The sequence below is a fragment of the Mucilaginibacter angelicae genome (assembly GCF_042434235.1).
In the GTDB taxonomy this organism is placed as follows: Bacteria; Bacteroidota; Bacteroidia; order Sphingobacteriales; family Sphingobacteriaceae; genus Mucilaginibacter; species Mucilaginibacter angelicae.
In genome coordinates, this window is record NZ_JBHLTS010000019.1 from 173,015 (window position 1) to 216,197 (window position 43,183).

The 43,183-nt window shown below is 43.1% G+C and carries 36 protein-coding genes (1 of these 36 only partly in view); 14 read left to right on the forward strand and 22 right to left on the reverse strand.

The annotated features are described in order from the left end of the window. Positions 1–454, forward strand: partial view of an alginate lyase family protein gene (locus tag ACFFGT_RS08170; RefSeq protein WP_377022026.1) — the 3' portion only. It extends 644 nt beyond the left edge of the window; the window shows 454 of its 1,098 coding nt (coding positions 645–1,098); its start codon lies off the left edge, out of view; its stop codon occupies positions 452–454. A 46-nt stretch (positions 455–500) separates the two neighbouring features. Here the strand turns inward: ACFFGT_RS08170 and ACFFGT_RS08175 are convergent, their stop codons facing one another. Continuing rightward, on the reverse strand, positions 501–1,532 hold the full coding sequence (locus tag ACFFGT_RS08175; protein ID WP_377022027.1) for a class I fructose-bisphosphate aldolase: 1,032 nt from the start codon (positions 1,530–1,532) through the stop codon (positions 501–503). Between the two features lie 264 nt (positions 1,533–1,796). On the opposite strand from ACFFGT_RS08175, the gene ACFFGT_RS08180 reads away from it, so the two are divergent. After that, entirely contained in the window at positions 1,797–4,319 is a 2,523-nt protein-coding gene (locus ACFFGT_RS08180) for a M1 family aminopeptidase (protein ID WP_377022028.1), read from the forward strand. 6 nt (positions 4,320–4,325) lie between these two features. On the opposite strand, the gene msrB is transcribed toward ACFFGT_RS08180, so the two are convergent. Beyond that, the gene (gene msrB / locus ACFFGT_RS08185; RefSeq protein WP_377022029.1) at positions 4,326–4,844 is read right to left on the reverse strand and encodes a peptide-methionine (R)-S-oxide reductase MsrB; all 519 of its coding nucleotides are present in this window, start codon (positions 4,842–4,844) and stop codon (positions 4,326–4,328) included. Next, positions 4,844–5,452, reverse strand: a complete 609-nt coding sequence (gene msrA / locus ACFFGT_RS08190; RefSeq protein ID WP_377022030.1) for a peptide-methionine (S)-S-oxide reductase MsrA — start codon at positions 5,450–5,452, stop codon at positions 4,844–4,846. The genes msrB and msrA overlap by 1 nt, the downstream gene beginning before the upstream one ends. 153 nt (positions 5,453–5,605) lie before the next feature. On the opposite strand from msrA, the gene ACFFGT_RS08195 reads away from it, so the two are divergent. The 4 genes from ACFFGT_RS08195 to ACFFGT_RS08210 all read left to right on the forward strand — a co-directional run bounded on the left by ACFFGT_RS08195 (position 5,606) and on the right by ACFFGT_RS08210 (position 8,332). Further along, on the forward strand, positions 5,606–6,160 hold the full coding sequence (locus tag ACFFGT_RS08195; protein WP_377022031.1) for a DUF1543 domain-containing protein: 555 nt from the start codon (positions 5,606–5,608) through the stop codon (positions 6,158–6,160). A 10-nt stretch (positions 6,161–6,170) separates the two neighbouring features. After that, positions 6,171–7,034 carry an AraC family transcriptional regulator gene (locus tag ACFFGT_RS08200; RefSeq protein ID WP_377022032.1) on the forward strand — a complete coding sequence of 288 codons (864 nt, stop codon included), beginning with the start codon at positions 6,171–6,173 and terminating at the stop codon, positions 7,032–7,034. A gap of 70 nt (positions 7,035–7,104) precedes the next feature. After that, positions 7,105–7,755: an HD domain-containing protein gene (locus ACFFGT_RS08205; RefSeq protein WP_377022033.1), complete on the forward strand. Its 651-nt coding sequence runs from the start codon at positions 7,105–7,107 to the stop codon at positions 7,753–7,755. Positions 7,756–7,825: 70 nt separating this feature from the next. Continuing rightward, positions 7,826–8,332 (forward strand): hypothetical protein, encoded by a 507-nt coding sequence (locus ACFFGT_RS08210; protein WP_377022034.1) that lies wholly within the window; start codon positions 7,826–7,828, stop codon positions 8,330–8,332. Between the two features lie 136 nt (positions 8,333–8,468). Here ACFFGT_RS08210 and ligD read toward each other — a convergent pair whose 3' ends face one another. The 5 genes from ligD to ACFFGT_RS08235 form a co-directional block, all read right to left on the reverse strand. Continuing rightward, positions 8,469–11,195: a DNA ligase D gene (gene ligD, locus ACFFGT_RS08215; RefSeq protein ID WP_377022035.1), complete on the reverse strand. Its 2,727-nt coding sequence runs from the start codon at positions 11,193–11,195 to the stop codon at positions 8,469–8,471. Positions 11,196–11,206: 11 nt separating this feature from the next. Then, positions 11,207–11,383, reverse strand: a complete 177-nt coding sequence (locus tag ACFFGT_RS08220) for a DUF3606 domain-containing protein (RefSeq protein WP_377022036.1) — start codon at positions 11,381–11,383, stop codon at positions 11,207–11,209. A gap of 556 nt (positions 11,384–11,939) precedes the next feature. Beyond that, positions 11,940–12,230: a hypothetical protein gene (locus tag ACFFGT_RS08225; protein ID WP_377022037.1), complete on the reverse strand. Its 291-nt coding sequence runs from the start codon at positions 12,228–12,230 to the stop codon at positions 11,940–11,942. A 329-nt stretch (positions 12,231–12,559) separates the two neighbouring features. Further along, positions 12,560–13,855: a sugar MFS transporter gene (locus tag ACFFGT_RS08230; protein ID WP_377022038.1), complete on the reverse strand. Its 1,296-nt coding sequence runs from the start codon at positions 13,853–13,855 to the stop codon at positions 12,560–12,562. 31 nt (positions 13,856–13,886) lie between these two features. After that, a complete protein-coding gene (locus ACFFGT_RS08235) occupies positions 13,887–14,531 on the reverse strand; it encodes a carbohydrate-binding family 9-like protein (protein WP_377022039.1) in 645 nt (214 codons plus the stop codon). Between the two features lie 253 nt (positions 14,532–14,784). On the opposite strand from ACFFGT_RS08235, the gene ACFFGT_RS08240 reads away from it, so the two are divergent. Then, a complete protein-coding gene (locus ACFFGT_RS08240) occupies positions 14,785–16,128 on the forward strand; it encodes an FAD-binding protein (RefSeq protein ID WP_377022040.1) in 1,344 nt (447 codons plus the stop codon). 63 nt (positions 16,129–16,191) lie between these two features. On the opposite strand, the gene ACFFGT_RS08245 is transcribed toward ACFFGT_RS08240, so the two are convergent. The 11 genes from ACFFGT_RS08245 to ACFFGT_RS08295 form a co-directional block, all read right to left on the reverse strand. Then, positions 16,192–16,602 carry an RNA recognition motif domain-containing protein gene (locus ACFFGT_RS08245; RefSeq protein WP_377022041.1) on the reverse strand — a complete coding sequence of 137 codons (411 nt, stop codon included), beginning with the start codon at positions 16,600–16,602 and terminating at the stop codon, positions 16,192–16,194. A gap of 200 nt (positions 16,603–16,802) precedes the next feature. Further along, positions 16,803–19,268, reverse strand: a complete 2,466-nt coding sequence (locus ACFFGT_RS08250) for a glycoside hydrolase family 31 protein (protein ID WP_377022042.1) — start codon at positions 19,266–19,268, stop codon at positions 16,803–16,805. Between the two features lie 16 nt (positions 19,269–19,284). Beyond that, positions 19,285–20,676: an alpha-amylase family glycosyl hydrolase gene (locus tag ACFFGT_RS08255; RefSeq protein WP_377022043.1), complete on the reverse strand. Its 1,392-nt coding sequence runs from the start codon at positions 20,674–20,676 to the stop codon at positions 19,285–19,287. Between the two features lie 52 nt (positions 20,677–20,728). Further along, the gene (locus ACFFGT_RS08260; RefSeq protein ID WP_377022044.1) at positions 20,729–21,808 is read right to left on the reverse strand and encodes a SusE domain-containing protein; all 1,080 of its coding nucleotides are present in this window, start codon (positions 21,806–21,808) and stop codon (positions 20,729–20,731) included. Between the two features lie 13 nt (positions 21,809–21,821). Continuing rightward, positions 21,822–23,309: a RagB/SusD family nutrient uptake outer membrane protein gene (locus ACFFGT_RS08265; RefSeq protein WP_377022045.1), complete on the reverse strand. Its 1,488-nt coding sequence runs from the start codon at positions 23,307–23,309 to the stop codon at positions 21,822–21,824. Positions 23,310–23,330: 21 nt separating this feature from the next. Continuing rightward, on the reverse strand, positions 23,331–26,285 hold the full coding sequence (locus tag ACFFGT_RS08270) for a SusC/RagA family TonB-linked outer membrane protein (protein ID WP_377022046.1): 2,955 nt from the start codon (positions 26,283–26,285) through the stop codon (positions 23,331–23,333). A 591-nt stretch (positions 26,286–26,876) separates the two neighbouring features. Next, positions 26,877–28,571 carry a SusR family glycan utilization regulator gene (susR, locus tag ACFFGT_RS08275; RefSeq protein ID WP_377022047.1) on the reverse strand — a complete coding sequence of 565 codons (1,695 nt, stop codon included), beginning with the start codon at positions 28,569–28,571 and terminating at the stop codon, positions 26,877–26,879. A 126-nt stretch (positions 28,572–28,697) separates the two neighbouring features. Beyond that, positions 28,698–29,522 (reverse strand): DUF4097 family beta strand repeat-containing protein, encoded by an 825-nt coding sequence (locus tag ACFFGT_RS08280; RefSeq protein ID WP_377022048.1) that lies wholly within the window; start codon positions 29,520–29,522, stop codon positions 28,698–28,700. 13 nt (positions 29,523–29,535) lie between these two features. Further along, positions 29,536–30,399 (reverse strand): DUF4097 family beta strand repeat-containing protein, encoded by an 864-nt coding sequence (locus ACFFGT_RS08285; RefSeq protein ID WP_377022049.1) that lies wholly within the window; start codon positions 30,397–30,399, stop codon positions 29,536–29,538. Between the two features lie 14 nt (positions 30,400–30,413). Next, positions 30,414–31,229 (reverse strand): zf-HC2 domain-containing protein, encoded by an 816-nt coding sequence (locus ACFFGT_RS08290; protein WP_377022050.1) that lies wholly within the window; start codon positions 31,227–31,229, stop codon positions 30,414–30,416. Positions 31,230–31,241: 12 nt separating this feature from the next. After that, positions 31,242–31,790, reverse strand: coding sequence for an RNA polymerase sigma factor (locus ACFFGT_RS08295; protein WP_377022051.1), 549 nt, complete (start codon positions 31,788–31,790; stop codon positions 31,242–31,244). A 181-nt stretch (positions 31,791–31,971) separates the two neighbouring features. Here ACFFGT_RS08295 and ACFFGT_RS08300 point away from each other — a divergent pair, with 181 nt between their 5' ends. After that, positions 31,972–32,334: a SnoaL-like domain-containing protein gene (locus ACFFGT_RS08300; RefSeq protein WP_377022052.1), complete on the forward strand. Its 363-nt coding sequence runs from the start codon at positions 31,972–31,974 to the stop codon at positions 32,332–32,334. 82 nt (positions 32,335–32,416) lie between these two features. Here ACFFGT_RS08300 and uxuA read toward each other — a convergent pair whose 3' ends face one another. After that, positions 32,417–33,610, reverse strand: coding sequence for a mannonate dehydratase (uxuA, locus tag ACFFGT_RS08305; RefSeq protein WP_377022053.1), 1,194 nt, complete (start codon positions 33,608–33,610; stop codon positions 32,417–32,419). Between the two features lie 395 nt (positions 33,611–34,005). Between uxuA and ACFFGT_RS08310 the strand changes: the two genes are divergently transcribed. The 4 genes from ACFFGT_RS08310 (at position 34,006) to ACFFGT_RS08325 (ending at position 38,771) form a co-directional block, all read left to right on the forward strand. After that, on the forward strand, positions 34,006–35,397 hold the full coding sequence (locus ACFFGT_RS08310; protein ID WP_377022054.1) for a sensor histidine kinase: 1,392 nt from the start codon (positions 34,006–34,008) through the stop codon (positions 35,395–35,397). A gap of 63 nt (positions 35,398–35,460) precedes the next feature. After that, the gene (locus ACFFGT_RS08315; protein ID WP_377022055.1) at positions 35,461–35,838 is read left to right on the forward strand and encodes a response regulator; all 378 of its coding nucleotides are present in this window, start codon (positions 35,461–35,463) and stop codon (positions 35,836–35,838) included. Next, complete coding sequence (locus tag ACFFGT_RS08320) at positions 35,838–36,881, forward strand: adenylate/guanylate cyclase domain-containing protein (RefSeq protein WP_377022056.1); 1,044 nt, start codon at positions 35,838–35,840, stop codon at positions 36,879–36,881. Before ACFFGT_RS08315 ends, ACFFGT_RS08320 begins: the two co-directional genes overlap by 1 nt. 768 nt (positions 36,882–37,649) lie before the next feature. Next, a complete protein-coding gene (locus ACFFGT_RS08325) occupies positions 37,650–38,771 on the forward strand; it encodes an acyltransferase family protein (RefSeq protein WP_377022057.1) in 1,122 nt (373 codons plus the stop codon). A 519-nt stretch (positions 38,772–39,290) separates the two neighbouring features. Here ACFFGT_RS08325 and ACFFGT_RS08330 read toward each other — a convergent pair. Both ACFFGT_RS08330 and ACFFGT_RS08335 read right to left on the reverse strand, forming a co-directional pair. Further along, entirely contained in the window at positions 39,291–40,169 is an 879-nt protein-coding gene (locus ACFFGT_RS08330) for a YitT family protein (protein ID WP_377022058.1), read from the reverse strand. A 12-nt stretch (positions 40,170–40,181) separates the two neighbouring features. Beyond that, positions 40,182–40,757, reverse strand: a complete 576-nt coding sequence (locus tag ACFFGT_RS08335) for an HD domain-containing protein (protein WP_377022059.1) — start codon at positions 40,755–40,757, stop codon at positions 40,182–40,184. A 165-nt stretch (positions 40,758–40,922) separates the two neighbouring features. On the opposite strand from ACFFGT_RS08335, the gene ACFFGT_RS08340 reads away from it, so the two are divergent. Together ACFFGT_RS08340 and ACFFGT_RS08345 are read left to right on the forward strand one after the other, a co-directional pair. Further along, positions 40,923–42,155: a dicarboxylate/amino acid:cation symporter gene (locus tag ACFFGT_RS08340; RefSeq protein ID WP_377022060.1), complete on the forward strand. Its 1,233-nt coding sequence runs from the start codon at positions 40,923–40,925 to the stop codon at positions 42,153–42,155. Positions 42,156–42,222: 67 nt separating this feature from the next. After that, positions 42,223–42,837, forward strand: coding sequence for a trimeric intracellular cation channel family protein (locus ACFFGT_RS08345; RefSeq protein ID WP_377022061.1), 615 nt, complete (start codon positions 42,223–42,225; stop codon positions 42,835–42,837). Positions 42,838–43,183 lie beyond the last annotated feature (346 nt).

Sequence of the window (43,183 nt, forward strand, 5' to 3'; positions counted from 1 at the left end):
AATGGCAATCGGCGTATTTTTAAATAATGATACAACTTACCGTGCGGGCTACAACCTTTTGGTGAAGGAGTTACCAAACATCATTCAGCCTGATGGCACCCTGCCCGAGCTTTGTGTACGTAAAGATTGTGTGCATTATCAATATTCGTTAGCGGCATATACGTATGCAGCCGCCATTGCCAAAATACAGGGAGATAACAGTTTATGGGAGATCAGCTCCAAAAACATCAGTCTTGGCTATGATTTTATGCGAAAGGCTTACGAGCAAAAAACCGGCTGCGATTACTGTAATCTAACCAGCCGCATTTTCCCGGGAGTTGAAGTTGCTTACGGTCACTACAATACCGATAACCTAAAATATTTAAGAGGCTTGCAGGCACCACTTGGCGTCCCTATTGATAATACTTTTTTAGGTTTTACCACCTATACCCATTACAAGGTTAAGGGATTATAAAGTTAAACAAACAATAAAGCCGCCCGAATGAGGCGGCTTTATTGTTTTATGCTACAGGGTGTTTCTCCAGCTCCGGTGTGTATTTACCATCGCGGGCTATGGTATTGATGTGGGCACGCTCATATAATAGCTTTTGTGCTTCTTCTATATTTTCATCGTTGCCAGCCCATTTTTCCAGTGCGGGTTGCTGTACAGCCCTTGAATATGAAAATGTTAAGGCCCATGGCATTTTGTCTTTAAAGCGTACATGCATGGCATTTAACCGTTCGGAAGCCAGTTCAGGAGATTGCCCGCCCGAAAGGAAAGCGATACCAGGCACAGCAGCAGGTACACAGCGCAAAAAGCAATTGATGGTTGCATCGGCCACCACATCGGCGCTATCCTGCTGTGCGGCTTTAATACCTGGCACTATCATATTAGGTTTCAGGATCATGCCTTCAAAATTCACCCTTTGCTGGTACAGCTGGTTAAATACAGTGTGTAAAACCTCGTTGGTTACATCGGCACAGGCTTCAAGCGAATGATCACCATCCATTAATACCTCGGGCTCCACAATGGGTACAATGCCTGCTTCCTGGCACATGATTGCATAACGGGCCAGCAGAAATGCATTGGCTTTGATACTGCCGCTTGTCGGGGTATTTTCACCTATGGTTATCACGGCGCGCCATTTGGCAAAGCGGGCGCCTGCCTGATAGTATCCTGCTAAACGCTCCGGCAAGCCATCAAGGCCTTCGGTTATTTTTTCGCCGGGGAAACCATCCATGTCCCGCGCGCTTTCATCTACCTTAATACCGGGAATAATTCCTTTCCCCTTCAGGATATCAACAAACAGCCTACCATCTGCAGTGCTTTGTTTTATGGTTTCATCAAACAAAATAGCCCCGCTTATAGCTTCTTCCAGCCTCGGCGTGTTCACGATCAGGTCGCGGTATTTGCGCCGGTACTCTTCTGTTTGCGGGATATTGAGTGCTTTAAAACGTTTGTTACAGGTAGCGGTACTTTCGTCCATTGCCAAAAGGCCTTTATTGCCGGCCATCAGCTGTTTTGCGATATCTTTCAGGCTTTGCAGTTGCATAACTAAATTGCTTGGTTGTTTGTGGATAACACAAGTTAATTCATACTTGTTTTAGGTGGGGCAGTTAAAGTTATAGGTTTACGTTATCATGACTTACACCCCGATAATTTGTATCTTATCAGGCTTATGTGCCATATCGTGGTTTAATAAACTAAATGACGATATATGGCAAGCCAAAAACCAAAACAAACACAACTCGTTCATTATAAATCAATTACAAAACAGGCTTATCTTTTGCTTATTGTGTAATTAAAATATACAACAATGGTAATTAAATATATTACCGGTAGCTTGCACTGGCAAATCAGCAAGATCATTATTCCAGGCGTAGTTTCACTATGCTTATTAAGTGCTGCTTATGCCCAGGACGGAACAGCCAGTAATCCCTTGTTGAAAATTTACCGTGCAACGCCAACAAAAGTCAACGATCTGGTACACACCAAACTTGATCTTCATTTCGATTATAAAAAAAGTTACCTGTATGGCAGGGAATGGGTAACCATAAAACCTCACTTTTACCCTACCGACACCTTACGGCTTGATGCCAAAGGCATGGACATTAACAATATCAGCATAGTAAAAGCCGGTAAAAACATCCCGCTAAAATACAGATATGATGATAGCGCAACCGTTGCTATACAATTGGATAAGGTATACCATAACAACGAAACCTATACTGTTTACATTGATTACACGGCCAAACCCAATCAATTAAAAACAGGCGGTAACGGTGCATTAAGGCACAAAGCATTATTTTTTGTTAACCCAGACGGCAAAGAAAAAGACAAGCCTACCCAGATCTGGACACAGGGCGAAACAGAAAGCTCATCGGTATGGTTCCCTACTATTGATAAGCCTAATCAAAAAACAACCGAAGAGATCATCATGACCGTGCCCGGTAAATATGTTACCTTATCAAACGGACGTTTGGCATCACAAAAAAACAATACTGATGGTACCCGTACCGATACCTGGAAAATGGATCTGCCCCACGCTCCTTACCTGTTTATGATAGCCATCGGCGATTTCAGGATCTATCATGATCAATGGCGCAATAAGGTCTTGAGCTATTACCTTGAACCAGCTTTCGCCCCTTACGCCAAACAAATTTTTGGAGATACACCTGAGATGATGGAATTTTATTCCCAAACCCTGGGTGTTGATTTCCCCTGGAACAAATATGCCCAGATCGTGGTTCGCGATCATAATATGGGCGGGTCTATGGAAAATACATCAGCTACCCTCCATGGCGATTTCATACAGCAAACCCCGCGTGAGCTTTTAGACGACTACTATGGTAACGGGCCTTCAACCATCGCACACGAGCTATTCCATCAATGGTTCAGCGCTTACGTAACGGCCGAAAGCTGGAGCAACCTTACCGTAAATGAATCATTTGCCGATTTCAGCGAAACGATTTGGGCTGAGCATAAATATGGCAGGGACGAAGGAGATGCACATAATTATGCGGCGATGTTAAGATATTTAGGTTCGCCAGATGCCCGTGCCAAAACCCTTGTCCGTTTTTATTACGAAGACAGGGAGGATGCCTTTGATGCCATGGTAACCTATAACAAGGGCGGCCGCATTTTAAACATGCTCAAAAACCACCTTGGCGATGCGGCATTTTATAAAGGATTAAATATCTACCTGAAAACCTATGCATTTAAAACTGCTGAGGCGCAGCAATTGAGGTTGGCTATGGAAGACGCAAGCGGATTTGATCTCAACTGGTTTTTTAACCAATGGTATTATGGCGCAGGTCACCCGGTATTAAACATCAGTTACAAATGGGATGATGCCGCAAAAAAAGAAACTGTTTATCTGCAGCAAAGCCAAACTGGCCAAACTTTTAAATTACCAATGGCTGTTGATATTTATGCCGATGGCAAAAAGCAGCGATATAAAGTGTGGATGAATAACAGGTTTGATACGTTGACCTTCCATACCATATCCAAACCCAGCCTTGTAAATGTAGATGCCAATAAAATAATACTGGCCGAAAAAAACGACAGCAAAACTCCTGAAGAATTATATTTCCAGTTTTTTAATGCGCCATTATATCTTGACAGGTTTGAGGCCATTGATACAGCGGCAGCTCATCAAACAGAAAAAGCAGCTCAAAAAGTAATGATAGCCGCCTTGAATGATCATTATTATGGCTTACGTATCAAAACTATTGATGCAATGGATCTGACTAATGATAACATCCGTAACCAGGCTATACCCATACTCACCTTGCTTGCCGGTACCGACAAAAACACATTAGTGCGTGCTGCGGCTATTACTGTATTGGGCCAACTTAAGGACCGGGTAAATCTGCTTTTATACCAGCTTGCTTTGAAAAATCAATCTTATGCAATACAAGGGGCTGCTTTAAACGCTATTGGTTTGTTAGATGAGCAACAAGCGTTGACCTTAGCCAAAGGCTTAGAAAATGATAACAAAGGGGCATTAACCAAAGCAATAATTGCCGTGTATGCCAGGTATGGGAACGACATGCAATGGCCATATGTTTATGCAACGTACAACAACAAAACAGCCAACGACCAGTACAGGATGCGGTTTGACATCGCTGCCATGACTGGTCGTTTGCAAAACCCGGCTTATGCCCGGCAAGGTGTTGATGCCCTTACTTACATGGGTACCTGGCTTAAACCTTTAGGGCTATCACCATCAGTCATCAAGCTCCTCTCAGCAGTAAAAGATCAACGTATAAAACTCAACGATGATGCGGGCGCAAAAGCTGCAGACGAAGCAATTAAGCAAATAAATGAATTGAAGTAGTTAAGCTTACAGCCCAAACCCTTCAGGCACAAAATCAAGCGAAACGGAATTCATACAAAACCTTTTATGCGTTGGCGGCGGCCCGTCATCAAATATATGCCCCAGGTGCGAATCACAGCGGGCGCAGATCACCTCGGTACGTTCCATGCCGTATGAGTTATCCTCTTTATAAATAACGCTGTTTTTGCGTACCGGCTCATAAAAGCTTGGCCAGCCGCAATCACTTGCAAACTTGGCATCCGAGCGAAAAAGTTTGTTACCGCATACCGCACAATAGTAAGTACCCTTTGTATCCTTGTTCCAGTATTTACCGGTAAAAGCGCGTTCGGTTTCCTGTTCCCTTGCAGTGGCATATAAAGCCGCAGGCAGGATCTTTTTCCACTCGGCATTTGATACATTTAAATGCTTGGTATCGGTGTTGGAGTAATAAGGATTGTTTTCGTGCCCTTTTATTGTTTTTGTTTGCTGGGCAAACGCAGCTGTAGTTAAAAAGAACAGGGCTGCTATAATATATACCGCTTTCATTATTGCTTCAGTTTATCTTTAAACACTTTTTTAAATTTCTCCAGTTCGGGCTGGATCACGTATTTACAGTAAGGCTGACTGCCATTCTGGTTAAAATAATTCTGGTGATAGTCTTCGGCCTTGTAAAAAGCCTTGTATGGAACCACTTGTGTTACTATCGGATCTTTATAGGCTTTTTCAGCATTCAACTTGCTGATGTAATACTGGGCCTTTTGCTTTTGCTGAGCATTGTGATAAAATATAGCCGACCGGTATTGTGTCCCCACATCATTACCCTGCCTGTTTAACTGGGTTGGATCATGCGCTACAAAAAAAGCGGCAATCAGTTCATCATATGTGATCTTAGTTGGGTCATAAATAATGTTACAAGCCTCGGCGTGGCCGGTTGTGCCAGTACAAACCAATTCGTAAGATGGGTTGGCTACGTGTCCGCCTGAAAAGCCGGAGATCACTTTTTCAACCCCTTTCAATTGCTGAAATTTAGCTTCGGTACACCAGAAACACCCGGTGGCAAAAGTGGCGGTATCCAAACCTTTTTTAGGGGCAGATGCAAAAACAGAGAAGCAAGCCGTTAATAACACGGCTATTGAACAAATTATTTTTTTCATGTATATCAAATAGGTTTTAATACGATGCGTATTTACAGCAACTAACGTAAAAAGCATAGCTAACGTTGAACAAAAGTATCAATTTAACACTTTGTGATAGTTGTTTGACAAAAGCCTTTGTTTTCACTTTGCCCCTATGCTACCTTTATCCCCATGGAAAACCTGAAACTTTTTATGTTGATGTTAGGCTGTAAACCGCCGGGAAGGCACATTGAGCAACACGATGTTTTCTTTGGTATAGCACCATCACTGCGTGACCTGATTCCGGAGATCCAGGCTTTTTGGCCTGAGCCTGAAAAAATTCATGTCGATGCATGGCGGGAAGTAAATACCGTTGATGGTTACGCCGTTAAAATCATTCCCCGAAACAACAACGGCTCCCAAAACAGTAAATTGTTTTTCATCAACCTTGGGGGCTATCAGCCTAATAAATTTGAAGAACAGCACTACACTGTACTCACCGTTCAGAGTGATTTTGCATCGGCTGGCAAAAATGCCAAAGAGACACTTTTCTTTAAAAACAATCGTTTTGACGGAGCTAACTCACACATTGACGACAAATATGGCGTTGATGTTGATGATATTTACAATGTAGAAGATATCTTAAATCCTGCTCAAAAAGAAAAACACCAGATCGAACTTATCCCCGATGCCGACCTTCCGGAAGATAAGATCACACTTGGCTATTTTAAGTTAAGCACTTTATAATAGTGACCTCATGAAAAAGTCAGAGCATTTAAATATCATTGCCGACCGGGACATCGCGGATTCTTTCTCTGTAGAAAGCTGGGATAAACAGCATTTTGATGACGGGCGGGTACATAGGGCCACTTACAATCGCATTTTTTTAATTACAGCAGGTTCGGGAGAGATAGTGATTGATGCTGCCCCCTATCCCATTGCGGGTAATCAATTGTTGCTGATAGCAAAAGGGCAGCTTTTTACCTTTGCCGCCGATACAGTTTTAACCGGCTATACCATTTGCTTTGGCGATTGCTTTTGGGAAAAAGCGCCGGAAAGTGCCAGCAATTGCAAAGCAGTACTGTTCAATAATGCATCAGATAACCAGCAGGTACCGTTAATGGCCGATGATGTGCAGGAATTAAAACCGCTTTTTAAAACCCTGCACACAGAGTTTGCAAAACCCGGCTACATTAACAAGCCCGATGCGATGGCTGCTTATTTAAAGATCATCATGATCAAAATAGCAAACATCAACGCATCGCTGAGCAAAGGTTATGATAGTTATGATAACCAGCTCTATCGTCAGTTCCTGGAGCTGGTTAGCCGGCAGTATCAAAACACCCATGAAGTTGCCGAATTTGCAAAGCAAATGGGCATTTCAACACGAAAGCTTACCGAGTTATGTAACCGTTGCGGCGGCAAAGGCGCCAAGGAGATCATTAACGGGCAGCTCATTTCCGAAGCCAAACGCTCGCTTCAATTTTCGGCTAAGCCTGTGAAAGAGATTGCCTATCATCTTAATTTTTCAACGCCCGAGCAATTCAGTCATTTCTTTAAAAAGAACACGTTGGTGTCGCCCCATCAATACCGATCGCACTTTGTACATATTGGCATGTGATTAGCCGGTTTTAACATTTTTAACCGGCAGCACCGGCATAATTTTGAGGCATATTAATTCCATTAAAATTATGTCAGTAAATAAAGTAAAATCAATAGCTGGGATCATCATCCCTGATAGCACTATCGCCAATCATGCCACCGAACTTTTGCGTGAACATGGCACCGAATTCATTTACAACCACTCGCTCAGGGTGTTTATTTTCTCTTCCCTCAACGGCGAACGCAAACAATTCAAATACGACCCGGAATTGCTATATGTAAGCTCCATATTTCATGACCTTGGTTTAACCCCTCATTACAGCAGCCCAGATAAACGTTTTGAGGTGGATGGTGCCAACGCAGCACGCGAGTTTTTAACAAGCTATGGCTTACCTAAAGATCAGCTTCAACTGGTTTGGGACACGATTGCCCTGCACACCACCATTGGCGTTGCCGAATATAAAGAGCCTGAAGTTGCCCTGATGTATTCGGGCGTTGGCCTTGATGTGATGGGTGAAGGTTATGAAAATTTAAGTGATGCCAACAGGGAAGAGATCATTACAGCGTTCCCGCGCAACGATTTTAAAAAGAAGATCATCCCTACATTTTTTGGAGGCTTTGAACATAAAACCGAGACTACTTTCGGTAATATCAAAGCCGATGTTTGTGCTTATATGATCCCCAATTTTCACCGCAAGAATTTTTGCGATTGTATCCTGCATTCGCCATGGAAAGAATAATTGAAATTTAAAACATTTTGCGGCTTTGATAATTGTATCAATATCAATTAACCAATTAAAAATTTCCGTTATGAAACATGCATTCATTTTTGGGACAACTATATTTTTGAGCGAACGTAATACGCTTACCTATAGCGATGGGCTCAGTAATATTGAGTTTTTGAGGGTCCTGTCATTTTATGATGACCAAAAAGGCAAAGTGCTTACCATTGATGCCAGTATCAATACGCAAAGCGGCGAACCCATCAGGATAAGTGCTAATACCAATGAAAACAGTGCTAACGTTCGTCTTGATGTAACCAGCGGCCGCATTAAGGTATTTGACCCTGCCCATGCTGAGCCGGTGCTGGATGTTTACCAGTTTGATCCGCATGAATACCCTGGCTTGTCAAGTCATGTGCTGAATGAAATCCACGCACAGCACCCTGATCATGTGCTAACTATTAAAGGAAACTTCTTTGTAGGTGGAGCCCATTTCCTGATAGAAAATGAAAAGATGTTTATTGATAGTAATGGCTATGCCAATGGTGTGGAGAATGCGCATAACGGGGTGATCTTGTCGGCTGCTGTAGCTTGATATGATACAGGGTTTGTCATTTTGAGCAGTTATACTCCGCGTCATTGCAAGGTACGAAGCAATCCCAAACTATACAGAGCGGCTCTGCTAATCGGGGATTGCTTCGTACCTCGCAATGACGCTTTTTTATTGATTTTCAATCAAAAACACTCTTCGCCTTTTTAATAGTTTTTTCCAGATCGATACCTTTTTCTAATACACCTTTAAAAAGATCCCCGGTTTCCTTCAGGCGATTAATGGAATTGAAGATGGTAAAATCCTTCATGGTAAGCCCGGGTTTAACCTCGTCCCAATGCAGGGGCATAGAAACCGTGGCGCCGGGCTTGGGCCTCAATGAATACGGACCGGCAATCGTAGCCCCCGGGCGGTTCTGCAGAAAATCGAGATACATTTTACCTTTCCGGTTGGCTACCATGCGTTCCAGGCTGGTATAACCTGGGATTTGTTTATGCACAATATCCACAACGAGCCGCGCAAATAGCTGCGATTGGTCGTAATCGTATTTAGCATCCAGCGGGATATAAATATGCATCCCTGTTGAACCCGATGTTTTACAGAACGATGGCACATCAACAGCATCCAGCACCTTTTTAACCTCCAGGGCGGCCTCAATAACCTGATCGAACGTGTTTTTGTCAGGGTCGAGGTCTATTACACAGTAATCCGGGTTATCCGGCGATTTTACCCGGCTAAACCAGGGGTTCATTTCGATACAGCCCAATGAGGCCATCCATAACAGATAGGATTCATCAGAGCCTACCAGATATTCTTTATGCTCCCCTTCGCCGTTGGTATAAGGGAAAGTCTTGGTGATCCAGTCGGGGGCTTTGCCCTTCACATCCTTTTGATAAAAACTTGGCTCATGAATCCCATTGGGGAACCTGTTAAGCGACATTGGCCTATCCTTCAAATAAGGCAAAATGTAATCGGCAACCTGGTAATAGTAATTGAACATATCACGCTTGGTTACGCCATCTTCTGGCCAGTAAACTTTACTCAGGTGGGTAAACTTAAGTTCATGTCCGCAAATTTTACGCACCTGGGTTTCATCCTGCGGGTTAAGCAGTGTTTTACGATCGGTATTTTTCACAGGTTTAATGGCTTTAACATGTGTATCATTATTGGCTCCTTCGGCTTCCACTACCGTTTCGGTGGTGTGTTTAGGCGTTTCCAGTACTACATCTTTTGCTTTTTTATCGGTACGCATCCCTTTAAAAGAGGCCTGCCTGAACACACCCTCAGTGGTTACTTCGGCAAATGCAACCTCGCAAACCAGTTCGGGTTTAAGCCAGGTAGGTTTTGCACCCAGTCGCTGCGGCCTGAACCTCGATGGCTTATCCACATCAGGCTCCACCTCAAACGGACTTTTACTTATAATAATTGGCTTAAACTGCTCCATCATTTCTTTTTGCAGTTTATCAGAAAAACCGGTGCCTACTTTGCCAACATATTGCAGCTTGCCTTTGTCATTATACAAAGCAAGGATCAATGCACTGAACGACTTAGATGTACCTCTATTTTTGGTAAACCCGGCAATGATCACTTCCTGCCGGCGGTGCACCTTTATTTTTAGCCACTCTTCGGAGCGGAGATCGGAAGTATAAACACTGCTTGCTTTTTTGGCGATGATACCCTCAAGCCCAATCTTTTCGGCGGCGTTAAAAAACTCAATGCCACCCGTATCAAAAACCTTGCTTTGGCGAATGCGGTCATCGTTTGCAGGGAGAACGGATGTCAATATCGCCTGGCGTTGTCTGAGGGGTAAGTCCATCAGGTTTTTGCCCTCGTACCAAAGAATATCGAACACGTAATAAACCAAATTATCATCAGCCTCGCTCCGCCAGTTTTGCAGGGCGCCGAAATTGGAAATTCCTTTATCATTCAGCACCAGGATCTCGCCGTCGATTACAGCGTTAATCTGCCAGTCTTTCAATAATTTATTGATGGGATAATATTTATCGAAGGGCAGGTTATTACGGGAGATAAGTTCCGCTCCTTTTTTGTCAATCACTGCGATGGCGCGGTAACCATCCCATTTAACCTCGTAAAGCCAGTCGGGATCATCAAAAGGCTCATCCACAAGCGTGGCTTTCATTGGCTTGATGTTAACCGGCGCTTTTGATTTGGGAGCTTTTTTAAGCAGCGCCTCAACGTCAAGAGCCTCAATATCGTTGGTATCAACCTTATTTTCCAGTTCTTCAACAGGTTTGTTCAGGGCTTTTTTTTTACCTGATTTCTTAGGTTTTTCTAAATCTTCCTCGTGACCATGCTGCCAAACCTTTTCGCTGGTTTTCTCCATGCTTTCGATGGATTTGCCGGAAAGGATGGATTTATCTTTTTTGGTAATGTCTTTAGCCGATGCAAATTCGTCGTTATGCTTGATGAGCAGCCAGCCGTTTTCGCCCATGCCATGGGTTTTAACAAGGGCAAATTCGCCCTCCAGCTTTTCGCCATGAAGCTTAATTTTTACCGAGCCAGCTTCGAGTTGTTTAAGCAGGTATTTTTCCTGTGCTTTTTTGCCTTTGATCTCCTCGATAGGTTCATAGGTACCTTCATCCCAAACAATGACGGTACCGCCGCCATATTCTCCTTTTGGGATGATACCTTCAAAGTTTCGGTAATCAAAGGGATGATCCTCAACCATCATAGCAAGGCGCTTGACTTTAGGATCGGTCGAGGGGCCTTTTGGTATGGCCCAGCTTTTAAGCACGCCATCCATTTCAAGCCTGAAATCGTAGTGTAAACGCGAAGCATCATGCTTCTGAATAACGAACATCAGGTGATCTTTATCCTTGCTCCTGCCCGCTTTAGGCTCTTTGGTTTTGCTGAAATCGCGTTTCTCTGCATACTTTTCCAGGCTCATGGCGGTAGTACTTATTTGTTGTTCAAATATTTGGCTACCGCCGCTGCGGAATTTCCAACAGCACGTACGGCTGTTTTTAACCTTTCGGGGCGAACACCAAATTTGTTTGCCCAATACTCAACCTCATAATTTTCGCTGGTATTAATGATGCTGTTGTCGGGCCATCCGGTTTTGTTTTTGTTGTCCATAATTAGTTTTATGAATGATATAGCAATAACAGATCAGCTAATTAAAGGTTTGAGTATTAATTAATAAATTATTGTAATAAAATCATTGATTGAAATAGCTTATTCCCAGCCATCATTTTGCTCGGCGTAGTTTGGCATCATCATGTAAATAAGCACGGCAAGGCAGGCAAGCAATACAAAGCGGGTTATCCAGAATATACACATTTCCATAGTTTATTTCTTTAGATGTTTTCAGTTTGATTTGTTGTAAAGCTTACTGCACATTGCATGCCATTGATTTAAAAACCTAAATATCAAATACTTACAACAAAACTACAGTTTGAAAATTTACTATATTTCGAGTATTGGCGATTATTGGTATCTGATAATCGCTGTTCATACAACATTTTTAGGTATCTAATATTAACCACAAAGCAGTGTCCGGGCAGCTTTAAATAACAAAGCCTGAGAATGGGAAATCCCCATTTTCAGGCTTTTAGATACCTGCAATTAAAGAATGTTACTTCATTAGAAGGTTTTGCTTATCAAATGAAAAAATTTAGGTACTTACTGTATATCAGTTTGCCAGTTGCGGGGGAAATAAAGCTTCAATAACAAGCAGTCCCTTATCGCCATCCATAGTTTCAATGGTGTGGATATACTTATAAGTTTGGGTTAACTGGTCAAAACCCTGGTCAATAACATTGATATCAAGATCGGTGATCGGGAAATCTTCGCAGTTTTGAATACAACGCAGCCTTTGATTATTTATTTGCGAAAAATCATTGGTATAACCTTTGCCATGCAGATCGATAACCCATTTGGTTAAAGTACGATTAAGCTTTTTGCAGGTTTTTACGTTTTTCATGATGCTGATTTTTAATTGATTACCCCTGTTTATTAGCATAGTCCAATAAAAGTTATGAACTAATTTTCCGGTAAATGCTGTTCATTTTATCCGTTTTAAGCCAATAATCGAACCAAAATCACAACAACCTAACAATCAACAAATTAAACAAAATCTATTTTAATTTCATAGCCATATATCGTAAAATTTATAACGCATTAACGATATATAGGCACAATATAACCAGCTATCCATCAAATACACAACACCATAGTAAACCAAAACCGGGTATCACCAACATGAAATGCTGCCAATACCCGGTCATGATTTAAAAGATAAGGCTATTGAGATTAGCTTTTTACATTAGATCTGCCTGCCTTATGCCCGATAGTTGAATAATAAAGGATAAACAGGTAAATAGGAATCAGCATAATATAGGCAGATTGCGCCGAATATTTACCCGAAAAATAACCGTACAATAAAGGTAGAAGCGCTCCGCCTGCAATCCCCATAACCAATAATGATGAGGCAATTTTGGTAAACCTGCCTAAACCTGCCAATGCCAAAGGCCAGATTGCAGGCCACATTAACGAGTTAGCAAGGCCCAGCAGGGCAATACAAAATACCGAAGCGTATCCATGCGTAAGCAGCGCGCAAACAGTTAACACAGCACCAAGAATAGCTGATGCAACAAGTGCTTTTTGCTGTGTAATAAATCTTGGAATACAGAAAATGCCAGTTAAATAACCAACTATCATTGATACCAGTGTACACGATGTGAAAAATTTTGCAGTTGATAAAGCGATGTGCTGAGAAGTGCCATAAAGAGAAATGGTATCGCCCGCTATAACTTCGGCACCCACATATACAAACAGGGTAACCACGCCAAGTATCAGGTGCGGGAACTGTGTAATGCTGGTTTTATCGGTATTGGCAGCAGCTACAGTTTCATCTTCGTGCTCGGTATTAATTTCGGGCAGGGACGAAAAGTAAATAAGGATAGCCAGCAAAACCAATACTACAACCATGATGGAATAAGGTAATATTACCCTTGCAGCAAGTTCATTCAACTCCAAAACTTTTTGATCGGGGGCTAAGGTTTTAAGTTTTTCTGTTAACTGGTCGATATTGGCAAGGGCTACGGCACCAAGTATCACGGGAGCGAGGGCACCAGCCACTTTATTACAGATCCCCATAATACTGATACGCCTTGCAGCGGTTTCGGCAGGGCCCAAAATGGTTATGTAAGGATTAGAGGCCGTTTGCAATACTGTAAGACCAGTTCCCTGTATAAATAATCCCACTAAAAAAACGCCGTAGGTACGAGTGAGTGCAGCCGGTATAAACATCAGGGCACCAATAGCCATTATAAATAAACCTATAGCCATACCATTTTTAAAACCAAACTTTTTTATGGTTTTACCGGCCGGAATCCCCATTACAACGTAAGCTATATAAAAAGCAAAAGTTACGAAGTATGATTCCTGGGTGGTTAGTTCACAGGCTATTTTGAGGTATGGAATGAGTGTACCGTTCATCCAGGTTACAAAACCAAAAATGAAAAATAAAGCACCGATAATAACAATCGGGTTTACCGCTGATTTTTTTACCGGCGATTCGATTACTGAACTTGTTGTTTGGGTCATGCTATGTTGTTTTAATTAGAGGTATTTTACTTTAAATAAACTTTATCGTACCAAAAAAACCAGACAGGTGAAAATCAGGCACGGGACTAACAATGTTATTCCAGCTTATAAAATGTGGTTCGGGCAGGTCATCTCCGCATTTAAAAAAGTTTGCCCGGCCGGTAGTTTCTTTTAATGTTTTAATATCATGATAAATGAAAAGATCAAAAGGGATTAGTAACGTCAGCTCCCAGGTGTTAAAACCGCCTGGGTCATTAGTCCAATTGATAATACTTAAGGCTTGTATGCTGTTTACTTTGTCATCTGGTACCGGTGTTCTTCCATTACGATCTTTACCAAAGCCAACCAGCGCTGTACCGATGGCATTAAATTCCAGGTTATAGTATTTATCATCACTGCCAAAACCTACAAAAAACTCAACACAGCTATCCTTATAAACCGGGTCGTTCGCCGCTGTGTATTTTGCGCTGGTATGCTGCTCCCTTACAAAATATTTTAGTGCGATATGGTTATCAGCATGAGCTATTGAAAAATCAACCGATGGAAAATACCCGATATCACTCCATAAAAGATTATCGATAGCATGCTTTTCTTCCTTATCAAGCAAAACTGACAGCTCATTAAGGCTATTTTTATTATAAGTACCCGGAATAAAAGGGGCGTAAACTTCCTTCACTATTATTTTATAATGTATTTCTGCTTCAATTTACCAAAAACTCATTCCTAACCAAAAGTTAATGCCGAATTAACAGGTAAACGTTAATTTTTTTACCAAAATAAATAAAAAGTTCATAAATTATTTAAAAATCTATTTTTACTTATTAAAAAATTATAAAAACTTTTCAAATCAGGTAAACCAAACAAGCTCTGGGTAATTTTCTCTTTCGTTTCTGTTTTATAATTAGCTACCTTGTATTAACCAATTTGTTATGAAAAGAAAAACTTTCATTCAATTAAGTACAACCTTAATGGCATCTCCCCTATTATCATCGCTCCCATCGTGGGCGCAGCAAACACGCTTACAAAACTGGTCGGGCAATTTAACTTACAGCACGGGTAATGTATTTTACCCCAAATCTGTTGAAGAGGTACAGCAGCTCATAAAAAAGCACGATAAAATAAAGGCATTGGGCACAAGGCATTGCTTCAATACCATTGCCGATAGTAAAGATAACCTGCTCTCCACCCGCGACCTGAACAAGGTGGTAACAATTGATAAGCAAAACCATACCGTTACGGTTGAGGGCGGCATAAAATATGGCGAGCTTGCCCCATACCTGCATAAAGAAGGTTTTGCCCTGCATAACCTTGCTTCTTTGCCGCATATATCGGTTGCAGGATCAATTACTACCGCTACACATGGCTCTGGTGTAAAAAACGGAAACCTCTCAAGCGCGGTAGTAGGACTGGAAATTGTTAAGGCAGATGGGAGTATTGTTCATCTTTCAAAAGCAAAAGATGCCGCGAAGCTGAACGCCGCAGTTGTTGGGCTTGGTGCTTTGGGTGTTATCACTAAAGTTACACTGCAAATACAGCCAACTTACATGATGAAACAACATGTATTTACCGGCCTGCCTATGAGCGAGCTAAAGCAGCACTTTGAAAAAATTGTCTCGGCCGGGTATAGTGTGAGCCTGTTTACCGACTGGCAAAGCGATCATATTAACGAAGTTTGGATAAAAAGCCGGATAGGTACAGATAAAGATGAAAACCTGAAAGAGTTTTACGGGGCTAAGGCGGCTTCCAAAAACCTGCACCCTATTATAGCACTCTCTGCCGAAAACTGTACCGAACAAATGGGCGTTCCCGGCCCCTGGTATGAGCGCTTGCCACATTTTAAAATGGGCTTTACACCAAGCAGCGGTAAAGAACTCCAATCAGAGTTTTTTGTGCCATTTAATCACGCTGTAGAAGCTATTGAGGCAGTGGCTAAATCAGGCAAGCAGATAGGCCCGCACCTTTTTATTACCGAGATCCGAACCATTGCTGCCGATGACCTGTGGATGAGCCCTGCCCATAATCAAAAATCAGTAGCTATCCATTTTACCTGGAAACAGGAAACTGAGGCGGTATTGAAACTACTCCCTCAAATTGAACGAGAGCTTGCTCCTTTTAAAGCAAGACCGCATTGGGGCAAGATCTTTACCATCCCGGCTAAAACATTAGCTGCACGATACGAAAAAATGGATGCTTTTAAAGCCTTAATAGCTGAATATGACCCGCATGGAAAATTCAGGAACCAGTTTTTAACAAACGAACTCTATAATTCCTGAAGGTAAAAATCAATTTACCGGCTTTCAGCTTTGTGCATTTGGCCTTTAGCTTTATTACAAAGCTTATGGCTGCTGCCTACGGGGGCGTTTAGCCCTTGCCGGGGCGGCTGCCTCTTGTTGCTCATAGCGATTATTTTCGCGCGGGAAACGCGGCTTATTATATCCTTGAGGCTTTACCTTGTTAAAGGCAGGCTTGGGTTTTGAAAATTGCTGCTGTTGCTGCGGCTGATGCTTTTGTTCGGCTATCCGCACGCTTATTTCACGCTCATCGATGGTGGCACCGTTCATAGCGTCAATTGCCCGCTGGGCCCCGGCCTCATCGGTCATTTCTAAAAAACCATAACCTTTACTAATGCCGCTGTCTTTATCAGTAATTATACGCACGGTGCTAACCGTACCATAAGCGCTGAACAGTTCAACAAGTTCAATTTCTTCCATATCTCGTGGAAAACCCACGATAAAAAGCTTAACCATACTATATTATGTAATTGCAACAGGTAATCTGTCAGCAAATATAGTGCAGAAAAATGGTTTAGCCTATTGCTCAACTGTCAGTTGAGGGCTTATTTGCAAAAAAAGCGTTCCGGATCTCATCCCGAAACGCCAATTTTACACTAATTGTATAATCAACCATGCCAGATCAATCTCATTCCGGCAGTATTTTTCTTAAATTATCATTTTAACTCATAATCAATCACTTGCTTTTGAGCAGATAGCCCAAAAGCCAATTCATAAACAGGTACAGCATCCCTTCTTCCGCCATCTGCACCCTGCGGATCGATGTTATTTACAGGATCGATCATGGTATAGTATGCCGATTGACCATTTACAACTTTATTGTTTAGTTTTATTTTACCAATGTTCTTAAAACCATGCATTACCAGTTTAACCTGACGAAATTTGCTGACAAAATTGCCCGCAGTTTCCCCAATAGTTAACTGACCTACTTGCGGGTTAAAGCTTATTGCCCGCTTGTTAAAATCATTATTTTCGTAATTATATGATTTGCCGTCATCTTCATACAGTACAAAAGTGTTTACTACCTTGCCATTGTAAACATGTAAAGTCAACGTATCTGTAGGTGCATCTGCAGTTGTTTGTACTAACGATTGCATCGGGATAATACTGCTTTCTTTTACAAACACAGGCAGGTGGCTCATATTAAGCGGCTGAATGATCTCCGCCTTGCCTTGTAGCTGCTCATCGCTGTATAAATTGTACCAGCCACCCTGGGGTAAATAAATTTTGCCATACTCTTTAGTGCTTTCAAACGGTGCTACCATGAAGGCGCCACCAAACAGATACTGGTTTTGGAAAGCCGGATCATATACCTTTGCATCAAAAGTATTGCCGATAGCCAGCGAACGCATTACAGGCATGCCAGTTTGTGTAGACTCATAGAAATTAGAGTACATGTACGGCATCAGCTTATACCTGAAATTGATAAAGTTACGGCTGATTTCCAGCGCATCTTCGCCATATGTCCATGGTTCGGAAGATTTAGTGTTAAGCGCAGTATGGTTCCTGTAATAAGGGATAAATGCGCCGATCTGCATCCAGCGGGTAAACAGCGCTGTGCTTGCCCCCCCTGTAAAGCCACCGATATCCATGGCCGTAAATGAAACACCGCTTAAGCCGAGGCTGTTCATAAGGCGTACACCAAGCAGCATGTGGTTATCTTCGGCGCGGTTATCCCCCGTCCAGATGGCAGAATAGCGTTGCAAACCGGCATAGCCCGAGCGGGTTAAAATAAACGGGCGTTCTTTAAAATGCTCCCTCGCCCCTTCAAAACTTGAGCGGACCATCTCTAAAGCATAAACATTATGTGCCTGCAGATGCGTGGTTTTGGCACCATCAAAATCAAACAATACGTTCGATGGCATTTTCTGTCCCCAGGTCGAGATCTCGTTCATATCATTCCAGATGCCGCTTACGCCATTATCGGCAAAAAACTTAACCTGTTTGCGCCACCAGGCACGACCTTTTTCGCTGGTAAAATCGGTGAAATTACACCAGCCCGGCCATACCTGCCCGGTGTAAAAAGTTTTATCGGGGTATTGAATAAATACGCTATCCTTTGCACCGCTTTCATAGGCAGGAGCGCCTTTTTCAACCTTAATACCCGGGTCAACAATAACGGTAAGCTTAAAACCCAGCTTGTTGAGCTTTGCGGTTAATTGCGGCGGATCAGGGAAACGTTTTTTATCCCAGGTAAACAGCTGGTAGCGGTCCATGTAATGAATATCCAGCGTAATGCCATCACTCGGGATCTTTTTTTCGCGCAGGGTTTGAGCAATGCGCAGCACCTCGGTATCGGGGTAATAACTATACCTGTTTTGCTGGTAACCCAAACTCCAAAGGGGCGGCATTTTCATGCGACCAGTGAGGCCTGTATATGATTGGATAATCCCTGCTATGTTTTTGTTGTAGATGAAATAATAGTTCATCTCGCCGCCATGAGCCCCAAACGATGAAAAACGGTTATTACTGGCCCCAAAGTTAAAATCGCTTTGATAGGTATTATCCATGAAAATACCGTAGTTAAGGCTATGGTGGATACCTATGTAAAACGGAATGGTTGAATAAATAGGATCCTGATCAATCTGGTAACCGTAGGTGTCGGAATTCCAGTTGGTATAAGCATTGCCTTTACGATCAAGATTACCCGTTTTTTCGCCAAGGCCAATAAACCGCTCATCGGGCATCATGGTTTTATAGGCGGTAACCTCCTCACCTACCCAGCCGGTGGTGAGGCCGGGCTCGTCCTGGTTAATCAGTTGCCCATCAATGGTATAATATGCTATCGCGAAGGGCTTTTTATGAATAACCGCCTTCAACGAATCGGTAAGTACGGTTATGCTTTCCTCATTTTGGCTGATACTTGTTTTAGTTTTTTGAGGCTGCGCGATAACCGCATATGAAAAATCGCGGCCTAAAGGCTTTTTATCCAGCCGCACCCTGATAACCGAGGGACTGTAAACGATAACTTTCCCAAAGATGCTGCCAGCTTTAAAAGCCACATCCTGTTCACTGATGGTAATGCCCTCCACATTGCCCGGCATCAGCACCGGCGATTGCGCCATGAGCCGCGATATGCTCATAGCACAACCAAGTATTAAGGTGATCTTTTTAAATTTCATGTATCTGTTTAGAAGTTTATTGTGTTAATACCATATGCTGGTATGGTTGCAGGGCTATAGTACCGCTCAATGAAACAGACGCGCCGGTGAAGGCATTTTTCCACGATGTAGTATTTAAGCCAATTGGTAATGTGTAAGTTACGGCATTTCCCTTTAAGTTGGCAATAACCAAAACTTTTTCTTTGGCGGTTGATTTAGTGAATACGGCAGCGTCATCACTACTGTAAGTAGCTAAGTCGCCATTCCTTACCGCATCACTGCTTTTACGGAAAGCGATGATCTTCTTGTACTCTGCAGTCATGTCGGGGTTGGTGCTCCAATCTATCGGCGTATGATAAAAGAAATCGATACCGCGGGTACAACCAACTTCCTGCCCGTTGTAGATCATCGGTACGCCCTTCATGTAAGCACTCACCAAGAATGCTGCCATAGAGCCGGCTTTGCCACCGTAAAGCGCTATAGGGTTACCATCGCTGTTATACACATCATGATTGGTGATATACCTAACCACCTGGGAGCCTGCAAAAGCACCCGAATACTCGCTGGTGTTTAATGCAGAAAGCTGTGTAACTGAACCATTATTGCCAAAGATTTTATTTTCTAAACCTGAATACCAGGCCATACCGTACTCCAGTTGAAAACCGGCTTTGAAATGATCAGCACGGGTACCTTCGGCAAACATCAGCAGTTTGTGTGTAGTGATAGTTTTAAGGGCATCATTAGCCTGTTTCCAAAAATCAAATGGAACAAAATCTGCAGCATCACAACGGAAACCGTCGATATTGGCATTGTAAACCCAGTATTGCATAGCATCGATCATAGCTTTGCGCATGTCCTGGTTGTCATAGTTAAGGGCTGCAACATCTGTCCAGTTCGTGCCGGTCGGCGGGATGATGTTGCCGTTTGCATCCTGCTTGTACCAGCTTTTATTGCTGATCCAGGCATTATCCCATGAGGTATGGTCGGCAACCCAATCCAGCATTACTGCCATATTTTTGCTATGGGCAGCATCTACCAGGGCTTTCAGGTCATCCGTATTCCCAAACTCGGGGTTAACAGCTTTATAGTCCTTCACAGCATAAGGCGAGCCCAAGCCTCCGGCAGATTTCAGTACACCAACCGGGGTAACAGGCATCAGGTAAACTACGTTTACACCCAGTGCTTTGATCGAATCCAATCGTGCGGTAACACCTTTCAACGAAGCATCGTTACTGAAAGCCCGGATGTTCACCTGGTAAATAATGGCATCCTGCGGACTGGGCACATTGGCAAAGGGCGTTCCATATTGGGTGTAAGGCGTGCTGTTTACAGGTGTACTGTTATTATCTTTTTTACAGAAACTCAATAACGAAACAAGGCAAATAAGCAGGGCATTGATCATAATAGTACGTGTGGGGTTTAATTTCATCTTCATCAAAAATTAAAGTAAGGCAGCACCCTGCGGCACTGCCCTACCATGGTTAGTTTTTGTGTAACTTATAGTTATAATTATTAGGATCGTGCAGATCAAGCGTGATAGTATAGTTACCACTTGTTGGTACGGTAAGGTTATCCAGCGTGCCGTTATAACCATACACAGGGCTATCGGCATAAGTAAGCTTGCCATCTTTGGTTATCCCAAAATCAATAGACCATGCACCATTAGCCCTGAACTTGAACGAGCCCGATGATGACATATCGCAGGTAAGCGTCCAAACCTGCTTAGCTACATCATAAGTCATTTGGGTATCGCCTCCCCAGCCACCGGGTGTGGCATCGCCAATAATGCCCCAGGTGGTTTTGGTATAAGTCCAGGTGAGGTTATTGGTATTGGCCGATAGTTCGTAGTAGCCGGCATCGGGCAGTACCAGATCACCAGCTAAACCGTCTGTTGAGAGTTTGCCATCACCGGCATAACCGTAGTTGATGTGGTTCCAGTCCTTATCACTTGTAAACTTAAAGTGATAGGTGCCTCCTGCCGGGAAGTACACATAACCCTCATAAATTTTATTGGATTGCAGCGCCACGATTGAAGGCGCGGTACCCGGCGACCAGCCCTGGTAATCGCCCGGAACATATAATGCCGGGAAACCAGTGAATACCTGGTAAGGACTTATAGTTACGGCAAGTCCTTTAGTGTAAGCATTCCTATCCTGCGTGGCCTGGATCCTGAATACCAGTTTCCCTGTTGTGTTAGGTTCAATACCCATTGATATGGCAAGGGTATTCAAATCCGAACCTTTGTATGATTTGGAAAGCACATCGTCGCCCACCACTATGTTTTTAGCATTGGCCCAGGCTGTAGTACCCACGGTATCGGCCGGGACATCAACCTGCAAAGTATAGGTTACCGAAGCTTTGATAGGGTAAACAACTGCAGGCCAGGAAAAAGTGATCACCGAAGCATCATCTGTGGCTGCCGAAAGTGCTACTGTATTGGTTGATGCCTTAATAGATGAATCAAAACCTACTGGTTGAAGTACGGTTAATTTGGCATCCTTTTTACAGGCAAAGGCCATGCAGGATACCAGTATTATGCTGAAATTGATTAATTTTTTCATAATGTGATAGGATTTAGTAGCCTGGATTTTGTTTTAAGCCGGGGTTAGCATTAAGCGCACTGGTAGGTATCGGAAACAGCTTCCTGAAATCGCCTACGGCCGGTACAAAGCCATGTGCCAGGGTAAACTTGTTAAACCTGATCATATCCTGCCTGCGGTGGCCTTCCCAGTTCAGTTCAAAACCACGCTCATCATAAATATTATCAGGCGTTGGGCTGGCAGCGAGGGCGCTTAAACCTGCGCGTACCCTTACCAGGTCAATAAATGGTTTAGCTGCCGCTGCATTACCTAACCGCACATTGCACTCGGCCTGCATTAACAGGATATCAGCATAACGGTAGATCGGAAAATCGTTTGATTCGCCACTGCCATCAGCCGGTTTAACCGGGAAAAATTTAATATCGCGGATCCCTTCATTAGGTCCGGCACCTGGGTTATCCAACGAAGAAACATCGGCTGTATAAGTCACACCACCTGCCTGCGAGCCAACTAAAAATTGTTTCCTGCGGATATCATTAGCATCAAACTTGTCATAGTACTCTTTAGGCACGATAGTACCATTCCATCCGGCGAAACCAATCAAAGCCACACCATTGGCACTGTTCAAACTCCTGATGGTGTATATATTACGCGATACAATATTTTCGGTAACATAAATAGCCAGGATGGTTTCATCATCGGGCAGCTTATCGCCAAAAAGCTCATAATACTGATATCCTACAGGACTTGCAGCGTTTGCTGCACCAGGGTGCAGGGAATAACCACCCGATGCCACCTTGGCACAGGCTGCAAGGCATTCGTTCCATTTGGCGGTTCCGGTATAAACCTCAGCATTTAAATAAACCTTGGCCAGTAAGGTATAACCTGCCCATTTGTTAAAACGGCCATAGTAAACACCGCCCTTGGTTTCAGATAGCTTGTCAACGTTTTCGGTTAATTCCTTTACGATGAAATCATAAACATCCTTACGTTTTGCCTGTGGTATTTTATCAACAGTTACATTGTTATCGGTGTAAAATGGAACATCGCCAAAATCATCAATCAGCAAATAGTAAAACCAGGCGCGCATTACTTTGGCCTCGGCAATTTTTGATTCATCGGCCTTAGCCTGGGTTAACTGATCAATGGCCAGGTTGGCCGTATAAACTGATTTGTAAAGCCAGCTCCAGGTGTTGCCAATAATTAAATCGCTTGGCAACCACTGGCGCTGGTAAAGGCGCGCAAAATCAAGCTGCCAGTCACCGGTATTGCGGTGCGGGATCACCTGCTCATCCGACGAAAAGGAATTTAAATCATACCAGCCATTATCGGCACCAGCATAACCAACGCCGTTCCAGTTACCACCCACCTGTGAGTAAACACCGGCAAGCGCCACGTCTGCCCCCTTGGCCGAGCCGTAAAATTGATCAGCAGGGTATTTATCATATACATTTTCACTAACCTTGGTACAGCTTGCAGCACCCAGGCCAATAATTAAAATGCTTGTTAATATCTTTTTCATGTCTTCTCTGTCCTCAAATAATTATTTCAACACTACATTTAAACCAAGGGAAAAGGTGCGTGTGCGCGGATAAATACCATAGTCACCGCCTGAGCCATTACCACCACTCACGTTAAGTTCGGGGTCGATACCTGTGTATTTGGTGATAACCAGCAGGTTAGTACCAGTAACTGATACGCGCAATGAGCTGATGTATTTGATATGAGCCGTATTGATACGATAACCGAACGACATGTTTTCCCAGCGAAGGAATGAGCCGCTTTCCAGCCAAAGATCAGAGCCATATTGCGAGGTATACAAGCCCAGCGGCACAGCGCTTTGCAGCACATTGGCCTTACCCAGGTTTTCAAAATAACTCAGGTTTGAACGGATCTGGTTATAGATCTTATTACCGCCCGAACCACGCCAAACCATGGAGGCATCAAAGTTTTTATAGCTGAAGCTTGGGGTAAAGGCATAGGTGTATTTAGGGGTTGCCTGTCCTTCGTAAACCCTGTCGGCACTCAGGTTGCCCTGATCAATAACACCATCCTTGTTCTGATCAACAACGGTTTCAGCATTGGCTGCATCTTTGCCTGCATGCTTCAGGATATAGAAAGTGCCGATAGGTTTACCTTTGATGAGGTAGGAGTTTGATCCCCAGCCTACATAATCGGTATTCAGCGGCACCCCGTTTATTGAACCGCTTAGGTTAAGCACTTTATTTTTAAGCAGCGAACCGTTACCCGCCAGTATCAACGATGTGTTTTTGGTTTTGATAACCTGGTAGCTGAGCGTTAACTCCAAACCGCGGTTAAGCAAACTGCCCACGTTGGCGGCTATGCTTGGGTAAGGATACGGTGGTTGCGGTACGGTATAATTGAACAACAGGTTATCGGTTGTTGCTGTATAAGCATCTATCGATCCGTTTAAACGATCGTTAAGGGTAGTAAAATCCAAACCGATATTGGTTTGTTTACGGGTTTCCCATTTAAGATCGGGGTTGGCATTCTGACTGATCACAAAGTTGGTGATCTGCTGGCCGCCAAAATAGGTAACACCGGCATAACCAACCAACTGTAAAGAGTTTTGCGGAGCCAGACCCTGCTGGTTACCGGTAATTCCCCAGCCACCGCGCAGTTTCAGGTTGCTGAACACATGCTGATCTTTCAGGAAGGATTCTTCGGTAAGCCTCCAGGCCACCGATGCCGAAGGGAAATTGCCCCACTTGTTATTTACCCCAAAAACAGACGAACCATCGCGCCTGTAGCTGGCAGTTAACAGGTATTTGTTTTGGTACGAGTAATTTACACGGCCTAAGTATGAAACCAGCTTGCGGTCATTTTTGTAAGACGACATATCGCCGGGGGTAACTTTGCTCAGGTCGCCCAGTTGCAGCGCGTTATAGGTTGCAATATCATTGATGAAACCTTTGGCCTGTGCAAAGTTGCCGTTATAAGTTTGCCCCTGCCACTCATACACCGCGATAGCATCCAGGTGGTGTACGCCAAAATCTTTTTTGTAGTTCAGGCTGATATCCATCAGGCGCTCGTCCTGATGATAGTTGCTGATGTTTGCAATGCCCTGGTTATCTATTGCCGTAGCTACGGTAGATTCGGCAGGCAGGTAATAGCCTGTATTGCCGTCAACCTTGCGCCAGCTGCCAAACCAACCTGCGGTTAAGCCTTTGGTTAGCTCAATATCGGCCCGTAAACTGCCAAATAGATTGTTGTTTTTTACATTGTTAACAACAGTTTGTGCAACCGCGTAAGGATTAATGTACTGAAACACGTTAGGGTCCGAATAGTAAGTCCCGTCGGCATTGTAAACCGGGTCGGTTGGGCGGGTTACATAAATGTTACTGAAAAGGTTTGATGTAAATGCCGCGCGACCAATGCTTGGCGGGCTGTAATTGGCATTATCAATACCACTGTTCAGGTTCATGGTAAGCGTAAGCTTATCATCAAGTGCCTTTTGGGTAGCCTGGATGCGGCCTATGTAATTCTTGTAGTTCGACTTGATCACGATACCATTTTGCAAAATGGCGCTGATAGAAGCCCGGTAGTTAAACCCATTGGCGCCACCACCGAAAGACAGCGTGTGGTTTTGGGTAACTCCATTACGGGTAAGCAGGTTGTACCAATCGGTATTGGAACCATGATTAGCAGATGCAGGTACGCCGTAAAGCTGGGCCTGCTGCCACCATTGGTTGGCATCAAGTGTTTGTAGCTTTTTGGAAATCACATCAAGCGATGAGTTTTCGTTGTATTCAACCGTGCTGGTGCCGTTTTTGTTCTTTTTAGTGGTGATGATGATGACACCTGGCGCACCACGCGAACCGTAGATAGCCGTTGCCGATGCATCTTTTAAAACATCCACCGACTCAATTTCGGATGGTGGAACTTGTTTCAGCAGGTCCATATTGCCCTGGATTCCGTCAACCACTACCAATGGATCATTACCGCCGATAAGCGATGTAATACCACGGATGCGCACGCTTGGTGCGGTACCGGGCTCGCTGCCTGTTTGGGTAACATTTACACCGGCAGCCTTACCTGTTAGCTGCTGCAAAGGATTAGTGATTGGCCCCGGATTAAGATCTTTAGCTCCGAGGTTAGTAACGGCTCCAGTTAAATCAGTTTTACGTACCGAGCCATAGCCAATCACCACCACATCGGCCAGGGATTTTGAGTTGGGTACCAGTTTAACCGTTAATGACTGATTGGCATTGATCACTTTTTCAACGGTTTCGTACCCAACAAAAGTAATGATAACCGTTATCGATTGTACCCCGGCTTGCTGAATAGCAAACACACCATTGTTATCAGTAACGGTAGATGTATTTGTTCCTTTAATCCGGATTGTAGCCCCGGGCAGCGGACTGTTCAGCTCATCAAGCACCTTACCGGTAAAAGGACTTTTTTGTGCGAAGGCTGTAATTACGGAAATTAAAAACAGCATGGTTAAGCCATACTTAAATAAGTAAACTTTGTTCATATAATTGGGTTTAATTGGTTTGTTTAAAACCACCGGCTGGGTGCCGGTTGCTTTCATCAAAGTAAAAGCGCTTTAAACCCAAAAACAATGAATATGAAAGGCGATATTAAAAATATGGGCAATGGTTGTGATATAAACAATTGATAATTAATTATTTATATCGGATTTCAAATGGGGGATATATAGATTTTTGTGAAGGGAAATATGGATAAGAATAACCAGTTTCATTGGCTTTATAGACCTCGGCTTCCCGAAAAACTAAAAATCATGTCATTGCGAGGAGCTGCAGGGATAAAGCGAGGGGCGCGACGTGGCAATCTCGTAGCTATGCATAATTTATTTGTATGTTCGATATGCATTGGCTACGAGATTGCCGCGCTGCGCTCGCAATGACATATTTTTTTAATGACAAATGGGAATAACCACCTTTTGGCGCAAGCCTTGTGTGCAGGATGGTGTGAGGCTGACTTGTGATTCCGCAAGCCCAAGTTATCCAACCCTCTTTTGCCATCCCGCAAAACTTGAGCTAAAGAAATGATATGACTTTAGTAATACTTGATGTCGGCGAAAATTCTAAATATAGAAAGAGCTCTACGCCAAATCCGACACTTCTTTAACAGCTTTGATCAGCATAATGCGGTCTTCAAATTCATCGTTAGGTACAAATGATTTGTTCTTGACCTTGGTTTTGTAGGTATAGATAGTATTAACCGAATAGTTTAAAATTTTGCCGATACTTTCATTATCATGAATCCCTAAACGGATAAGGGCAAAAATGCGGAGCTCGCTATTAAGCAATTGGCCTTCGTGCAAGTGCACCTGGTGGGCTTCATCGAACAAAGCATTAAAATCCTGCACAAAGCCGGGGAAAATATTCAGGAACACCTTATCAAAACTGTGCGACAGGTTTTCCCTTTCCGAACCCGGATTAAGGCGATTAAGGGCCATCAACACTTCTTCGTAACGCTTTTCCTTTACCTTTTTCTCGATAGAACGCTTAAGCCTGTCTATCTTCTCAATATAATCAGAGTGGATATTGAAAAAGTAGCCGATATATTCATCCTTGATCATGTTAGCCTCATCCAGTTTAACGTTGAACTGTGATAGCTTGCGGTTGGCATTATCCAAATGACTGTTTGCTTTTACTAAAGAAGTATTAGCCTCATTAAGGTCATTGTTTTTGTTTACGATGATCTGATCGGCAATGCGGAGTTTTTTAAGCTGCTTAGACACGATGAACGCAAATATGATCACGATAATTACCAGCACTGTAATAATAGAGGCATAGATCATTAGTGACCGCTTTTGCTTTTCAATGCCATTGATCTGCTCACTTTCAATGATGGGCATAATGATACTGATCTGCGCCTCACGGTGCCTGGCGCCATAAAAAACAGCATCATCAATAGCCTTATTAATGTAATTATAAGCAGTTTCTATATCATTGTTCTTGATCCTGTCGGCAAGGTTGGTCAGCGCTACAGACTCTTTGGTTGAATGGGTATTATCAATAATAGCCGATTTGATGAGCAGCGGCAAACTCAAATCATCCCTGTACAACGCATGATAAACAAAACTTAAACAGCTGTAATTAATGGCGCTGTCCTGGTAGGTTTGCTTAAACCGCAAGAGCTTTTGATAAGGCTCTACTGCCGCCTTGTAATCATGGGTGCGCAAAGCTTTTAATCCGAACGCCGAAAGATATTCATACGAGTCGGGGTTATTTTGATGCATGATCGAATCGCAATACATCAATCCGGCTTTGCTATATTGATCATAATAATCCCCTATGCGGTCAAAATCAGCCAGATCGAAATAACTGCGAACCTGTAAAAACAGGTACTCATACCGCTGCTTATCAGTCAGAAATTTGCTATTTACTTTGCCCAGCGTATCAAGCCCCTCTTTAAACATACCTGCCGATACCAGTACAAAACCCATGTTGACCCGGGCATAGTTTATCTTATTCTGATCTTTAAGCTGATAAGCACAGGCATTCAGCTTTTTACAATAAACATAAGCCGAATCATGGATGAAGGATTTGTACGCGTTGAAAAGTTGCTGGTAGTTGTTATACCTCTCCGTGAGCGATGCGTAGTTTGACTTAAGGGTTTCTTTAAGTTTTAGAATTTGCTGTTGCTTTTGCCCGTCATACCTGGCCCTGTTTTCAAGCACATGGGTGAGTACTTTTTGCAGGCTATCCACATTATCAGATGCCATTGCCGGTGTGGCCGGTAAAAACAGGCAAAACGCGATAATACATATGATATGGTTCCGGATACTCAAAGTTTAATTATTGGAATTTGGCACGAATACCAAAGTTAAGTAATTCCGGCAGACTTGGAAAAAGAAGAGATTTAAATCCAGACTTACGAAGTTTTGAAAACTTCGTAAGTCTTCAAAGGCCAGTATCTATTTCGTCTTACGGATGTAAAGGCTGCCGAAAGTGGTTTTCAACATCAGTTCCTGGCCGCCGCCGGCTATTTTCCCGTAAACCCAATCTTCCATTTTAAGGCTGTACATTCCTTTTTCGCCATTGTTTTTGGTAACAACCGGCTTACGCTGTTCGGTAATTACATCAAAATCGGTGAAGATATCACCCTGATCTGATTTTAATTTCACGTTGGCTTTAAGGCTTGCCGGAAAGGTAACATCAACCTTACCGTTAAGTGTTGAAAATGCCATTGCCGCTTTTGCATCAATGCTTTTAAAGGTAACTTCAACGTTGCCATTAACCGTGTTGGCCACAACAGATCCTGAAATATTGTTCAGTTTGATATAACCGTTAACATTTCTGATCTCCAGGTCGCCGTTGAGGTTACTGGCATTGATATTACCATTATTTACCGTTGATAACTTAACGCTGGTGCTGTTCATCGGCACCTTTATGGTAAGGTTAGTTGTTTTCATGGGGCTGCCATGAACATTTACCTCGTTATTGTTTTCCTGGGCCTGGATATCAAGGTTATTACCGGCCGACAGGCGTTTCATACCACCGGGAGCAGCCTCTTTTTCGCGATGCTTTCTTTCTTCGCCCTGGGCATCTATAATGATATCCTTACCTTCGTAACCGGTAACGGTGATCGATCCGTTAACCAAGCTCACCTCCAGTTTGTAAGGTTTTCCCGGTTCACTCAACGGCACAACCAACTGCCCTTTTTCTGCGTCCTGTGCCCAAAGCCTCGCGCTTAGCAGCACAGTTAGTATTAATATCCCTGTAAATCTTATCGTTTTCATGTTCTTATTTTTATTATTGTTTTTTGATATAAATATTTCCGTTAAGGGTTTCAAACTTAAACAGTTTACCGCCTGCTCCTATCCTAACCCCATTATTTTTACTAAGCCTGTAAGTGGTGCCGGCACCGCTTTTTGATTCGGTTTTACTTACCCTTGTAGGCAGGATTTCCGCATCCGGAAAATCGGTATAAAACTGGCCATTCATGCTTTTAAATTCCAGATCGGCAGCCAGGTTACCCGGATAAGTTACTTCCAATTTACCATTAAGCGTATAATAGCTTGAAGCTTCAGGAGGAACCGACAGATAAGTTACAGTAAGCGGCCCGTTGATGGTATGGGCGCTTGTTGTGCCTTTTGCATTGGCTATAGTTATCCCACCGTTTACGTTATTTACTTTTAAGGCACCATAAACATCTTTCACTTCTACATTACCATCATTTACTGTGGATACACAAAGATTCATCCCATAAGGCACTTTAACAGTATACTCTAATTTTACAGTATAATCAATATGCCTGTGGTTATCCTCGCGGTTCCAGTTGCGGCGCGGGCGGGTATCATAGGGTTCGGCAGTATAGGCTATAATGCTGTCGGCCTTTTGATCAAAACCCAGTTTAACTTCCTTTTTGCCGGTTTCCACATCTCCTCCATTTTTACCACGGATGGTTTCGTCTATCTCAATTGATACCTGGCTGCCCGAATATCCCTGCACGGTTATCGATCCAAAAATATTGTAAATGGCCAGCGTAGTGCCTGAAGCTGCTCCCTGCAAAGTGAACTGCTTGCTGATATGCTCTTTATAATCCTGAGCATGGGCCGAAATTTGGGCAAGGCAAAGCCCCAGACCTGTTAAAACAGGTATTAGTAATCTTTTCATGATTTGGTTTATTTTTAAATTAGTTGGGTTATGGTTTGTTTGATTTTATCACGTACGCCATGATCAAGGCCTTTTTGTTTTAATAGCTCTCTGAATGACCCTACCGATCTTTTTTCCTGTAGTTTCAGCATCACATCGGCAATAGCCAATTGCATCAGCGGCGAATCCTGCTCCACTATTGATTTAATGAGGCCTTCCCTTACCTCCGGGTGACCGACCAGATGGCTAAGTGCATCAAGCGTGCTCAGGCGTACATTTACATTGGGGTCGTTATTCAGCGTAGCCAGCAAAGCATCAATCACCTGTTTATCGGCATGCTTGATCTCGCTGGTATAGCTCACCCCCCTGATCCGTTCGGATGCCGAAGGATTTTCGAGCAAGGCCAGCATCATGGTTTGTTTAAGTTCATGCACCTGCGAGCTCAGTGCTTTCAATTGTTTATCCTGATCATCACTTTTACCTTTGCCTAAAAACAGGTAGCCTGCGCCGGCAATAAACACAATCAGTACCAGGTTGTAGGCCATAGGCCAGCGCGGCTGCCACTGCCACAGGCTACTTAAATGATATTTAATATCGGCCCACAAGCTTCTTTGCTCCTTTACCGATTCCTTGTAAGTATCCAGCATGGCATAAAACTTTACGCTCATATTAGCCGATGGTTCGGGTGTTTCAATTTGGCCCATATTGCCCCATAGCTGCTGCAAAGCCTGCAATTCATTGCGGCAACTGGCACAGCCAGAGATATGCTGTTCCAGCGCCCCTTTTTCTTCGGGGCTTAGCTCTTTGTTTATCCAACCGGTAAACAGTTCCTCGTATAGCTCACATTTCATCTTATTACTGTTTTATCGTTCCATTTTTACATAAATACTTTTCAGCTCCTGCATGGCCCGGTGAATGCGCACCTTCACCGTACCCTCGGTCATGCCCAGGATCTGCGCTATCTCCTGGCATTTAAGCTCCTGGAACCGGCTCAGGGCTAAAATTTCCCGCTGACTTTCGCTTAGCTTTTCCATGGCGCGGTGCAATTCGGCCTTGGCCTGTTTCTTTTCAAAAGCTTCATCCGGTACCAGGCCTCCGGCAATGGACTCGGCTGCTTCCACACCTTCATACTGTACCTGTTGTTTGTTTTTCCGCCAGTGATCCTTTAAAACGTTGCGGGCAATGGAGTACATCCAGTGAATATATTCGCCGGTGCCGGTAAAGGTGTGCCGGTATTTGAGCATCTTATAAAACACCTGCTGTACCATGTCTTCGCTCAGCTCGCGCTGATAGGTCATGTGGAACAGAAAGCCATACAACTGCCGGTTATAACGCTCAAAGAGCATACCCATCCTGTCAAGGTCGCCGGCTTTCACCTTTAGCATGATGGCGTTATCTGTAAGCGTGTTCAATCAGTTTGTAATTATGTATATACCTTAAGTACTTCGGCGGCGTAAAATGGTTACAGAAAATTTTTATTTTTTTTCGGAGGATGCAATTGTATATCAAACTTAACAGAAATTTAAACGAAACAGACAATTGGTTTGAAGTGTTATTAACTAACTTTATAACAACAATTAAAACCATAAGATCATGACCACCACCGAAGTAGCAGAAAAATTAGTACAGTATTGCCGCGAAGGCCAACATACCCAGGCTATTGATGAGCTTTATGCCGATAATATTGTGAGCCGTGAACCTAAAGGTTCGCCTATGGAGCTAACCGAAGGCAAAGAAGCTGTTAAAGGCAAAACAGAATATTGGTATGCCTCGGTACAGGAAGTACACAGCGGCGAGGTATCCGACCCGATTGTTACCGGTAACTTCTTCGCGGTAACTATGGATATGGATGTTACCTACAAAGAAGGCGGCCGCATGCCAATGAACGAGATAGCTGTTTACGAAGTAAAAGACGGAAAAATTATAGCCGAACAGTTTTTTTATAACATGGGCTAAGAGCACCTAACCAATAATAAATGACAAAGGCCTTCGCTCCCGCAAAGGCCTTTTGTTTTTATCTCATGGGCATGAAAACTTATTATTCCATTGAGCGGATGATGCCCAACTCAAGTCCCCTCAGCTCGGCAAGGCCGCGGAGCCTGCCAATGGCCGAATAGCCGGGATTAGTTTTCTTTTTAAGGTCGTCCAACATCTGGTGCCCATGATCGGGGCGCATGGGGATACTTAATTTGCGCTGCTTCATCACCTGTACCAGTTCTTTTACCACGGCGTACATATCCACATCGCCCTCCAAATGGTTATCTTCATAAAAATCACCAAACTCGTTGCGGCGGGTACTGCGCAGGTGGATAAAATTGATCCTGTCGCCAAATTGTTTAACCATGGCAGGCAGGTCATTATCCGGTCTTACACCGTATGATCCGGTACAAAAACATAAACCATTGTTTAATGATGGTACAGCTTCAATTAAAGCATTAATATGTTCGGCGGTGCTCACTACCCTCGGCAAACCTAAAATGGCATAAGGAGGATCGTCCGGGTGGATAACCATTTTTATGTTATTGGCATCGGCAACCGGGATAACCTGCTGCAGGAAAAAGATGAGGTTTTGTCTTAACCTTTCCGCATCTATACCATCATAGGCAGCAAGGGCCGCCCTGAATTTATCCAGCGTAAAGCTTTCTTCGCTGCCCGGTAAACCGGCTATAATGTTGCGCTGCAATAGTTGCTTATCATCATCGCTCATGCCATCAAAGCGGGCTTTGGCACGGGCAAGTTCATCGGCGGTATATTCCTGTTCGGCCCCTTCCCTTTTCAGCATAAATACATCAAAGGCTATGAAGGCAGCTTTTTCAAAGCGAAGGGCTTTTGAACCATCTTCAACAGTAAAGCCCAGATCGGTACGGGTCCAATCCAATACGGGCATAAAGTTATAGGTAACTATATGGATGCCGCAGGCCGCAAGGTTTTGCAGGCTTTGTTTATAGTTTTCAATGTATTGCAAATAATCGCCGGTTTGTGTTTTGATAGCTTCGTGTACGGGCACGCTTTCCACCACATCCCAGGTAAGACCGGCTACTTCTACCAGCGCCTTCCGTTCCATGATAGCCTCCAAAGTCCATACCTGACCGTTAGGTACCTGGTGCAGGGCGCTTACTACACCTGTACAACCCGCCTGCCTGATATCAGCCAAACTCACCGGATCATTGGGGCCATACCAGCGCATGGTGTTGATCATGCTGAAATTATTGCTTGTATTGGTAGTACTCATTTTTTATATAGATTGGTTTAATATTCAAAAAATAGCAGTGTTCAATTTATAAAGGGTGAACACTTAAAAAAAACAACAACACTGGTAATCAAACAATTAAGCGTTCAATCTTTTAGAACAAAAACAATAACATGCTGATATACAGCCAATTAATATTTCAGATTACATTCGGTTGAACACTCATTTTTTAAAAGTTGAACACTGGCACAAATATGTCAGTAAACATATCCGGCAGTAATTTCATCACTGGCCAATAATCGTTATATTTTTTTAATAGCCTAACAGTTAATTACAAATTGTTTTGCGTGTTAATTAAATTACAGGCATAGTTTAATAATAGTTGTAAAATTGTTAAATTTCGGCTTCGCATTTATAACAGAAGTAAAACAACCTTCATGAGTTTAGAACCTTTCCTCGCCGTATTTGTGATTACCCAATTCAGGAAACACCTGAAAAATGATGGCCTGCTAACCAAGTGGGACAGATACATCAATATTGGTTATTTTATAGCTATAGGCATATTTGTATTTGGTGTAAGTTTTGACCACGGAGAAAAGCTGACCACGGTAGTTTCGCACTTGTTTTTTTTAGGAGTAGTAATATCGCCCTATTATATTGAAGATCTGAAATCGGGCAAACAGCTTGCCTTTGCGTTGATCCCCTATGCGATTGCGGGATTAATACAGGATGTATTGGAAAAATGGTTCCCTACTTTTTATAACAACCACGACAACATGATACAAAGCCTGGTGGTATTTTCACTGATCTGGGCATTTTCGCTATGGCTGCTCAGCCGAAAACAAACCAAGGCCCTGGAGAATGAACGTAAACAACGTTTTGCCGAGCAGGAACAAAACCGCATGATGGCTGCTATGAAAGTTAACCTTGAAAGTGAGGTAAAAGAACGCACAGCCGAGCTCACCAAACAAACGGAAGAGCTTCAACTGGCGTTATCTGAGCTTAAAAGCACCCAGGCCCAACTTATCCAGTCGGAAAAAATGGCTTCATTGGGTGAGCTTACCGCAGGCATTGCCCACGAGATCCAGAACCCGCTTAACTTTGTAAACAATTTTAGCGAGGTAAGCATCGAATTACTGGAAGAACTGAAGGAAGAAGTGCTTGACAAACTGCCCGATGATGTAAAGGAAGATGCGGGCGACATCATTAATGACATCACCCAAAACCTAAGCAAAATAAACCAGCACGGCAAACGTGCCGATGCTATTGTTAAAGGTATGCTGCAGCATTCGCGCGCTACAACCGGCAAAAAAGAGCCTACAGATATCAATGCCCTCGCCGACGAATACCTGCGCCTGAGCTATCACGGTTTGCGTGCCAAGGATAAATCATTTAATGCCGGCATGAAAACCAGCTTTGACCCTGACCTGGGTAAAATTGAAGCTATTCCGCAGGATCTGGGCCGCGTGCTGCTTAACCTGTTTAATAACTCATTTTACTCAGTTACCGAAAAGAAACGGGTTTTAGGCGATGGTTATGATCCTACAGTAACTGTTAATACAAAAAAGGTTAAATCGCCGCAGGGAGTTAGCATGGTGCAGATAACCGTGGAAGATAACGGTATTGGGATCCCTCAAAAAGTTCTGGATAAAATTTACCAGCCATTTTTTACAACCAAACCTACCGGGCAGGGAACCGGCCTTGGTCTGTCAATGAGCTATGACATTATTACCAAAGGCCATGGCGGTGAACTTAAGGTTGAAACTGCCGAAGGCGAGTTTGCACGTTTTGTGATTTGCATACCCGTTGGTAATGTTGCCCAAAGTTAAACGCCGGTAATTTTTGCGTTTAACCACAAATAAAATCATACAAAAATTTAACTTTGAAGTACTATGAAAATACTTGTTGTTGATGACGAGGCCGATGTTCAACCCTTGTTTTTACAACGTTTCAGAAAAGAAATAAAAAACGGCGAGGTGGAATTTAACTTCGCCCTATCCGGAGAGGAAGCACTTCATTTTTTGGAAGAGCATCATTCGCAGGTGATCCTGATCTTATCTGATATCAATATGCCTGGCATGAGCGGTTTGGAGTTACTACGCAACATCAGGCACAACTATGAGAAACCGCCGCCGGTGGTAATGATGATCACTGCTTACGGCGATGATGAAAACTACAAACAATCAATGGAGCTTGGCGCCAACGATTTCCTGACCAAGCCACTTGATTTTAATAATTTAAAAGACAAACTTAAACACTTAGAACAATAATGGCCAAGATACTGGTAGTAGATGACGAGCAGGACCTGGAATTACTGATCAGGCAAAAATTCAGAAAAAAGATAAGGGAAGGGGTATATGAATTTGTGTTTGCCCAAAATGGTTTTGAAGCGTTGACCCAACTGGCCTCCCATCCCGATATTGATGTGGTTTTAAGCGATATCAATATGCCCGAGATGGATGGGCTTACCCTGCTTACCAAACTGCCCGATGCCAACCCTATTTTAAAAGCGATAATGGTATCGGCGTATAGTGATATGGATAATATTCGTACTGCTATGAACCGCGGCGCCTTTGATTTTGTGGTCAAACCGGTGAACTTCGAGGACCTGGATATTACTATCGAAAAAACTTTGCTACACGTCATTGAGCTTAAAAAAACCCTGCAGGCTATCAAGGAAAATAATATCCTGCGCATGTATGTAGATGAAAATGTGCTCAACTTCATGACCCACAAGGAGTTTGAAAATAGCCTGCTGAGTAATGAAACTATTGAGGCAACAGTATTATTTATTGATATCTGCGGCTTTACCGCAATTACCGAACACGTTGCGGCCAATACCGTTGTGGGTATGATCAATAAATATTTTGATATCATGGTGCAGGAAATCATAGCACAAAACGGGCATATTGATAAATTTATGGGCGATGCCGTGATGGCTGTTTTCCGAGGCGAATATCATCTTGACCGCGCTATTGACGCCGCCCTTGCCGTGCGCGATAAGATGCATGGGGCTGATGAGATCCAGGCAGGTGAAAAAACGTTCACTCCTTCTGTTTCCATCGGTATTAATTCGGGCGAGATGATTTCAGGTAATATCGGCTCCGCCACATTGAAACGATTAGACTATACTGTAATAGGTGATGCCGTGAACCTGGCCCAGCGCCTGCAAACCGTGGCGCAGGCCAACCAGATCATTGTAAGTGCCGATGTTTATGAACAGGCTAAAGGTTCCTTCGCCCTCAATAAAATTGGCGAGGTGAGTTTAAAGAATAAGGTAAAACCTGTGGAGATATACGAGGTGGTTGATTAGTTTTTAAGCCGGAAGACAACTGCCGGCGGGTTTAGCGTAACACGTGGCAGTTGTTCAGAAGCTTTTTAATTCCCTCCTGAGGGAGGGTAATAGCCCATGTATTGATAGTTAAAGCAAATTGGTATGGCGCATAGTCGACTCACCCGGTCTACGCTACGCTGGACCACCCTCTCTTCGCCTTTGGCGGAAAGAGGGTAAAGAAAAAATAAGGATAAAATCCCCTCTTTACGCTTGCGTAGAGAGGGGTGACGAGCGTAGCGATGTCGGGGTGAGTCGATACGGCGGTTCATTCTTTACTTATGTCTTTTCATGGGCTATTACCCTCCCTGGGGAAGGAATCGCACAATCCCCCGCTTTTCTATTTCTTCCGAACACTTATGGTTACAACATTAACAATGGCGGGTATTATAACAGAACCCAATTAAACACTTTTTAAAAATTAACGCAAGAAAATTTTGCTACTGCATCTTTCTGCGCTTTATAATGCCCTCATTTTGATGTTTGTCAAAAATAACACAAGCAAAACTAAGCACTGCATTCCATTAAAACTTCTCACTTTATTAAAAGGCGATCAGCTCTGCCAGCTACTTTACAAGGCTCAAAACAAAAGATATAAAAAGCTAATAAACAACAACTTACAAACAATCATCATTATCATTAATTATAAATTAAACATTTTCTCAACAGTGTGAAAATTGTACGTTTACCAATATCTGAATTAACCTTAAGGTAAATAGGGGTATCTTAAGGCCAGGTAACATACAATATATGGAAGCAACAATATCTACCCCTCCTGTCGCATACCACGAAATAAGTCCACCCGCATTGCCGTCAAACAAAGGCAAAAAAAAGCTCACCAAGCTTGAGGCAATCCGCGGTTTTGCAGCTGCATATGTGGTATTACACCACTTGTTTTCCAAAAAATTAATTATAGCCGGTAAGGATTTTTCTGTGTTGTTCAGATTTGGGCAGGAAGCAGTGATCCTGTTTTTTTTACTTTCGGGATTTGTTATTCAATACGCCTATCTCAAATCAAAAGATAAATCATTTAAAACGTTTTTCTTTAAACGGTTTAACCGCATATATATCCCTCTTGTTTGTGTTTTTATTGCAAATTATATCGTTATTTTAATTAGCAACAATAATGGTGTTTCAATTGATTGGGTTAAATTAACCGGAAACCTGTTAATGTTACAGGACGTTGGTTCATTGAAGCCTAACGTAATTTGCAATCCCTTTTTTGGTAATACACCTTTATGGTCGTTATCATACGAATGGTGGTTTTATATGCTGTTTTTTGTGATTATAAACAAAGTAAAAGTCCAATCGTCGGTTTTTGTTTATGGCCTCAGTATCATTGCAGCAATAACCTATGTTATATATCCCAATTTTATAAACAGGGAATTGATGTACTTGTGCATATGGTGGATAGGCGCCGATATGGCGGGGCTTTATGTTGATGGCAAAAAGATAGATTTCAAATCACTTAGAATACCGTTAAGCGCCCTTGTACTGAACATAATTATACTGATAATAAATGTAAAACTGCTGCATAGCAAGAGTACCATTGGTGTAAGCCCTTTTTTAGAGGTACGGCATTTTTCATTTGCATTAATATCTGTTGTTGGGGCAATATTATGGTCGAAGATAAAATGGACAGGCTTTAATAAAACGTTCGGCTTATTTGAGGTGCTGGCGCCAATATCATTCGGCATTTACATTTCGCATTGGTTCCTGGTAATAGAAGCCCATTATTTTGACACGCTGATATCAAACGTCCTTTTAAGATACCTGTGTTATGTAATGGTTTGCGTACTGTTCTCTTACCTGGTTGAGCGGGTTATATACGTTGGTTTGAATAAAGTGATATTAAAGCGGGCCAAAGTTTAACCATAACCGTTTTCCGAAAATGGAGGAGAATTGTTGGTGACAATACGATAGCTGTTCGGAAGATCAAAATCGAATGGAAATGTTGGTTAAAAAAGCCATGTCATTGCGAGGAGGAACGACGAAGCAATCTCGTAGCTATCCAGAGCGGACATGCATTGGCTACGAGATTGCCGCGCTACGCTCGCAATGACATAATTTTTTAAGATATATTTCATCTTCCGAACACCTGTGGTAACAATACCAACAATGACAAGAAACCGTTTTTATATTATACCGTGGGATTTACAACTTGCGCTCGTTTTCAACGAGTGCTTAAAACGGGTTTGGCGATTGCATCGCCTGTGCGTTATAAACGCAAACCCAGGTTAAGCACTCATCACAGATGAGCGCAAGGAAAGAATGAAAAGAAAAATGTATATCAAAACCCGTCATTGCGAGGTACGAAGCAATCGCGAACTATACAGAGTGGCTCTGCCGATCGGGGATTGCTTCGTACCTCGCAATGACGTGATGGAAATATTAATGCTCCCTTACCCGCTTCTTCAACACACCACCGGCAGCTTCTTTAATGCTGTTGGTAAAAATAAAAGCTTTAGGATCGATGCTGTGTACCAGGTTTTTTAACCTGCGTACTTCGAGGCGGGTTATTACGGTGAAGATGATATCAACCGGCTGGTGTACATCAAAGCTTTCTTTCAGGAAACCACGCTCACCTTTATAAATGGTAATACCGCGGCCAAGCTCCATCACCAACTTCTCTTTAATGATCTCGCTTTGACCCGAAATGATATTTACGGCTGTGTACTCCTCCAAACCATCAATAACAAAGCTAATGGTGCGGGATGCTGTATAATAAGTTAAGATAGAATATAATGCCGTTGGCAGGCCAAGCTCAACCGCAGCTATCAGGAAGATGATGATGTTGATACCTAAGATGATCTCACTGATGGTGAAGCTACTGCGTTTTAAGGTATACAAAGCTAAGATCTCAATTCCATCTAACGCGCAACCGCCACGGATAGAAAGCCCTACCCCTAAGCCCATAAATACACCGCCGAATATCGATACAAGCAGCTTATCAGAAGTAATAACAGGATACGGCACATACAACAAGCAGATCCCAAGCGCAATAACACATGCAAATGTTTTTAGCGCAAAGGTCCTGTTAACCTGGAACATCCCCATAATAATGAAAGGAATGTTGGCTGCTATAATTACAAAGGCAATGTTGATATGATAAAGCTCGTGAATAAGCAATGAAATACCCGTTACCCCACCGTCGAAAAAGCTGTTGGGTACCAAAAAACCTTTGAGCGCGAACCCGCAGAATAAAATGCCGATAATTACCGTTACTACGTCTTTTAAAATTTCTTCAATTTTCAAACCCGGTTGTGTCATTAATAGCAGTATTTAAATTTTTGTTGTGATAATTTTTAAATGCTCGTTTTTACCTTCAGCCCTGAGCCTGAGTGCGGTTTGGGTGAAATACTGATGGCTTTGCAGGAATTTCACCTGCTGCCTGTCCCATTCCAATTCCGATTCAAGGTGATCTGTAATTACAAGTTCCGAAAATAACCTTTTACTGAGGATAAAAAAATCATTTCGGCCCAAATAATCCAAATCGGCATCACAAATTATTTGTCCCAGGTGATTGTGAGGGTTTTGCGGTATTTTGGTTGCCATAATAATATCACAAACCTGTTCAATTTCATCAGCAGTATAACCAAATTGCGGTAAGTATTGCCGGGCGTTTTTGCAGGAGCCCTCCTCATGATTAACCTGCCCAAACAAAAAACCCGAATCATGATAGTAAGCGGCAGTGAGCAGCAACTGTAATTCATGCCCGCTTATCCCCTCGCCTGACGCAATTTGTTTTGCAGCGGTGTAAACATCAAGCGCATGATCGGCATTGTGGTAATGGAAATGTTCGGGGAGCTCTTTTTTTATTTTGTCGAGGATAAAATCCCCGGCTTGTTCTACTTGCATTTAGTATTTATAATGGGCGCTAATATATTAATTTAAGAGAAATGGGGATATCCTCAGATAAGCAAAATATAGCGGGAGACGCATGTGATGCGTCTCTACAAAAAATCAAAATCGTAGAGACGCATCACATGCGTCTCCGCTGTACAAATTAATTATCTTAGCAAAATGAACAGCTGGTTTAAAAACTATAAAGGTATTATTCTATTAATAACAGGTATCATCATTGGCAGTATTGCCGGGGCTGTTTTGGGCGATAAGGTAGAAGTGATTAAACCCATCGGTGATATTTTCCTGAACCTGCTGTTTACAGCCGTTGTGCCATTGGTTTTCTTTGCCATAGCTTCGGCCATCGCCGCACTGGATAGTTCGCAAAAACTTGGGAAGTTATTAGGTGTTACTTCGCTGGTATTTGCATCAACCGTGCTTGTAGCAGCTATAGTAACCATTATTGCTATCTGGATCTTCCCTATCCATCAGCACCTTGTAGCCAGTCCCATTACCGAAGCCATCACTAAGAAACCTTTTGGCGATCAACTGACAAGCCTCTTCACCACCAGCGAATTTTACCAGCTTTTATCCCGTAAAAGTATGCTGGCCATGATCATTTTTGCCGTGATCACCGGCTTTGCCACATTGCATGCAGGCGAAAAAGGCAAGGCATTTGCCGCCTTTTTGCATAGCGGAAACGAGGTTTTCAAGAATATTTTTATCCTCATCATGAAAATAGGCCCTGTTGGGTTGGGTGCTTATTTTGCTTACCAGGTTGGGGTGTTTGGTCCGCAGTTATTTGGCGGCTATGCGCGCTCCATGGCTTTATATTATGGCGTAGGCGCTTTTTATTACCTGGCGATATTTAGTCTGTATGCCTTTATTGCCGGCGGTGTTAGTGCGGTTAAGCGATATTGGAAAAATAACATTATACCATCGGCCACAGCAGTGGGTACCTGCAGCAGCATTGCCACAATTCCTGCCAATTTAGATGCCGCCAAAAAAATGGGCATCTCTGATGCTATTGCCAATATTACTATCCCGCTTGGCGGCACTTTGCATAAAGATGGTTCAAGCATCTCATCCATAGTAAAAATGGCTGTGGTATTTGCACTGTTTGGCAAAAGTTTCAATAATGCCGAAACCATAGCAATTGCCCTTGCCATGACCGTTTTAGTAAGCCTGGTTGAGGGAGGGATCCCTAACGGTGGCTATATTGGCGAGCTGCTTTTTATCTCAGCTTATGGCTTCCCCCCCGAAGCCCTTCCCCCTGCTATTATCATTGGTACCCTGGTTGACCCGATGGCTACGTTGTTGAATGCCACAGGCGACACTGTTGCCGCCATGCTGGTTTGCCGGTTTACAGGAGGAAGCGGTTGGATGAAACCGGAAAGCCCCCTTACCCCCTGAAGGGGGAATTATGGCAGTTTCAATTATTGTTTAGTAAATTGCCCTATAAACCTTAAACATTACCTATATGCTGCACATACTCTATATCATTGCGATCATTGCCGAGGCCATGACAGCTGCCCTTTCGGCCGGAAGGCGTGATATGGACTGGGTTGGTGTTTGCATTATTGCCTGGGTTACGGCGCTGGGTGGCGGTACTGTACGAAACATATTGTTTAACCACTACCCTATGAGCTGGGTTGAACATCCTGAATACCTGGTGATCACCGCAGCGGCCGCTATATTGGCCGCTGTTATTGCCCGCATCATGACAAAAATGAAAACGCTGTTCCTGTACCTGGATGCCTTGGGTTTGGTAGTATTTACCATTATCGGCTGCCAGATAGCGGAGCTGATCAGCTTGCCAATCATTATCATTTTACTAAGCGGGATGATAACCGGTTGTGCCGGAGGTGTGCTGCGAGATGTATTGTGTAACGAGGTTCCTTTGTTATTCCGTAAGGAGGTTTACGCAAGCGCATCCATTGTTACCGGGGCGTTTTACTTAGGAATTGAACATCTGGGCGCTCCCGCCGGGGTTTCTATCGTAATAGCTTGTGTTATAGGCCTTGCATTGCGCCTGCTCTCTATCAGATATAACTGGCAAATGCCCAAGTTTGTGTATAGGGAAGAATGGCATTAGCGACGATTTGGGATTTTCGATTTCGGATTTTACTAATTACGTCAGCTGAAAGCTGACATCATGGCTCACCACGGGCTGAAAGCCCGCGGCAGTGATAGGCTAAAACAACAAAGGCGAGGTTTACCTCGCCTTTGTTGTTTTATTTATAAAAACGTCATTGCGAGGTACGAAGCAATCCCCGATTAGCAGAGCGGCTATGCAAATCCCTCTATACAGTTTGGGATTGCTTCGTACCTCGCAATTGTAAGGGTTTAGTAATTCGGAGACAAAATAGCAGGTTATTATTTGTTGTTTAAGGAGATCATATCGATAGGTCTTTTGCCATTAATACCTTGATGAGGTCTTT

Excerpts from the sequence above, each read along its gene's own strand:
- ACFFGT_RS08175 (WP_377022027.1), bottom strand. The coding sequence starts at position 1,532 with ATGCAACTGCAAAGCCTGAAAGATATCGCAAAACAGCTGATGGCCGGC.
- ACFFGT_RS08180 (WP_377022028.1), top strand. The coding sequence starts at position 1,797 with ATGGTAATTAAATATATTACCGGTAGCTTGCACTGGCAAATCAGCAAG.
- msrB (WP_377022029.1), bottom strand. The coding sequence starts at position 4,844 with ATGAAAGCGGTATATATTATAGCAGCCCTGTTCTTTTTAACTACAGCT.
- msrA (WP_377022030.1), bottom strand. The coding sequence starts at position 5,452 with ATGAAAAAAATAATTTGTTCAATAGCCGTGTTATTAACGGCTTGCTTC.
- ACFFGT_RS08195 (WP_377022031.1), top strand. The coding sequence starts at position 5,606 with ATGGAAAACCTGAAACTTTTTATGTTGATGTTAGGCTGTAAACCGCCG.
- ACFFGT_RS08200 (WP_377022032.1), top strand. The coding sequence starts at position 6,171 with ATGAAAAAGTCAGAGCATTTAAATATCATTGCCGACCGGGACATCGCG.
- ACFFGT_RS08205 (WP_377022033.1), top strand. The coding sequence starts at position 7,105 with ATGTCAGTAAATAAAGTAAAATCAATAGCTGGGATCATCATCCCTGAT.
- ACFFGT_RS08210 (WP_377022034.1), top strand. The coding sequence starts at position 7,826 with ATGAAACATGCATTCATTTTTGGGACAACTATATTTTTGAGCGAACGT.
- ligD (WP_377022035.1), bottom strand. The coding sequence starts at position 11,195 with ATGAGCCTGGAAAAGTATGCAGAGAAACGCGATTTCAGCAAAACCAAA.
- ACFFGT_RS08220 (WP_377022036.1), bottom strand. The coding sequence starts at position 11,383 with ATGGACAACAAAAACAAAACCGGATGGCCCGACAACAGCATCATTAAT.
- ACFFGT_RS08225 (WP_377022037.1), bottom strand. The coding sequence starts at position 12,230 with ATGAAAAACGTAAAAACCTGCAAAAAGCTTAATCGTACTTTAACCAAA.
- ACFFGT_RS08230 (WP_377022038.1), bottom strand. The coding sequence starts at position 13,855 with ATGACCCAAACAACAAGTTCAGTAATCGAATCGCCGGTAAAAAAATCA.
- ACFFGT_RS08240 (WP_377022040.1), top strand. The coding sequence starts at position 14,785 with ATGAAAAGAAAAACTTTCATTCAATTAAGTACAACCTTAATGGCATCT.
- ACFFGT_RS08245 (WP_377022041.1), bottom strand. The coding sequence starts at position 16,602 with ATGGTTAAGCTTTTTATCGTGGGTTTTCCACGAGATATGGAAGAAATT.
- ACFFGT_RS08250 (WP_377022042.1), bottom strand. The coding sequence starts at position 19,268 with ATGAAATTTAAAAAGATCACCTTAATACTTGGTTGTGCTATGAGCATA.
- ACFFGT_RS08255 (WP_377022043.1), bottom strand. The coding sequence starts at position 20,676 with ATGAAATTAAACCCCACACGTACTATTATGATCAATGCCCTGCTTATT.
- ACFFGT_RS08260 (WP_377022044.1), bottom strand. The coding sequence starts at position 21,808 with ATGAAAAAATTAATCAATTTCAGCATAATACTGGTATCCTGCATGGCC.
- ACFFGT_RS08265 (WP_377022045.1), bottom strand. The coding sequence starts at position 23,309 with ATGAAAAAGATATTAACAAGCATTTTAATTATTGGCCTGGGTGCTGCA.
- ACFFGT_RS08270 (WP_377022046.1), bottom strand. The coding sequence starts at position 26,285 with ATGAACAAAGTTTACTTATTTAAGTATGGCTTAACCATGCTGTTTTTA.
- ACFFGT_RS08280 (WP_377022048.1), bottom strand. The coding sequence starts at position 29,522 with ATGAAAACGATAAGATTTACAGGGATATTAATACTAACTGTGCTGCTA.
- ACFFGT_RS08285 (WP_377022049.1), bottom strand. The coding sequence starts at position 30,399 with ATGAAAAGATTACTAATACCTGTTTTAACAGGTCTGGGGCTTTGCCTT.
- ACFFGT_RS08290 (WP_377022050.1), bottom strand. The coding sequence starts at position 31,229 with ATGAAATGTGAGCTATACGAGGAACTGTTTACCGGTTGGATAAACAAA.
- ACFFGT_RS08300 (WP_377022052.1), top strand. The coding sequence starts at position 31,972 with ATGACCACCACCGAAGTAGCAGAAAAATTAGTACAGTATTGCCGCGAA.
- uxuA (WP_377022053.1), bottom strand. The coding sequence starts at position 33,610 with ATGAGTACTACCAATACAAGCAATAATTTCAGCATGATCAACACCATG.
- ACFFGT_RS08310 (WP_377022054.1), top strand. The coding sequence starts at position 34,006 with ATGAGTTTAGAACCTTTCCTCGCCGTATTTGTGATTACCCAATTCAGG.
- ACFFGT_RS08315 (WP_377022055.1), top strand. The coding sequence starts at position 35,461 with ATGAAAATACTTGTTGTTGATGACGAGGCCGATGTTCAACCCTTGTTT.
- ACFFGT_RS08320 (WP_377022056.1), top strand. The coding sequence starts at position 35,838 with ATGGCCAAGATACTGGTAGTAGATGACGAGCAGGACCTGGAATTACTG.
- ACFFGT_RS08325 (WP_377022057.1), top strand. The coding sequence starts at position 37,650 with ATGGAAGCAACAATATCTACCCCTCCTGTCGCATACCACGAAATAAGT.
- ACFFGT_RS08330 (WP_377022058.1), bottom strand. The coding sequence starts at position 40,169 with ATGACACAACCGGGTTTGAAAATTGAAGAAATTTTAAAAGACGTAGTA.
- ACFFGT_RS08335 (WP_377022059.1), bottom strand. The coding sequence starts at position 40,757 with ATGCAAGTAGAACAAGCCGGGGATTTTATCCTCGACAAAATAAAAAAA.
- ACFFGT_RS08340 (WP_377022060.1), top strand. The coding sequence starts at position 40,923 with ATGAACAGCTGGTTTAAAAACTATAAAGGTATTATTCTATTAATAACA.
- ACFFGT_RS08345 (WP_377022061.1), top strand. The coding sequence starts at position 42,223 with ATGCTGCACATACTCTATATCATTGCGATCATTGCCGAGGCCATGACA.